The organism is Ideonella sp. (assembly GCF_036277275.1).
Lineage (GTDB): Bacteria > Pseudomonadota > Gammaproteobacteria > Burkholderiales > Burkholderiaceae_C > Ideonella.
The window spans coordinates 1-56,281 of record NZ_DASUNH010000089.1; the positions used below are offsets into that span (position 1 = coordinate 1).

52 protein-coding genes (1 of these 52 cut by a window edge) are annotated in these 56,281 nt (G+C 68.6%); 25 read left to right on the forward strand and 27 right to left on the reverse strand.

Features of this window, described 5'->3' with window-relative positions:
- The 11 genes from VFY73_RS15440 to VFY73_RS15490 form a co-directional block, all read left to right on the forward strand.
- Positions 1-1,887 (forward strand): DUF1631 family protein (locus VFY73_RS15440; protein ID WP_329720271.1); only part of this gene is annotated, 1,887 nt, incomplete at its 5' end.
- Complete coding sequence (locus VFY73_RS15445) at positions 1,884-2,762, forward strand: urease accessory protein UreD (RefSeq protein ID WP_329720273.1); 879 nt, start codon at positions 1,884-1,886, stop codon at positions 2,760-2,762. The genes VFY73_RS15440 and VFY73_RS15445, both read left to right, overlap by 4 nt.
- Positions 2,763-2,978: 216 nt before the next feature.
- Entirely contained in the window at positions 2,979-3,857 is an 879-nt protein-coding gene (locus VFY73_RS15450) for a BadF/BadG/BcrA/BcrD ATPase family protein (protein WP_329720275.1), read from the forward strand.
- A complete protein-coding gene (locus VFY73_RS15455; RefSeq protein ID WP_329720277.1) occupies positions 3,854-4,597 on the forward strand; it encodes a GntR family transcriptional regulator in 744 nt (247 codons plus the stop codon). Before VFY73_RS15450 ends, VFY73_RS15455 begins: the two co-directional genes overlap by 4 nt.
- 117 nt (positions 4,598-4,714) lie before the next feature.
- On the forward strand, positions 4,715-5,839 hold the full coding sequence (gene nagA / locus VFY73_RS15460; protein ID WP_329720279.1) for an N-acetylglucosamine-6-phosphate deacetylase: 1,125 nt from the start codon (positions 4,715-4,717) through the stop codon (positions 5,837-5,839).
- Positions 5,832-6,842 (forward strand): SIS domain-containing protein, encoded by a 1,011-nt coding sequence (locus VFY73_RS15465; protein WP_329720388.1) that lies wholly within the window; start codon positions 5,832-5,834, stop codon positions 6,840-6,842. Before nagA ends, VFY73_RS15465 begins: the two co-directional genes overlap by 8 nt.
- 1 nt (position 6,843) lies before the next feature.
- Positions 6,844-8,340 carry a beta-N-acetylhexosaminidase gene (nagZ, locus tag VFY73_RS15470; protein WP_329720281.1) on the forward strand — a complete coding sequence of 499 codons (1,497 nt, stop codon included), beginning with the start codon at positions 6,844-6,846 and terminating at the stop codon, positions 8,338-8,340.
- A 51-nt stretch (positions 8,341-8,391) separates the two neighbouring features.
- The gene (locus VFY73_RS15475; RefSeq protein WP_329720283.1) at positions 8,392-9,717 is read left to right on the forward strand and encodes an MFS transporter; all 1,326 of its coding nucleotides are present in this window, start codon (positions 8,392-8,394) and stop codon (positions 9,715-9,717) included.
- Complete coding sequence (locus VFY73_RS15480) at positions 9,714-10,667, forward strand: glycoside hydrolase family 16 protein (RefSeq protein WP_329720285.1); 954 nt, start codon at positions 9,714-9,716, stop codon at positions 10,665-10,667. The genes VFY73_RS15475 and VFY73_RS15480 overlap by 4 nt, the downstream gene beginning before the upstream one ends.
- Before the next feature lie 53 nt (positions 10,668-10,720).
- Positions 10,721-11,833, forward strand: a complete 1,113-nt coding sequence (locus VFY73_RS15485) for an acyltransferase family protein (RefSeq protein WP_329720287.1) — start codon at positions 10,721-10,723, stop codon at positions 11,831-11,833.
- A 92-nt stretch (positions 11,834-11,925) separates the two neighbouring features.
- A complete protein-coding gene (locus VFY73_RS15490) occupies positions 11,926-13,320 on the forward strand; it encodes a DUF4832 domain-containing protein (RefSeq protein WP_329720289.1) in 1,395 nt (464 codons plus the stop codon).
- Here VFY73_RS15490 and VFY73_RS15495 read toward each other — a convergent pair.
- On the reverse strand, positions 13,304-14,230 hold the full coding sequence (locus VFY73_RS15495; protein WP_329720291.1) for a LysR family transcriptional regulator: 927 nt from the start codon (positions 14,228-14,230) through the stop codon (positions 13,304-13,306). The genes VFY73_RS15490 and VFY73_RS15495 overlap by 17 nt on opposite strands.
- Before the next feature lie 131 nt (positions 14,231-14,361).
- Here VFY73_RS15495 and VFY73_RS15500 point away from each other — a divergent pair, with 131 nt between their 5' ends.
- Entirely contained in the window at positions 14,362-15,075 is a 714-nt protein-coding gene (locus VFY73_RS15500) for a type 1 glutamine amidotransferase domain-containing protein (protein ID WP_329720293.1), read from the forward strand.
- 10 nt (positions 15,076-15,085) lie between these two features.
- Here VFY73_RS15500 and VFY73_RS15505 read toward each other — a convergent pair whose 3' ends face one another.
- A complete protein-coding gene (locus VFY73_RS15505; RefSeq protein ID WP_329720295.1) occupies positions 15,086-16,360 on the reverse strand; it encodes a hypothetical protein in 1,275 nt (424 codons plus the stop codon).
- Between the two features lie 218 nt (positions 16,361-16,578).
- Between VFY73_RS15505 and VFY73_RS15510 the strand changes: the two genes are divergently transcribed.
- From VFY73_RS15510 to VFY73_RS15520, 3 genes are all read left to right on the forward strand, one after another.
- Entirely contained in the window at positions 16,579-17,409 is an 831-nt protein-coding gene (locus VFY73_RS15510) for an ROK family protein (RefSeq protein WP_329720390.1), read from the forward strand.
- 88 nt (positions 17,410-17,497) lie between these two features.
- The gene (locus VFY73_RS15515) at positions 17,498-19,612 is read left to right on the forward strand and encodes a sensor histidine kinase (protein WP_329720296.1); all 2,115 of its coding nucleotides are present in this window, start codon (positions 17,498-17,500) and stop codon (positions 19,610-19,612) included.
- Positions 19,609-20,262, forward strand: coding sequence for a response regulator transcription factor (locus tag VFY73_RS15520; protein ID WP_329720297.1), 654 nt, complete (start codon positions 19,609-19,611; stop codon positions 20,260-20,262). Before VFY73_RS15515 ends, VFY73_RS15520 begins: the two co-directional genes overlap by 4 nt.
- Before the next feature lie 55 nt (positions 20,263-20,317).
- Here the strand turns inward: VFY73_RS15520 and VFY73_RS15525 are convergent, their stop codons facing one another.
- Positions 20,318-20,713 (reverse strand): nuclear transport factor 2 family protein, encoded by a 396-nt coding sequence (locus VFY73_RS15525; RefSeq protein WP_329720299.1) that lies wholly within the window; start codon positions 20,711-20,713, stop codon positions 20,318-20,320.
- A 291-nt stretch (positions 20,714-21,004) separates the two neighbouring features.
- Between VFY73_RS15525 and VFY73_RS15530 the strand changes: the two genes are divergently transcribed.
- Positions 21,005-21,721 carry an SAM-dependent methyltransferase gene (locus VFY73_RS15530; RefSeq protein WP_329720300.1) on the forward strand — a complete coding sequence of 239 codons (717 nt, stop codon included), beginning with the start codon at positions 21,005-21,007 and terminating at the stop codon, positions 21,719-21,721.
- Positions 21,722-22,303: 582 nt separating this feature from the next.
- Here the strand turns inward: VFY73_RS15530 and VFY73_RS15535 are convergent.
- Both VFY73_RS15535 and VFY73_RS15540 read right to left on the reverse strand, forming a co-directional pair.
- On the reverse strand, positions 22,304-22,549 hold the full coding sequence (locus tag VFY73_RS15535) for a hypothetical protein (RefSeq protein ID WP_329720301.1): 246 nt from the start codon (positions 22,547-22,549) through the stop codon (positions 22,304-22,306).
- Between the two features lie 210 nt (positions 22,550-22,759).
- Entirely contained in the window at positions 22,760-24,250 is a 1,491-nt protein-coding gene (locus tag VFY73_RS15540; protein WP_329720302.1) for a PLP-dependent aminotransferase family protein, read from the reverse strand.
- A gap of 81 nt (positions 24,251-24,331) precedes the next feature.
- Between VFY73_RS15540 and VFY73_RS15545 the strand changes: the two genes are divergently transcribed.
- Together VFY73_RS15545 and VFY73_RS15550 are read left to right on the forward strand one after the other, a co-directional pair.
- The gene (locus VFY73_RS15545; protein WP_329720304.1) at positions 24,332-24,802 is read left to right on the forward strand and encodes an OsmC family protein; all 471 of its coding nucleotides are present in this window, start codon (positions 24,332-24,334) and stop codon (positions 24,800-24,802) included.
- A complete protein-coding gene (locus VFY73_RS15550; protein WP_329720306.1) occupies positions 24,803-25,435 on the forward strand; it encodes an FMN-binding negative transcriptional regulator in 633 nt (210 codons plus the stop codon).
- A gap of 285 nt (positions 25,436-25,720) precedes the next feature.
- On the opposite strand, the gene VFY73_RS15555 is transcribed toward VFY73_RS15550, so the two are convergent.
- Positions 25,721-26,662, reverse strand: coding sequence for a hypothetical protein (locus tag VFY73_RS15555; RefSeq protein ID WP_329720308.1), 942 nt, complete (start codon positions 26,660-26,662; stop codon positions 25,721-25,723).
- Positions 26,663-27,200: 538 nt separating this feature from the next.
- On the opposite strand from VFY73_RS15555, the gene VFY73_RS15560 reads away from it, so the two are divergent.
- Positions 27,201-27,824: a tRNA-uridine aminocarboxypropyltransferase gene (locus VFY73_RS15560; RefSeq protein ID WP_329720310.1), complete on the forward strand. Its 624-nt coding sequence runs from the start codon at positions 27,201-27,203 to the stop codon at positions 27,822-27,824.
- Between the two features lie 225 nt (positions 27,825-28,049).
- Here the strand turns inward: VFY73_RS15560 and VFY73_RS15565 are convergent, their stop codons facing one another.
- The 4 genes from VFY73_RS15565 to VFY73_RS15580 all read right to left on the reverse strand — a co-directional run bounded on the left by VFY73_RS15565 (position 28,050) and on the right by VFY73_RS15580 (position 31,351).
- Positions 28,050-28,646, reverse strand: coding sequence for a hypothetical protein (locus VFY73_RS15565; protein ID WP_329720312.1), 597 nt, complete (start codon positions 28,644-28,646; stop codon positions 28,050-28,052).
- Between the two features lie 149 nt (positions 28,647-28,795).
- Positions 28,796-29,443, reverse strand: a complete 648-nt coding sequence (locus VFY73_RS15570; RefSeq protein ID WP_414654469.1) for a glutathione S-transferase — start codon at positions 29,441-29,443, stop codon at positions 28,796-28,798.
- A gap of 13 nt (positions 29,444-29,456) precedes the next feature.
- Positions 29,457-30,854, reverse strand: a complete 1,398-nt coding sequence (locus VFY73_RS15575; protein WP_329720314.1) for an MATE family efflux transporter — start codon at positions 30,852-30,854, stop codon at positions 29,457-29,459.
- Positions 30,855-30,862: 8 nt separating this feature from the next.
- Complete coding sequence (locus VFY73_RS15580) at positions 30,863-31,351, reverse strand: VOC family protein (RefSeq protein WP_329720316.1); 489 nt, start codon at positions 31,349-31,351, stop codon at positions 30,863-30,865.
- Between the two features lie 30 nt (positions 31,352-31,381).
- Here VFY73_RS15580 and VFY73_RS15585 point away from each other — a divergent pair, with 30 nt between their 5' ends.
- Positions 31,382-31,960: a TetR/AcrR family transcriptional regulator gene (locus tag VFY73_RS15585; RefSeq protein WP_329720318.1), complete on the forward strand. Its 579-nt coding sequence runs from the start codon at positions 31,382-31,384 to the stop codon at positions 31,958-31,960.
- Between the two features lie 42 nt (positions 31,961-32,002).
- Here VFY73_RS15585 and VFY73_RS15590 read toward each other — a convergent pair whose 3' ends face one another.
- The 3 genes from VFY73_RS15590 to VFY73_RS15600 form a co-directional block, all read right to left on the reverse strand.
- Positions 32,003-32,845, reverse strand: coding sequence for a DUF4824 family protein (locus tag VFY73_RS15590; RefSeq protein ID WP_329720320.1), 843 nt, complete (start codon positions 32,843-32,845; stop codon positions 32,003-32,005).
- Entirely contained in the window at positions 32,842-33,897 is a 1,056-nt protein-coding gene (locus VFY73_RS15595; RefSeq protein WP_329720322.1) for a DUF2157 domain-containing protein, read from the reverse strand. Before VFY73_RS15595 ends, VFY73_RS15590 begins: the two co-directional genes overlap by 4 nt.
- A 123-nt stretch (positions 33,898-34,020) precedes the next feature.
- On the reverse strand, positions 34,021-34,404 hold the full coding sequence (locus VFY73_RS15600) for a hypothetical protein (protein ID WP_329720324.1): 384 nt from the start codon (positions 34,402-34,404) through the stop codon (positions 34,021-34,023).
- Between VFY73_RS15600 and VFY73_RS15605 the strand changes: the two genes are divergently transcribed.
- Positions 34,388-36,049 carry a CocE/NonD family hydrolase gene (locus VFY73_RS15605; RefSeq protein ID WP_329720326.1) on the forward strand — a complete coding sequence of 554 codons (1,662 nt, stop codon included), beginning with the start codon at positions 34,388-34,390 and terminating at the stop codon, positions 36,047-36,049. The two genes, VFY73_RS15600 and VFY73_RS15605, sit on opposite strands and share 17 nt — an antisense overlap.
- A 105-nt stretch (positions 36,050-36,154) precedes the next feature.
- Here VFY73_RS15605 and VFY73_RS15610 read toward each other — a convergent pair whose 3' ends face one another.
- Positions 36,155-37,036: a LysR family transcriptional regulator gene (locus VFY73_RS15610; RefSeq protein ID WP_329720328.1), complete on the reverse strand. Its 882-nt coding sequence runs from the start codon at positions 37,034-37,036 to the stop codon at positions 36,155-36,157.
- Between the two features lie 102 nt (positions 37,037-37,138).
- Between VFY73_RS15610 and VFY73_RS15615 the strand changes: the two genes are divergently transcribed.
- Positions 37,139-37,735, forward strand: coding sequence for a short chain dehydrogenase (locus VFY73_RS15615; RefSeq protein ID WP_329720331.1), 597 nt, complete (start codon positions 37,139-37,141; stop codon positions 37,733-37,735).
- A gap of 12 nt (positions 37,736-37,747) precedes the next feature.
- Here the strand turns inward: VFY73_RS15615 and VFY73_RS15620 are convergent, their stop codons facing one another.
- From VFY73_RS15620 to speB, 5 genes are all read right to left on the reverse strand, one after another.
- Positions 37,748-38,791, reverse strand: a complete 1,044-nt coding sequence (locus VFY73_RS15620; RefSeq protein ID WP_329720332.1) for a hypothetical protein — start codon at positions 38,789-38,791, stop codon at positions 37,748-37,750.
- Positions 38,792-38,953: 162 nt separating this feature from the next.
- On the reverse strand, positions 38,954-39,823 hold the full coding sequence (locus VFY73_RS15625) for a tetratricopeptide repeat protein (protein WP_329720334.1): 870 nt from the start codon (positions 39,821-39,823) through the stop codon (positions 38,954-38,956).
- Between the two features lie 139 nt (positions 39,824-39,962).
- Entirely contained in the window at positions 39,963-40,880 is a 918-nt protein-coding gene (locus tag VFY73_RS15630) for a hypothetical protein (protein WP_329720336.1), read from the reverse strand.
- 704 nt (positions 40,881-41,584) lie between these two features.
- On the reverse strand, positions 41,585-42,022 hold the full coding sequence (locus VFY73_RS15635) for a PilZ domain-containing protein (protein ID WP_329720338.1): 438 nt from the start codon (positions 42,020-42,022) through the stop codon (positions 41,585-41,587).
- A 91-nt stretch (positions 42,023-42,113) separates the two neighbouring features.
- Positions 42,114-43,061, reverse strand: a complete 948-nt coding sequence (speB, locus tag VFY73_RS15640) for an agmatinase (RefSeq protein ID WP_329720340.1) — start codon at positions 43,059-43,061, stop codon at positions 42,114-42,116.
- A gap of 103 nt (positions 43,062-43,164) precedes the next feature.
- On the opposite strand from speB, the gene VFY73_RS15645 reads away from it, so the two are divergent.
- The gene (locus VFY73_RS15645) at positions 43,165-44,124 is read left to right on the forward strand and encodes a LysR family transcriptional regulator (RefSeq protein ID WP_329720342.1); all 960 of its coding nucleotides are present in this window, start codon (positions 43,165-43,167) and stop codon (positions 44,122-44,124) included.
- 39 nt (positions 44,125-44,163) lie between these two features.
- On the opposite strand, the gene VFY73_RS15650 is transcribed toward VFY73_RS15645, so the two are convergent.
- Positions 44,164-45,075, reverse strand: coding sequence for a LysR substrate-binding domain-containing protein (locus VFY73_RS15650; RefSeq protein WP_329720344.1), 912 nt, complete (start codon positions 45,073-45,075; stop codon positions 44,164-44,166).
- A gap of 158 nt (positions 45,076-45,233) precedes the next feature.
- On the opposite strand from VFY73_RS15650, the gene VFY73_RS15655 reads away from it, so the two are divergent.
- Positions 45,234-45,386: a hypothetical protein gene (locus tag VFY73_RS15655; RefSeq protein ID WP_329720346.1), complete on the forward strand. Its 153-nt coding sequence runs from the start codon at positions 45,234-45,236 to the stop codon at positions 45,384-45,386.
- Positions 45,387-45,402: 16 nt separating this feature from the next.
- On the opposite strand, the gene VFY73_RS15660 is transcribed toward VFY73_RS15655, so the two are convergent.
- From VFY73_RS15660 to VFY73_RS15690, 7 genes are all read right to left on the reverse strand, one after another.
- Positions 45,403-48,378 (reverse strand): response regulator, encoded by a 2,976-nt coding sequence (locus tag VFY73_RS15660; protein WP_329720348.1) that lies wholly within the window; start codon positions 48,376-48,378, stop codon positions 45,403-45,405.
- A 46-nt stretch (positions 48,379-48,424) separates the two neighbouring features.
- Positions 48,425-48,919: a DUF2231 domain-containing protein gene (locus VFY73_RS15665; RefSeq protein WP_329720350.1), complete on the reverse strand. Its 495-nt coding sequence runs from the start codon at positions 48,917-48,919 to the stop codon at positions 48,425-48,427.
- A 318-nt stretch (positions 48,920-49,237) separates the two neighbouring features.
- The gene (locus VFY73_RS15670; RefSeq protein WP_329720352.1) at positions 49,238-50,938 is read right to left on the reverse strand and encodes a glycoside hydrolase family 9 protein; all 1,701 of its coding nucleotides are present in this window, start codon (positions 50,936-50,938) and stop codon (positions 49,238-49,240) included.
- On the reverse strand, positions 50,935-52,059 hold the full coding sequence (locus VFY73_RS15675; protein ID WP_329720354.1) for an ABC transporter ATP-binding protein: 1,125 nt from the start codon (positions 52,057-52,059) through the stop codon (positions 50,935-50,937). Before VFY73_RS15675 ends, VFY73_RS15670 begins: the two co-directional genes overlap by 4 nt.
- A 6-nt stretch (positions 52,060-52,065) precedes the next feature.
- Entirely contained in the window at positions 52,066-52,908 is an 843-nt protein-coding gene (locus VFY73_RS15680; RefSeq protein ID WP_329720356.1) for a carbohydrate ABC transporter permease, read from the reverse strand.
- Complete coding sequence (locus VFY73_RS15685) at positions 52,898-53,803, reverse strand: sugar ABC transporter permease (RefSeq protein ID WP_329720358.1); 906 nt, start codon at positions 53,801-53,803, stop codon at positions 52,898-52,900. The genes VFY73_RS15680 and VFY73_RS15685 overlap by 11 nt, the downstream gene beginning before the upstream one ends.
- A 256-nt stretch (positions 53,804-54,059) precedes the next feature.
- Positions 54,060-55,385 carry an extracellular solute-binding protein gene (locus tag VFY73_RS15690; protein ID WP_329720360.1) on the reverse strand — a complete coding sequence of 442 codons (1,326 nt, stop codon included), beginning with the start codon at positions 55,383-55,385 and terminating at the stop codon, positions 54,060-54,062.
- A 169-nt stretch (positions 55,386-55,554) separates the two neighbouring features.
- Here VFY73_RS15690 and VFY73_RS15695 point away from each other — a divergent pair, with 169 nt between their 5' ends.
- Positions 55,555-56,281 carry the beginning of a TonB-dependent receptor gene (locus VFY73_RS15695; protein ID WP_329720362.1) on the forward strand. The gene runs 2,063 nt beyond the window's last position, so the window shows 727 of its 2,790 coding nt (coding positions 1-727); it begins with the start codon at positions 55,555-55,557; its stop codon lies off the right edge, out of view.

Genomic DNA, 56,281 nt, shown 5'->3' on the forward strand with positions numbered 1-56,281 from the left:
CGCTACCTCGCCCAATGCCAGGTCGACGCCGTCGCGCTGCTGGCCCAGGTTTGCCGTGAAGCGAGCAACGCGCCCAGCGGCGGCAGCATCTGGGTCACCCCCGCCCAACGCCAGGCTCGGCAGGAGCTGCCGCTGCTGGCCTCCGCCTGGGCCACGCAGCTGGCGCACCCGGTGGCTCCCAAGGCGCCGGCCATCAGCGTGCCGATACCGTTCTTCGCCAGCGGGTTCAGCGCCCCCAGCGGCCTGAGCCTGATGTCGGACGACGACGTCGACGAAGACATCGAATCGACCCGCGTCGTGCAGGCCATCGAAGGCGCGGCCGAGTGGTCCCTGCGCGACCTGCGCAGCCGCCTGGCCAGTGCGCCGCCGGTGGCCGGCGGCACCCGCGACGACACCTTGCCGTTGGCGCCGGCGCGTGTGGTCGGCGCCCTGTGCGCCACCTTGCACGATGCCGCGCTGGACCCGGCCGTGCGGCTGGCGGCGCTGCGCATGGCGGCCGACCCGCTGGCCCGCACGCTGGCGAACCTGTACCAGCAGCACGCCGAGATGCTCAACGACTGGGGCTTGCAGCCTGCGCGCTACACGATCCGCCGCGAGCCTGAGGCCCGCCCGGCCGGCGGTGCACGCGGCGCCACCGGCGGCGGCCCGGTGGGCAAGGCCGGCGGCGTCGGTGTGGCCAGTGGCCAGATCCCGGCGCTCCTGGCCCAGGTGGCGGGCGAAGCGGGCTTGAGCACCGGCATGCAGGCCCTGATGGCGCGGCTCGCCGGGCCGGTCGCGCGCAGCGTCGCGGCCGACCAGCGCCTGCTCGACTCGGTCGACAACCCGCTTTGGCGGCTGATCGACCGCCTCGCGGCGCTCGGCCAGCTCGACACCAACGTCGCGCCCGGCAGCCTGGAGTTGCCACTGCACCTGCGGCTCGAGCCGATCATCGCCGGGCTCGAAGCGGCCGTGCAGCCGATGACCGCCGAGCGCTACGCACAGGCGTTGGCCGAAGCCGAAGCAGAGGCACACGACGTCGCCGGCGCCAGTGCCCACACCACGACACCGACCAGCGCGATGCCGCTGGCCGGTGCCGTCTCGCCGCCGGTTGTGTCCGGCTCGCCCACCGCCGTCGCTCTGTCCGCCGACCGCCAGCGCCAGGAGCTGGAGCCGGTCATGCGTGCCCAGATGGCGGCGCGGCTGCGCGATGACCCGGTGCTGCCCGAGGTGCGGCAATTCCTGCTCGGGCCGTGGCTGCAGGTCGTCGTCAAGGCCTATGTCGAGCAAGGCGAAGAAGCCCCCGCGACCCAACGTGTGCTCGGCGCCGTCGAGTCGTTCATCGACGCCGGCAGCTACCGCCGTCGAACGCCATTGCGCCCGGCCGAGCTGGACTGCCTGCGAATGGAAGCCGAGGACGGCCTGCTGAAGATCGGCCAGATGCCCGGCGAACGCGTCCAACAGCATGTGTTGGACTTGCGGCAAGCGCTGGCCGTCTGGCCGCTTCCGGCCCCGGACACCGAATTCAGCGCGCTGCTCGACGAACCCGACGAAGAAGCCCCGCCGGACTCGGACGCCTGGCCCAGCCACGACGAACTGGCCACCGTGCCGATCGCGCTGGACGCCCACAACCCCGACGAACGTTCGCTGCGCGACTGCGAAGCCTGGCTCGACAGCCTGGCCGCGGGTGACATCTGCCGCATCCAGCGCCAGGGCCAGTGGGCCACGCTGCGGTTGAACTGGCGCAGCGACACCGGCACCTATTTTGCATTCGGCAACTCGACCGGTCTTGCCTTCTGTGCCAGCCGGCGCGTGCTGGGCCGCATGCGGCTCGAGGGCCTGGCGACCACGATGGCGCGCGGCCAGTGGGTGCGCCGCGCGGTGGACACGCTGCCGATGCCGCTCGAATGAGCGCCGCGCCCGACGCGGACGAGCCACCCTCCGACGCCACGACGGGTTGGCGCGGACGGCTCGCCATCGACTATCGGCGCGACGGCGAACGTACCGTTTCGCACGACTTGCACGAAGGCCCGCTGAGGGTGCTGCAGCGCCTGTACCCCGAAGGCCCTGGCATCTGCCACCACGTGCTGGTCCACCCACCCGGCGGGCTGGTCGCAGGCGACGAGCTGGACGTGCGCCTGCAGCTCGCGCCGGACAGCCACGCCGTGCTGACGACGCCCGGCGCCGCGCGCTTCTACCGCAGCACCGGCGCGCCGGCGATCCAACAGGTCGACGCCCGTCTGGCCGACGGTGCACGGCTCGAATGGCTGCCGCTCGAAACCATCGCCTACCGCGGCTGCCAGGCACACAACCGGCTGCGCTTCGAGTTGGCCCCCGGTGCGCAGATGCTGGGTTGGGACATGCTGGCGCTGGGCCTGCCGGCGGCCGGTGAGCCTTTCGACAGCGGCGCGATCGAGCAGAGGCTCGAATGGCCGGGCGTGTGGCTGGAACGGGGCCGCATCGCCGCCGCCGACAGCGCCCTGCTGCAGTCGCCGCTCGGCCTGGCCGGCCACGGTGTGCTGGCCACGCTGTGGTGGGCCAGCGGCAGCCCCTTGAGCACCGCCCAGCGCGAGGCACTTCTCGACAGCGCCCGTGCCTGCTTCGTCGAGCACCCGACGTTGGCGGGTCACGCCGGCGTCAGCGCATTGGACGGGCGGCTGGTCGTCGCGCGGGTGCTGGCCCACCGGATCGAGCCGGTGTTCGCACTGTGGCGGGCCGTGCGCGAGCAGTGGCGACAGCTGGGCTGGGGGCTGGTGGGAGAAGCGCCGCGCATCTGGCGCACCTGAACAACGAGTGAATGCCTGCTGAATGGCAGCACTCTTCCGGTTCCGACCGGGGCACGGATGGTCTCTAATTGGTATTAATACCAAGAGCACCTGGCAACTTTGCCTGTGCAGAAGCCTCTACAAACCTGAGAGGCGGGCTGCGTTGACCAGCTCAGGCTCTGGTACTATACTGGTATCAGACCAATTCACCGAAACTGAAAACAGCAGGAATTCACCGTGACCGTGAGCTTCCTCATCGGCGTAGACGGCGGCGGCACCGGCACCCGGGCGCGGCTGTGCCATGCGAACGGCCAAATCCTCGCCCAAGGCGAGGCCGGGCCCTCCAGCCTGTCGCACGGCGTCGCCGGCGCCTGGCAGCAGATCATCCACGCGGCCACCCAGGCCTTCGGGCAGGCGGGCCTGCCCACCCCCGCCTGGTATGACTGCGCACTGGCGGCCGGCCTGGCCGGCGTCAACGCCCCTGAACAGGCTGCCCAGTTCAAGGCAGCGAACCCGGGCTTTGCCGAGCTGGTGGTCGATACCGACAGCTTCACGGCCCTGGTCGGCGCGCACGGCGGCCAGCCCGGCCTGGTGCTGATTGCCGGCACCGGCAGCGTGGCCGAGGCCTGGCGCGCCGACGGCTCGCGCGCCATCGCTGGCGGCTGGGGGTTCCCGATCGGCGACGAGGGCGGCGGTGCCTGGCTCGGCTTCGAGGCGGTGCGCCTGGCCCAGCAAACGCTCGATGGCCGCGCCAGCGCCGGCCCCTTGTCGCGTGCCGTTTGTGCGGCCACCGGCGCGGACGCCGATGCCATGCTGGGTTGGTGCGCCCGTGCCAACCAGACGGCCTACGCCGGCTTGGCGCCGCTGGTGTTCGAACACGAGAAGACCGATGCCCAGGCCGCGGCGCTGCTCGACGCCGCGGTGCTGTCGCTGGCCGCGCTGGTGCGCGCGCTGGACGCCGCGGGCACGCTGCCTGTCGTCTGCAGCGGCAGCGTCGCGCGCCGCTTGCAGCCTCGCCTGCCGGCCTCGCTGCGCACGCGCTGCCGCGAACCCCGGGGTGATGCCGCCGACGGCGCACTGCACCTGCTGCGAAAGAAGCTGGCGGAGGCTCGATGATCAACGGCATGCCCTTCGAGTTGCGTCCCGACGAGCGGACCACCGTCCCGTTGTACGTGCAGCTGTCGCAAAAGATCGCGCAGGCCATCCGCGCCGGCCGGTACCAGGCTGACGAAGCGCTGCCGTCCGAACGCATGCTGAGCGAATCGCTGGGCCTGTCGCGCGTCACCGCGCGCAAGGCGATCGACCAGTTGGTGAGCCAGGGCCTGGTGGTGCGCAAGCGCGGTTCGGGCAACTACATCGCGCCGAAACTGGAGCAACCCTTGACCCGGCTGACGAGCTTCTCCGAAGAGCTGCAGCAGCGCGGCTTCAGGCCGTCGTCGCGTTGGCTCAAGCGTGCCTTGACCGCCGTCTCGCCCGATGAACAGCTGACGCTGGGGCTGTCGACCGGCGCGCGCGTGGCCAGGCTCGAACGGCTGCGCCTGGCCGACGACGTCGTGATGGCGTACGAGGTCAGCGTGCTGCCAGAACAGATCCTGCCGGATCCGGGCGCCGTCGAGGCCTCGCTGTATGCCCACCTCGAACACAGTGGCAAGGCGCCCGTGCGAGCCTTGCAGCACCTGCGTGCGCTGAATGCGGATGCCACGCTGGCCCAGCGCCTGAACGTGCCCACCGGTCAGGCCGTGCTGCACATCAGCCGCGTGGGCTACCTGGAAACCGGCCAGCCGGTGGAGCTGACGCAGTCGTACTGCCGCAGTGAGTACTACGGCTTCGTGGCCGAGATGCGACGAGAACCATGAACCCCCACGCCCCCGAGGGGGCTCGCGCAGCGGACCGGCAGAGCCGGATCCGCGCACGCCACTTGACAGGTGGCGACTCCTGTGGAGCGCCACGATTGGGAACGGACTAGGAACGGGATGAGAGATTCGATTCAAGGCGCGGTGTTGACGCCGTTCGGCTGGCGGCTCGGTGAGCTGCTGCACGAAGGTGGACGCATCGTGTCGATCAATGGCCGGGCGGTGGACGAGCCTGAGGTGCGCGCCAGCGGTGCGCCAATCGTGCTGCCAGGCTTCATCGACCTGCACGTGCACGGGGGCGGTGGGCACGACACGATGGACGCCGGCGAAGCGGCGTTCCTCATCGCCCGTACCCACGCCCGCCACGGCACGACCTCGATGCTGGCGACGACGATGACGGCGCCCGCCGAAGACATCCTGCATGCGTTCGAGGCGTTGGGCCCGATCTGCCGCAGCCGGCCGGCGAACAGCGCCCGCGTGCTGGGCGTGCACCTCGAAGGGCCGTACATCAACCCCGGCAAGCTCGGTGCGCAACCCGACTTCGCGCGTGAAGCATCGCTCGACGAAGTGCGTGCGCTGCATGCGTTGGCACCGATCCGCCTGATCACCGTCGCGCCCGAGCTGAAAGGCCACATCGAGCTAATCGCGCAGCTGGTGCGCGAGGGCTACCGCGTGCAGCTGGGCCACAGCGCCGGGTGTTATGAAGACGGTGTCGCCGCACTGAACGCCGGTGCCGCGGGCTTCACGCACCTGTTCAACGCGATGACGGGCTTGCACCACCGCGACCCCGGCATGGCCGGCGCGGCGCTGGCGCATGCCGAGTACTCCGAAATCATCCCCGACCTGCTGCATGTGCACCCCGGTGCGCTGAAGGCCGCGCTGCGCGCGATCCCGAAGCTGTACGGTGTCACCGATTCAACGGCCGCGACCGGCATGCCGGACGGCGAGTACCGGCTCGGCCGCCACAAGGTCTTCAAATGCCTGGGCGGCGTGCGGCTCGAAGACGGCACGCTCGCCGGCAGCGCGCTGACGATGGACCAGGCGCTGCGCAACTTCGTCAGCCTGGGCCTCAGCGTGGCCGAGGCTTCGTCCCGTACGTCCACCTACGCGGCCGACTACCTGGGCCTGGCCGAGCACGGCCGGCTGGCCCCGGGTGCGGTGGCCGACATCGTGGTGTTCGACCCCGCACTGAACCTGACGCGCGTCGTCATCGAAGGAGAGACCCTTGACCACCCGGATGCTTGAGGAAAGCCGCGAGGCCCCCCAGGCCGTGGCACGCCAATTGGCGGCCGACGCCGACACCTACGCCGCCTTGACCCGGCTGCTGCGCGAGACGCCGCCGAAGGACGTGCTGACGATCGGCCGCGGCAGCTCGGACCATGCCGCGCACTACATGGCCTACCTGGTGATGGCGCGGTTGGGCCGGCTGGTGACTTCGTTGCCGATGTCGGTGGTCACGCTGTACCAGTCGCAAATGCAATGCGATGGCCTGGTCTCGCTGGCGTTCTCGCAATCCGGCCAGAGCCCCGACCTGGTGTCGCCGACGCGCTTCCTGCGTACCGGCGGCGCCCGCACCGTCGCGATCGTCAACCAGCCCGATTCGCCGCTGGGCGAAGCCGCCGAGTGGGTGTTGCCGCTGCATGCAGGCCCCGAGCGCAGCGTGGCCGCCACCAAGAGCTACATCGCGCAGCTGGTGGCCGGTGCGCGCATCGTCGCCGGCTGGCGTGAAGACGCGGCGTTGAATTCGGCGCTGCAGAACCTGCCGCTGGCGATGGCCCAGGCGCTGGATTGCGACTGGACGCGCGGCGTCGACGCGCTGCGCCATGCCGACAGGCTGTTCGTGATCGGCCGCGGCACCGGCCTCGCGATCGCGATGGAAGCGGCGCTGAAGTTCAAGGAGACGTGCAACATCCAGGCCGAAGCGTTCTCGGGCGCCGAGGTCAAGCACGGCCCGATGGCGCTGGTCGAAGAGGGTTACCCGCTGCTGGTCTTCGCGCCGCGCGGGCCGGCACAGGCCGGGTTGATCGCATTGGCAGCCGAGATGCGCGACCGCGGTGCGCGCGTGCTGCTCGCCGCACCGCTGGGCACGCCTGGCGCCGAGCTGCCGCTCGCACAGACCTCACACGAAGACCTGGACCCGATCGCTGCGGTACAGAGCTTCTACCCGATGGTCGAGGCACTGGCCCGCGCCCGCGGCCTGGACCCGGATCAGCCGCGCCATCTGGCCAAAGTGACCCGCACCCATTGACATGACGACGCTGCAACCGGGCCACCTGGTGATGGTGGACATCGAAGGCAAGGCGCTGTCGGCCGAGACCGCGACCTTTTTGCGCGAGCACCACATCCGCGCCGTCTGCCTGTTCCGCAAGAACCTGGGCACCGAAAACGAGGTGCGGCAGCTGGTGTCGGACCTGGGCGAGGTGCTGGGCCCGCAGGCGCTGATCGGCATCGACCAGGAGGGCGGCTCGGTCGCCCGCGCCACCTTCTTGCCGCAGGCGCCGGCCGCGATGGCATTGGGGGCGATCGACGACACGGCGCAGGCCGAAGCGGCGGCCGAGAGCATTGGCGCTGCGGTCGCCCGTGGCCTGCGTGGCCTGGGCATCAACTGGAACTTCGCGCCGGTGCTGGACGTCAACAACAACCCGGCCAACCCGGTGATCGCCGAGCGCAGCTTCGGTGCCGACCCGCGCCGTGTCGGCCGCCTGGCCGGCGCCTGGATGCGCGGCTCGCTGGCCGAGGGCGTGGCCTGCTGTGTCAAGCACTTCCCCGGCCACGGCGATACGCACGTCGACTCGCACCATGCGCTGCCGACCGTCGACAAGAGCCTGGCCGAGCTGGAAGCGCTGGAGCTGATCCCGTTCCGCGCGCTGAAAGACGAGGCGCCGGCGTTGATGACCGCGCACATCGTCTACCCGCAGCTCGACGCCGAGCACCCGGCCACCTTGTCGCGCCGCGTGCTGACCGGCCTGTTGCGCGACGCGATCGGTTATCGCGGCGTGGTGATCAGCGATGCGCTGATGATGAAAGCGATCTTCGACCGCTACGGTCATGCGCGCGGCGCGGTGCTGACATTGGCCGCGGGTGCCGACATGGCGCTGGCCCAGGGCCGGCCCGAAGACCAGCGCGCGGCCATCGAAGCGGTCGGCACAGCACTGCGCGACGGTCGGCTCGATCCGGCCGCGATGCAGGTCTCGCGCCTGCGGCTCGACGCGCTGGCCCGCCGTTTCCCCGCCGGCGCCGTTCCTTATGCCGAGATCACGCGTGCCGACGACGACACGCTGATGCGTGCCGCCTGGGCTCGGGGCCTGTGCACCTTCGGCCGCGCGACGCCACCCGGCACCGACACGCCGCTGCGCGTGATCACGCAGGATCGCGTCGACACCGATGGCGTCAGCGAAGCCGGTCTGGCCGCCGACGGGGTCGCGGCGCTGTTCGCCGGCCACACGGACGTGGAACTGCTGCGCGTCGCCGACCTGCCGAACCTCGACCCGGCAACACTGCCGCAAGACGGCCGCCAAACGGTGCTCGCGTCGAACCACCGCAAGCGCTACGGTGCGGCGATGATCGGCTGGCAGCCGGACCTGCACCTGTCGTTGTGGAACCCGTTTCAGGTGGCCGACATCGCCGCGCCGGCCGTCGTGACCTGGGGGTATGCCGACGGCGCACTGGCCGCGCTGCGCGCCTGGCTCGAAGGCCGTGCACCAGCCAACGGCGTCGCGCCGGTTGCGCTCGCGCCGCACGCCTGACGCCGATCTTGCACTGACCGACATCTTCCAGCTGTACTTCGGAGTTCCACCGTGACCAACGACACCGCCGCCGCCGTGACCCCGAAGCGTTCGCCGATCAGCTGGGTGCCGAGCCTGTACTTCGTGCAGGGTATGCAGTTCTTCGTCGTGATGCTGATCGCCGGCCTGATGCTCAAGAACATGGGCGTGCCCAACGACCAGATCGCACGCTGGACCGGTGTGCTCGGACTCGCCTGGGCCATCAAGCCCTTGTGGAGCCCGTTCCTCGAACTGGCACGCAGCAAGAAGCTGATCGTCGTGGTGATGCAGTTCATCGGCGCCGCCTCGCTGGCGCTGCTGGCCTTGGCGCTGCAGACACCGTTCTGGTTTGCAGCCGTGATCGCGGTGCTGTTCCTGGTGGCCTACGCCTCCGCGACGCACGACATCGCCTGCGATGGCCTCTACATGGCCTCGCTGGACCACCAGCGCCAGGCCGCCTACGCCGGCTGGCAGGGCGCCTTCTTCAACGGTGCGCGCTTCTTCATGATCGGCTGCGTGCTGAAGATCGCCGGTCTGCTGGAAGGCCCGATGGGCGTGTTCAACGCGTGGACGGCGATCTTCTTCGGCCTGGCGTTGCTGGTCGCTTGCCTGGCCGGCTACAACGCCTATGCGTTGCCCGGCCAGCTGAGCACCGAACACAGCGACCTGACGGCTGCCGGCATCTGGGCCACCACGCGCGAGATCGTCATCGATTTCCTGCGCAAGCCCGGCATCTGGATGGCGGTGCTGTTCATCGTGCTGTTCCGCTTCGCCGAGGGCCAGGTGCAGACGATCGGCCCGCTGTTCCTGCTGGAAGCACGCGACAAGGGCGGCCTGGGCCTGACGACCAGCCAGGTGGCCGACGTCTACGGCTGGGTGGGCACCGTGGCCTTCCTGGTCGGCAGCGTGCTGGGCGGCTACTTCACCGCCTGGTTGACGCTGCGCCGCGCGATGCCGGTGCTGATCGTCATGATGGCGGTGCCCAACGTCACCTTCTACTACCTGGCTGCCGCGATGCCGCAGGACACCTGGCACATCGGCGCCGCCGTGCTGGTCGAGATGTTCGGCTACGGCTTCGGCTTCGTCGGCATGATCCTGTACATCATGCAGGCCGTCGCGCCGGGCAAGTTCCAGACCGCCCACTACGCGCTGGGCACCGGCGTGATGCAGCTGGGCTTCATCTTCTCCAAGACGATCAGCGGCGACATCCAGGTCGCGATGGGTTACGAGCGCTTCTTCCTCTGGACCATCGCCTGCGGCGTGCCGGCATTGGTGCTGATGTTCTTCGTGCGGCTGCCCGGGCGTGACGAGACCGCAGCCGCCACATCGCACCCGGACACCACCGAAGCGACGGCATGAAGCCGCGCAACACCGCGGCACTGCTCGGGCTGGCGCTCTACAGCGTGGGGCTGATCACGGCGCTGCTGCTCAGCGCCGCGGCCGAGGCCGCCGAGTCGGAGCGCTTCTTCGACGACTTCGGCTACGCCCGGTCCGAGCAGTTGGCCAAGGAAGGTGGCTGGACGCTGCGCGACGGCCCGGGCCACCCAGGTGTCGACGGTGCCCAATGGCGCGCTGACGCGATCACCCTCGCCGACGACGAGGTGCAGGCCGGCAACAAGCTGCTGCGCCTGAATGCCCGCACCGACGGCACCGGCGCCGGCACCGTGCAGGCCCAGCTGTGCCACGCGCGCAAGTTCCTGGCCGGCACTTACGCTGCCCGCGTGCGTTTCGCCGACGAGCCGGTCTCCGGCGTCGACGGCGACCCCGTCATCCAGACCTTCTACGCGGTCAGCCCGCTGCGTTTCGACTACGACCCCGAGTTCAGCGAGATGGACTGGGAGTACCTGGCCAACGGCGGCTGGGGCAGCGACAAGACGCGGCTGTACGGCATCACCTGGCAGACCGTGCGGCTCGAGCCGTGGCAGGCCTTCAACCAACCGCACGAGGAGTTCGTGGCGCTGGGCGGCGAATGGCACACGCTGGTCATGCAGGTGCTGCCGCCGCCGATTGGCCTGACCCGCTGGTTCCTCGACGGCCGGCAGATCACCGAGCACAGCGGGCGCAACCACCCGGTCGTGCCGATGGCGATCAGCTTCAACCTGTGGTTCTCGCCTGGCGGCTTGCTGCCGGCCAGCACCACACCGCGCGTGTACCAACAGGACGTCGACTGGGTCTTCCACGCCCGCAACGAGGTGCTGTCACCGCAGGAGATCGACGCGGCGGTCATGGGCTGGCGCCGCGCCGGGGTGGCACGCCATGATGCCGTTCCTGCGGCCGAGCCCACGCTGACCAGCCCCTGCAACTTCTGATGGACACGCCACGAGCACAGAGGCCCCCAGGGCCGGGCCTTGCCCGACCCGCCTTGCAGGCCGCGCCGAGCCAGAGGCTCGGCCCGTCGCTTCCTGGACGCCTGGACAGCGTCGACGCCTTGCGCGGCCTGACGGTCGCCGCGATGATCTTCGTCAACGATCCCGGCAACTGGTCCCACCTGTGGTGGCCCTTCGCCCATGCCGACTGGCACGGCTGCACGCCGACGGATCTGATCTTCCCCACCTTTCTGTTCATCGTCGGCGTCTCGCTCGCTCTCGCCGGCGGGCCGCGGCTCGATGCGGGTGTCGACGTGGCCCCGCTGCAGCGCGCGTGGTTCTGGCGCGCGCTGCGCATCCTGCTGCTGGGCTGGGTGCTTTCCGCGCTGATCGGCCTCAGCTTCGGTACCCACTGGCGGCCACTGGGCGTGCTGCAGCGCATCGCCATTTGCTTTGGGCTGGTGGGCTGGCTCTACCTGCACGTTTCACCGCGGGCGCGGTGGAGCCTGTGGGCAGCACTGCTGGCGGGCTACGGCCTGCTGCTGAACACCGGCGAAGACCTCGGCCGCCACACCAGCCTGCCGTCGCGCCTTGACGCCACGCTGCTCGGCCCGCTGGCCTATCGCTACGACCCGGCCACCGGCCTGGGCTACGAGCCAGAGGGCTTGCTCAGCACGCTGGGGGCGCTGGCCACCACGCTGTTCGGGGCAGCCTGCGGCGATTGGTTGCGGCGTAGCGAACGACGTCTGATCGTTTTCGCCGGGGTCGCAGCAGCCTTCTCCGGTATCGCTGTGCACGCGCTCTGGCAACCGATGAACAAGGCCCTGTGGACACCGGCCTTCATGCTGTTCACCGGCGGCGTCGCCGCGCTCGTGCTCGTCTTGCTGCACACCGCGATCGATCGCCACGGCGCACCGCCATTCGGTCGCCGCTTCGGCGTCAATGCGATCACTGCCTACGCCGGCAGCATGCTGATGGTCTGTGCGATGTACGGCGTGAAATGGGACGGACGCTCGCTGCACGCGCGCCTGTACGAAACGGGCTTCGGCTGGATGGTGCCTCACATCGGCGCCGAGGCCGCCTCGCACGCCTGGGCTTTGCTGCAGGTCGCTTTCTGGTGGGCCGTGCTGCGCTGGATGGACGCGCGGCGGATCCGGATCAGCATTTGAGCGCCACGAGCAATTCGTTACCCCGCCGGCTCCCGCAGCGTGGACGATGTCGAGCCGAAACCTGCCGTGCCACCTGAACCAAGACCGTCCCCATGCCCCACACCGCCCGGATGCCGCTGCGCTGTTGCACCTTCGCCCTGGCCCTCGTTCCCGCCCTGTGGGCCGTTGACGCCAGCGCGGCCAACGTCTCGGCGACCTTTGCTGCCACCTCGGCCGACCTGCCCAACCCCGACCGCGGCTTCTACAGCTGGGTCAGCAGCGACCTCGTCACCGAGTTCGACATCGACAGCGTGCGCGCCGCCTATTCGAAAGGGCATCGTCTGGTCCATGCGCCGGTTTCGCTCGCGGCCTGGCGCCACGGCGACATCCCCGTGTCGGTCCTGAACACGCTGGGGGCGCGGCTGGAGGCGATCCGTGCCGAGGGCATGAAAGCCGCGCTGCTCTTCGCCTACGACCTCACGGCCGGCGGCAACGACGCCACCTCGGCCCAGATCGCGCGCCACCTCGAACAGCTGAAGCCGGTGCTCGCTGCGCACGCCGAAGTCATCCCCTACATGCGCGCCGGCTTCATCGGCGCCTGGGGCGAGTGGCACTCGTCCAAGTCGGGCAACTCCTGCGGCTACCACTCAGGCGACACGTCGTGCGACACGGCCGATGCCAACCGCCTGATCGTGCGCGACGCACTGCTGGCCAACGTGCCAGCCACCACGCAGATCGCCTTCCGCTACCCGGGCGACCTGAAGCTCTGGTACCCCGACGCGAACGCACCGGCACAGGTCGCCTCGCACAACGACTGCTTCCTGGCCGGCCCCACCGACTCGGGCACCTACCCGACGCCGGACCTGCGCACCTACATCCAGCAGCTCACGAAGAAGGCCTCGTTCGGTGGCGAAACTTGCGAGGGTGCGGACCAGCCCGTCCGCGATTCCTGCGGCGACATCCTGGCTGAAGGCCCGCAGTACCACCTGGCCTGGCTCAACGCGAACTACGCGCCGTCGGTGCTGAATCAGTGGAAGTCCGAAGGCTGCTACAGCACCGTGTCGGCGCGGATGGGCTACCGCATCCAGCTCGACAAGGTCACCCATCCGGTGCGGGTCGAGCGCGGGAACAGCGTGCTGGTCCAGGTCGATCTGCGCAACGTCGGCTGGTCGCGCATGTTCGCCGACCGCCCGCTCGAAGTTCGGCTGAAGCACCGGACCACCGGCGCGGTCATCAAGGCCGGCCACGGCAAGCTGAGCAAGCTGCCGGCGCAGAGCCAGTCGTCGTCGCGCATCGGTGTGACGGTGGCCGTGCCGGCCAACGCTTCGCTGGGTGCCTACGACCTGCTGCTCGCCGCGCCGGACGCCTTCGCGAAGAACCGCAGCGACGTACGCTTCGCAGTCCGTTTCGCGAACGCCGACCGTGTCTCGCAAGGCCAGCAGTGGCGAGCCTCCGACGCCACCTTCAGCAGCGGCACCAGCCTGAAGGTCGTCAAACCGGCGAAGTAGTCGTCGCGAGCTTGGCCGCCACGAAATCGACGAACGCCCTCACCCGCGGCGCGACGTGACGGTTGTGCGGGTAGAGGATGGTGAAGGGTCGCGAGCGGCCGCCGTAGCGCTGGAGCACTTCTTTCAGCTCGCCGTTGCGCACGGCCGTGTCGGCGATGAAGTGGTAGATCTGGCACAGGCCACCACCGGCGCGGGCGTGGTTCACGCAACCCAGCACGTCGTCCAGCACACGCACCGGGCCGTCGACCGGGCGCTCGATGTCGGCGCCGTCTTCGCGGAACAGCCACGCCACCGCTCGGCCGGTGCGCGGCAGCACGAACGGGATGCAGTCGTGCTGGCGCAGATCCACCAGCGTGGCCGGCATGCCGCGCCGCTTCAGGTAGGCTGGCGAAGCGAACACGCCCAGCGTGGCCTCTTCGAGCGGTCGCGCAACCAGGCGTGAGTCGGCCGGCGTGCCGAGCCGGATCGCCAGGTCGAAGCCCTCTTCGACGAAGTCAATGTTGCGGTTCGAGACGCTGACCTCGAGCTTCAACTTCGGAAACGCCTCGTTGAACGCCGGCAGCAGTGGAAACAGCCGGTGGTGCGCGTAGGTGGTCGGCACGCTGACGCGCAAGGTGCCGGTCGGCTCGCTCTGCCGGCCCGAGACGACGCGGCCCGCCTGCTCGATCTGCGCCAGGGCCTGCTCGCATTGCTCGAAGTAGCTGCGGCCGTCGTCGGTCAGCCGGATCTGGCGCGTGCTACGCACGAACAGGCGTGCGCCGAGCCGAGCCTCCAGGCGTGCGACCGAGCGGCTGACCGCCGCCGGCGTGATGCCCAGCGCCTGGGCCGCGGCGGTGAAGCTGCTCAGCTCGGCGGCCTTGCAGAACAGCTCGATGCTGCCCAGCTGCATCGGATCGAAGCTGCGCGACATGCTTTACACAAAGTAATAAGTGATGTTCTCTTGGCCCAGTTTATCGCTGTCGTATGACTTCATACAGTTCATCCCATCGGGCCTGCATTGCTCTTCCCCACCCTCAATGGCCCGCTCGAAGGAGTTTCCAGATGAACCGCCGCATCCTGATGATCGTCACGTCCAACGCCCGCATGGGCACCACCGGCCAAGCCACCGGCCTGTGGGCCGAAGAACTGGCCGTGCCCTACTACCGCTTCGTCGACGCGGGCCTGCAGGTCGACCTCGCGTCGCCGGACGGCGGCGCCGCGCCGATCGACGCCGGCAGCCTGAAGCCGCGCGGCGAGAACGCCCCGTTGGTCGAACGCTGGCTGGCCGATGAAGCCGCTCAGGCCAAGCTGCGCACGACGACGAAGGCTTGCGACGTCGACGCTTCCACCTACGACGTGGTGTTCTTCCCCGGCGGCCACGGCACGATGTGGGACCTGCCGGGTGATGCCGGCGTGAAGCGCGCGGTCGAAAGCGCGTTCGCCGCGGGCCAGTTGATCGCATCGGTCTGCCACGGTGCGGCCGGGCTCGTCAGTGCGAAGGGTGCCGATGGCCAGCCGCTGGTCAAGGGCCGGCGCATCAACTCATTCACCGACGACGAAGAAGCCGCCGCCGGCCAGACCGAGACCGTGCCCTTCCTGCTGGAAAGCCGGCTGCGCGAACTGGGCGCCCTCTTCGAAGGCGCGCCGAACTGGCAATCGTTCAGCGTGCGCGACGGCCAGTTCATCACCGGCCAGAACCCGCAATCGTCAGACCGCGTGGCGCACGACGTGCTGGAGTCGCTGGGCATCAAGCCGGCGCAGGCGCGCGCGGCCTGAGCCTGCACGCTCAGGGCGTGGCGGTCGTTCGCCGCTCGGCGAAGTCGGCCCACAAGCCGGCCAGAGCGACCAGCGCGGGCTCACCCTTCACCTGGGCCAGCGCCTGCCGGGCTTCGGTCGCCTGACCGGCCAGCGCCAGGGCCATGCCGTGGTGCAGGCGCGCCTCGTCGGCGCGCTTCAGGCCGCCGCGTTGCAGCCCTTGGGTGATCAGCGGCAGACCCGCATCGGCCTGGCCTTCGGTGACCCAGGCCCAACCCAGCGTCACCAGCGCCTGGCCGTCGCGCGCCTGGCGTGCGTCGGCTTCGTCGCGCGCGCGGTTGCGGCGATCGGCCTCGGCCTGGCGTCGGGCAGCGTCGCGGCGTTGCGTCAGCGCCGTCATCTGCTGCGGCGTGACGCCGGGTTGCGCCAGGGCTTCGTCGATCACCTGCACCGCTTCGCCGGGAAAGCCGGCCTGCTGTGCCTGGGCGGCCAGGATCAGCGCGTTGTCGGCACCGCCCAGCGCACCCGCCGCACGCAGCAGCCGCTGTACATCCAGCAGCTGGCGCTCAGGCCAAGCGCTGGGTTCGCCCAGCTCATGCTGCACCAGCTCGGCCCAGAACGCCGGCTGCGGGTGCTGCACCGCCATCCGGCGCAGGCTCTGGCGGTAGCCCGCGTCGTCACCCAACTGGCGCTGCGAACTGGCCAGCAGGCGCCAGGTCGTCAACGGTGTCGGCCGCGAAGCGTCGGCATCGGCCTTGATGGCAGCTTGCAGCAGCGTGCGCGCCGTCGCATGGTCTTTCGAGAAGTACGCCGCCGGTGCGCGCAGCGCCAGCACTTCCGCGTCGGTGCCGCCTGCTTCGGCATAGCGCTGGAGCCACTTGGCAGCGGCCGGGAAGTCCTTCGCCCGGTACAAGGTCTGGCCAAGCGAGGACATGGTCTGCAACTGCTCGGCCGGTGTCAGGCGCTGCGCCGCCAGCACGGCTTCGAAGGCCGCCTGTGCGCGCGTCAGGTCGCTTTCTTGCAGCGCCGCCGCCCCGCGCAAGCGTTGCAGCATGAAAGCCTCGTAGGGGTTCAGTGGCCCGAGCGCCTCGACGGTTTGCAGCTTGGCGCTGGCCTGCGCCCCTTGGCCGCTGCTGATCAGCGCCTTGGCTTCGTTCAACACGGCACCGACAGACGGGCGCGCCGTCTCGACGGCGGCTGGCGCGGCGGCGTTGTCGGCCGCTTGCAAGGTGGGCACGAGCGTGCAGGCCGCCACGCAGGCCAGACGAAGCAACAACACGGAAGGAACGGACAGGACGGTCGGCATGGCGCAAGAGTGTGAACAATTAGATACCAGTAGAGTACCACTTTGAGACGGCCGCCTGCAATGCGGCCGCACAGACTGGTAACACACTGGCATTAGTTTTCACCAATGCAGCGTCGGTAGAACTACCGCCGCCGCCCGGTAGATCGCCGTCTTGCCGGCCACGGGCGAGGCCCGTCCAATCGGTTGCCAATCGGATGGGGGGAAGTCGCTTGAACCGAGTGATCACGCTGGACATTGGGGGCACGCACAGCCGCGCCGCGCTGGTGGAGCACGGGCGCATCACCTGGCGCGCCGACGTGCCCACACCTGCCCGCATCGGGCCGGAGGCGGTGGTCGCGACCCTGGTCGATCTGCTTCGCCCGTGGCGCGGCGAACCGGCACTGCCGATCGGCGTGGCCATCGCTGGCTTCGTCGAGGGTGGCTGCGTCACCGCGCACGCCGGGCTGCCGGGTTGGCAGGCGTTTCCGCTCGCCACCCGCTTGCGCGAGCGCTGGGGCCGACCGGTGCAGGTGTTCAACGACGCGCGCGCCGCCGCCTGGGGCGAGTACCAGCACGGTGTCGGCCGCGGTTGCAGTGAGTTCTGTTTCGTGACCGTGTCCACCGGCGTCGGCGCCGGGTTGGTGCTGGGCGGCCGCTTGCACCGGGCCCGCAATGGGCTGGATGCCGAACTCGGCGAAACGCTCGCCGCCGATGGCCGGCCGATGGAAGACCATGCCTCGGGCACCGCACTGACCCGGGAGGCCCATGCACTGGGCTATGCCAACGCCAGCGCCCTGTGCGACGCCGCCGACGCCGGCGAGCCACGCGCCGAGGCCGCGCTGCAGCACGCGGTGGCAGTGCTCGCGGCCAAGCTCGCGGACCTGAGCGTGCTGCTGGGCATCACGCGCACGGCCGTTGGTGGCGGCCTGGGCCTGCGCCCCGGCTATCTGCCTCGGCTGCGCACGGCGCTGCAGGCCCTGCCGCCGCTGTACCACCACGAGCTGGTGCCGGCCTCGCTCGGCGGCGATGCCGGCCTGCATGGCGTGGCCGCGCTGATGGCGGCACCGTGAGGCCAGGCGTTTGAGCACCGGCGACCTGGTTGCCGCAAGCGGTGGAAACCTCCACGTTCCGTTGGCGCCGGCGCCTGGGCCATCGCCTATGCTGCGGGCCATACCGGGTGGCCCACGCCTGGTGCCGCCCTACGCCGCCGCAGTCACCGTGCCAGACGCCCACCTGCCCTTCGTCCATCGCCGCTGGCCCTGGTGGGCGGCCTCGCTGGCGCTGGTGCTGGGCCTGTTCGTCTCGTCGACCCTGGGCTGGCAATGGCTGCGCGACCAGCGCGAACAGCAGGAACACCGCAGCGCCCTGGACGGGCTGTGGCTCGAGCAGACGATCCGCGCGACGCTCGACCAGCATCTGCACATCCTCGGCAACTGGGCCCACGACGTGGCACCGCCGACGCCGGCCGCGCTGGCTGACTTCACCAGCCGCATCGACGGGCTGATGAAGGAGTACCCGGCGCTGCTGGCCATCGACTGCCTCGATCGTCATGGCCACCGCCTCGCCGGGCTGCCGGCCTACGTGACCTCCACCGAGCGCCCGCGCCACCTGCCGCCGCTGAACGACCCGCTGATCGCCAGCGCGATCGAACGAGCCCGCACGCTGGAGCAGCCCGAGTACAGCAAGGTGATCGAACAGAACGCGCCGCTGTGGGTGCTGGCCGTGCCGATCACCGACGACAGCTCGAACCACGGCACGCTGATCGCCACCTACGACCTGGACCGGCTGCTGGAGCAAGAGGTGCCGTGGTGGTTCGTACAACGTTATGACCTGGCGCTGGTGGACCGCCAGAACAAGCGTCTGTCGCCGCGCGACGGCGCGCTGCCGGCCGACCTGTCGGCCAACGGCGCCGATCGCCAGCAGCTGGGTTTCGGCCCGCCCGACAGCGGCCTGGCGCTGTGGACCCGACCGCATCCGAGCGGCCACCCATCGGCGCTGTTGGCCGGCCTGGCTGCGGCCGTGGTCGCCTTCGGGCTGTTGATCGTCGGCTTGTTGCGCCTGCTGCAGCGCTGGCTGCGCGAGCGGCTCACCGCGCAACTGGCGCTGGCCGACGCGCTGCGGTTTCGCCAGGCGATGGAGAACTCGCTGCTGACCGCACTGGTTGCCTTCGGCCGCGATGGCCGCATCATCTACGCCAACCCGGCATTGGGCCGCATGCTGGGGCTGGACAGCGCGACGCTGGTCGGCACCGTCGCGCCGTTCGCGTTCTGGCCGGCCGAACAACGCGCCGAGTGCGCCGCTGCACACGATGCCATGATGCGCGGCGACAGCCCGCCCCTGGGCCAGGCGCTGACCCTGCAGCGCGCCGACGGCTCGCTGCTGCCGGCGCGCCTGTTCGCGTCGCCCCTGGTCGGCAGCGACCGCAAACCGCGGGGCTGGATGGCCTCGCTGCACGACACCAGCGCCGAGCACGAGGCGGCCCGCGTGGCGCGCGAGCGCGACGAGCTGCTGCAACGCACCGCCCGGCTGGCCAGCCTGGCCGAGTTCGCCTCGGGAATCGCGCACGAGCTGAACCAGCCGCTGGCGGCCATCGCCAACTACGCCGCCGTCGCCGACAGCGTGTTGTCGCAAGACCCGCCCGTACGCGGCAAGGCCGAAGATGCGGTGGCGCGCATCGGCGAAGAAGCACGTCGCGCGGGGCGCATCGTGCAAAGCCTGCGCGGCTTCATCCAGAAGCGCCAGGTCGAGCACCGACGCCATGCGATGCGCTCGCTGCTGACCGAACCGCTGCTGTTGCTGGAGCCGCTGGCGCAGCGTCTGCGCGTGCGCGTCGGGATGCAGGCCGACGGCGACCCCGAGATCGATTGTGATGGCGTGATGATCGAGCAGGTGCTGGTCAACCTGCTGCGCAACGCGCTCGAGTCCTTGCCGGCCGCAGACAATCCGGGCCAGCACCCGCCGCCTCCTGACGCAGTCACGGTGCGGCTGCGGGCCGAAGATGGCCACGTCATCGTCAGCGTGGCCGACCGCGGCCGCGGCCTCGCCGACCCGGCCCAGCTGTTCCAACCGTTCTACACCACCAAGTCCGACGGCATGGGCCTGGGCCTGGCGATCTGCCGCACGGTGATCGAAAGCCATGGCGGCCGGCTATGGGCCGAAACCCGCGAAGGCGGCGGCACCTGTTTTCACTTCCGCCTGCCGCTGGCCGGCGACACTGGGCCCCTCATGGCCGCCACGGTCACCCCCTCACCCCTTCACTCGCCTGCCGAATGAGCACCGCCGCCTCCGCCACCATCGCGTTGATCGACGACGACCCTTCCGTGCGCCGCTCGCTGGCCATGCTGCTGGACACCCGCGGCTGGGCCAGCGTCGAGTTCGAGCGTGCGCAAGACTTTCTCGACGACCCGCAGCCCGAGCGTTTCGGTTGCCTGGTGCTCGACGTGCGCATCCCCGGCATGAGCGGGCTCGAGCTGTACGACACGTTGACACGGCGCACTCAGCGCACGCTGGGCTACCTGCCACCCGTGCTGTTCCTCACCGGCCACGGCGACATTCCGATGGTCGTGCAAGCCTTGAAACAGGGCGCTGCCGACTTCCTGGAGAAGCCGGCAGACCCACGCACGCTGATCGACGCCGTCGGACGCGCGCTCGCCGCCGACCGCGAAGCGCGCCGCGTGCACGAGGGCCGCGCCGGCCTGGTCGCCTCCATCAACGAGCTCACCCCACGCGAACGCGAGGTGCTCGGCGAGATGATCGCCGGCTACCTGAGCAAGCAGATCGCCGCGCACCTGAACATCAGCACCAAGACCGTCGAGGCGCACCGGCTGCGCATCTACCAGAAGTTCAACGTGCACACCAGCATGGAGCTGGCCGCTCGGCTGCGCGACGTGCCGCCGAGCCTGTGGCAGAACGCCATCGCTTGACGTGGAACCAGGCCGCGTGAGTGCAGCGCTGTCGAGCCTGGCCCGTTGAACACTCTCAGTGCTTCGTTCCGTCCATGGGCGTCTCGGTGTGCATCACGCACAGCCACTGCCCGTCCTTCTTCGTCCACACCGACGAATCGGCCATCTCCTGCTCGATCTGCTTTGACTTGCCCCGCTCCGACAGCGCCTGCTTCACCCGATAAGTCAGCACGGCGGTGGACTCGGTGGGGAACACGACCTGCATGTCGCTGAGCTCGTAGGATTTGACGACCATGCTGCCCTGCTCGGCCATCTGGCGATACTGCTCGTGGTCGAACTGCATCGCCCCGTGAGGGCTGACCATCAGCGCCGGTTCGTCGAGCATCGACAAGGCGGTGTCGGTGTCTTCGTCGACCAGGGACTGCCAGAACTTCGTTTCGAGATCGATCACTTCTTGATGGGTGGTGGGCATCGTAAGCTCCCGGCTCGGTTGAAAAAACCCACTCTCGCTCGCCACGGCGCAAGGCACCATCGGACAACCCAGCCGGCGGCCGTCAGCGCGTTCCTACGGTCGAGCGCCCGGCGTGCGTTCCTGCGGGGCCGCATGACCACTTCGTCGACACGATGAAACGGGCGGGATGAGGCGTACTGCCGCCTATCGGCGGCCAAGACGGTCGCGCCGGCCCGGCCCCGGGCCGATTGCCCCATACTCGCGCACCCCTACCTGCCTCGAAGTGCTCCGCGCGGGCTTCGTCCCCGTGCCGTGCCAGGCTACCAAACCAAGCAAGAACTCGTCGCCATCGCCGGCGCCGAACCGCTGACGATCCGCTCGCTGCTCGACCGCAACCAGTTTGCCGATCCGCTGGGGGCGGCCGAGCGCCTGGGCATCTCGTCGGCCTCCTGGCCGCTGTTCGGCCTGCTGTGGCCCTCGGGCCACCACCTGGCCGCGCGCCTTGCGCGGCGACCAGTCAAGGCGAACGAACGCATCCTGGAGATGGGCTGCGGCATTGCGCTGGCCAGCCTGGTGGCGCACCGCCGCGGCGCCGACATCACGGCCAGCGACCGCCATCCGCTGACCGATGCGTTTCTGCTCGAGAACCTGCGGCTGAATGGCCTGGCGCCGATGAAGTACCGCCACGGCGATTGGGACCTGTCATCCCCGCCTCGCGACGCCGGCAGCGTGGCGGCGTCGGCACCGGTGTGCGGCCAGTACGGCCTGCTCGTCGGCAGTGATCTGCTCTACGACCGTGATGCCAGCACCGCATTGGCAGGGTTCATAGGCCGCCATGCCCGCGCGCAGGCCGAGGTCTGGATCGTCGACCCGGACCGCGACAACCGCGCAGTCTTCAACCGTGGCATGGCAACACTTGGTTTCGATCGGCACGAGGAGCGACTCGACTGCATCGCTTCACCCGGCGTGCTGGCCTACAAGGGCCGGCTGCTGCTGTACCGGCGAGGCGTGCCGGGCGAAACAGCGTGAGATCACAAGCAGCCCCAACCGACAAGAAAAAGACCGTCCCTCGGTGGTTATATATCCAAATAACTGGTTATTAGAACGGTCAAATGAAATCAGGAGAACCGCTCGATCTGCAAGAAGGTCGTGCGCGTGGCCTGAACGTAGTCGCCTGTCATGCGCGAACGCACCACCGCGTAGACCATCTGGCCGGCCGCCAGGTCTTCGGTCGCCGTGTGCAGCGACGAAAGCCAACCGGTCGTCCTGATTCGGCAACGGGCCGGGCCAGCGGCGAATACCGATCATGCGGCGGTCGACGTCGGTGTCGTTCTGTGCCACCCAATCGACGCCCAGGATCACCCGGTACTGCCCCGGCGTATTGATCAACACGCGCCCGTCGAAACACGACAAAAGAGATTCCGACACCCACTCGGTCAGCGCAAGGCAAACTGCCAAGCCGAACGGGCTCGGGGCCTTTCCAGGAAGACGTGGTCAAACAGGCGCCGACTGCACGCAGGCCCGAAGAACCAGCCAGGTCGCCGCCGAGCGAAGTTCGCGGCACGGGCCCCGCGCCCGCTCCATGCGCCGCACCGGGGCCGGGCGGGGTTTTCAGTGGCGACGCTCGGCGCCGACTGCCTGAATGGCTGGCTCAACGGGGGCCTGTTTGGCGGCATGCGCATCGAGCAGCCAGCCGATGTCCTCGGCCGTGCCGACGACGACATAGTGCGGCGGCTGGTCTTCCCCGGCCGGCATCTCCAGCAGAAAACCCGGCCGAGCCGTGAATTCGATCAGGTCGATCGACGCCAGCTTGACCGCCAGTTCGAGCTCATGGAGGGTGAGGTTGTCGACTTGCATGGGCTTTCCTTCGATTGGATGCATAACTTCAAAAGCAAGCGGTGCGCTGGCGACCGGGGGGGAATGACCGCGAGATCGACAACGAGCGCTCCATTAAGAAGACGGAAAACCCGGAGCAAGTGAGACAACTCTTTGAGCAATCAAGGGTAACTACTTAGCTCCAACCACCCGCTGTAAGCGGTGTGCGGCAGATCCGCTCATTCCTGCCCCTCAAGCAGGTGCTGTCGACGACGCAGTTCCCAATCTGACGGCCATGTGCCGCAGCTGTGGTGCGATCGCATCCACCGCGCGCTGCAATGCCGCCTCGTCATAGCCCGCGTAGCCGAACAGCCAGCCGCGCCGCGTCGACTCGATCGCATAGCGCGACAGTGGCGCGAGCATCACGCCGGCTTGCGCCGCACGGGCCGACAACACCTGGTCGTCCGAGCCGGAGCGCACCTCGTGCAGCAGGTGCAGGCCATGGTCCAACGGCGGCAGTCGCAACGCGCCGTCGGTCGCCTCCGCCAGCATGTGGCGCAGCGCCGCCTGGCGCGCCGGGTACAGCTCACGCATGCGGTTCAGGTGGCGCAGCAAATGGCCCTCGCCGATGAAGCGCGCGAGCACCGCCTGCTGATCGCCGGGCGCATGGCGATCGGCCACCGCGCGCGCGACCGCAAAAGCGGGCACCAGCGCCGGTGGCAGCACGATGAAGCCCAGCCGAAGCCCCGGGTGCAAGGCCTTCGAGAAGGTGCCGACGTAGAGCGTGCGGTCAGCCTGCAGCAGACTGCCCATTGCCGGCAGCCGGTGCGCGCCGTACTGGAACTCGCCGTCGTAGTCGTCCTCGACCACCCAGCCCTCGTGCGCGCGCGCCCAGGCCAGCAGAGCCAACCGCCGCGGCAGACTCATGCGCACACCGGTCGGGAACTGGCAGCCGGGCGTGGCCACCACCAGCTTCGCGCGCGGCCAACGCGCGGCCCCCTGCTCGATGTCCATGCCCTGCTCGTCCAGCGGCACCGGCCGCGCCACGGCGCCCTGACCCAACAGCGCCGCACGGATGCCGGGGTAGCCCGGGTCTTCGACCATCACCTCGTCGCCGGGGTCCAGGAGCATGCGGCCGATCAGGTCGAGCGCCTGCTGCGAGCCGGAACACACCAGCACCTGCGCCGGGTCGCAGCGCAAGCCGCGAGATGCCCACAACCACTGCGCAATCGACTCGCGCAGTGGCGGCCAGCCAGCCGGGTCCAGGTACTGCGCCAAGGCGCACCGCTCGGCCTGCGGAACCTGGCGCGACAACCGGTCCCACAGCGCATAAGGAAAGCTCTCGACCTCCGGCGCGCCGATGCGAAACGGCACCGCCGGCTGCAGCGGCGGCTGCCAGCGCAACGCGATGTCGGCGATTGCCTGGCCCCGGCGCGACAACACCGGCGCCACTGAACGCGTCACCCGCTTGCGCTGCGGCCGCTCGCCGAAACCAGGTGCGACGAAGCTGCCACGGCCCACGTGCGCGAGCACGTAGCCCTCGGCGCGCAGCCGCTCCATCGCCCACAGCACCGTGTTGCGCGACACACCCAGCTGCCCCGCTTGCTCACGCGTCGGTGGCAGGCGCGCGCCGGGCTTCAGATTGCCCTGCTCGATCGCGCTGCGCAGCTGGCGGTAGACCTGCAGCCGCAGCGGCGTATCGCCGGCAGCGATGGCGCTCGATTTGGCTCTGCGAGGCGGCATTAATTGGCTCCTTTTCTGTGAAGAATAGCGCTTAATCTAAAGGGCCAATATCGTCTTGCCCACAGAACCAAGGACCGCCCGATGGCCGAGTACACCGCCCGCACGCTTTGGCAGCGCCAACCGCACGAAGCCTTCACCGACCAGCGCTACAGCCGCCGTCACCTGCTGCAGTTCGACGGCGGGCTCGAGGTGCCTGGCTCCTCGTCGCCGCACTCGGTGCCGCTGCCCTACTCGGATCCGGCTGCGGTCGACCCCGAAGAAGCGCTCGTCGCCTCGGTGTCGAGCTGCCACATGCTGTGGTTCCTGTCGCTCGCCGCCAAGGCCGGCCTCATCGTCGATGACTACCGCGACGATGCGAGCGGCACGATGGCGCGCAACGCCGAGGGCCGCATGGCAATCACGGTGATCACGCTGCGGCCCGCGGCTCGCTTTGCCGGCACGGCGCCCTCGGCCGAAGCGCTGCAGCACCTGCATCACAGGGCACACGAAGAGTGCTACATCGCCAATTCGGTGAAAGCCGAGGTTCGCTGCGAACCGAAGATCGAGGCCTGAATGCATCTGCCGCAGTTCGCCAACAATGACCCCCAAGCGTGGCAGGCGCTGATCACAGCGCATCCGCTGGGCACCTGGTTCAGCGCGCACGACGGTGCGCTCCGGGCCGACCATGTGCCGTTCCTGTTCGACCCGCAACGCGGCCCGCACGGCGCGCTGCTCGCCCACGTGTCGCGCGCCAACCAGGTGTGGCGCAACCCCGGGCAGGGCCTGGTGGTGTTCAACGGGCCGCAGGCCTACGTATCGCCTTCGTGGTACCCCAGCAAGCACGCGCATGGCAAGGCGGTGCCGACCTGGAACTATGCGGTCGTGCATGTGCACGGCCAGGCCCGCGCCATCGAGGGGCGAGACGAGGTGTTGGCCCTGGTCGAACGCCTGACGACCGCGCACGAGCAGGGCCAGGCGGTGCCGTGGCAGGTGTCGGACGCACCGGCCACCTACATCGACCAGCTGCTGCGCGCGATCGTCGGCATCGAGATCACGGTCGACAAGATCGAGGGCCGATGGAAGATGAGCCAGAACCGCAGCGAGGCCGATCGCCTCGGCGTGACGGCCGGGTTGCAGCAAATCGGCAGCGAAGAAGCACGCGCCGTGGCTGCGCTGGTTCAGCCGCCCGTCATGTCAGCCAAGTAGGTACGCCATCGGAGATGCGGCCGGCGCAGTGGCCTTTCTGCGTCGCTGCCGGCAACGCGGCTTGGAGCGCCCAAGGCAGTCGGCCGTTCAGTCGGCCACGGCCGGCGATGAGGACGCGCCGCGGGCGTAGCAGGAGGCCCGAACAGCTCGGGCGCGGCCTCATCGCTCGCGGCCTCTTCACCTCGGTTCGCGATCTGAAGCCAACGCAGAGGCGCCCCGGGACGGACATGGGGTCGATCCGCCATGTCCGCCGCCGGCGAGAAGTCAAGAGGCCGAGAGGCGTCTTCAGGCGATCACATTGGAAATGCGGATGAAGCTGCCATTGGAGATTTGCAGGAAATCGCCGCGGCTGTAGCTGCGAACGCCGACAAAGATCTTCTCGCCTGCCATCAGCATGACCGGGCCCGAATTGAGGTAGCACCATGCATCATGGTTGTTGCCGGCGCTTGCGACGGCCGACTCCGCCAACACGTTCATGGTGCCGCTCGGGATGGCGACGGCCTTGGCGCCGTACCGGTTCTCGACCATCACTCGCGCGACGCCCGGCGCCACGAAGCGCGCGGAGATCTGCACGCCGGCGTTCTTCTTTTGGCCCAGCACGGCATCCGTCAGGCTGGAGTGGCTGACCCGGACGAGATCGCCGACGGCCGGATCGAAACTGCCGGCAGGCAATGGCACGTCGACGTAGGTCATCCCTCCCGCGGCGATGGTCCCGGGCGCCCATTCGACGGTCGTGCGCACGGACTTCGGCACGCTCGAACCGGGGGTGTCGTGCGACGCCATCCGGTCATACCGGCTCAGGTCGGTCACCGGGGTGACCTGGCCTTGGGTGTAGGTCGGCGGCTTCACACCCACCCGTGCGCGCAGGATCAACAGCTTGCGCGAGTCGACGTCGTACCCGTCCTGCCCCGATCCCCGCGACTGAGCAGGCCAGTCCATGTTGACGGTCATGTGGTACAGGTCGTCCTTCAACACGGTGAGAACCCCGTCCCCCGCCAGCGCGTACTTCCCACCGCTGGACTCGTCGAAGATGCTCTTCGTGAGCGGGACCATGTAGAGGCGATCGTCGGGGATGCGGATCACGCCGTATTCGTCGACATGGTCTGTGGCGGTGTAGGAGAAGTGGCCACGCTGGATACCGCGCACGCCACCGGGGATAAAGTGCTCGGGCTGGGCGCCTGCAGGAGCCTGCCGGCCCGGCCGTGCGTTCGCCAGTGGCAGGGCCAAGGCTGCCGCAGCAGCCGTCAGTACGGTTCGACGGTTAGTCATTGTTGGCTTTCCTCGTTAGACATTTCGATCGATGCGAGCTTGATCGCCAGTTCGAGTTCATTGATGGTGTCGTCGACTTGCATGGGCGTTCCTTCGCATTGCATGTTTGACTTCATCAGCGCACGTCATCCCGGATGCCGTGACGTTGTGAAGTTAGTTTTCTTGAGCGCTCAATGGAGAAGACGCGAAATAGGCGACAACGAAGACATTGCAAGATAGGGGTGGGTAACTACCAAGTTAGATCACTGGTATTGGCGTCGTGTCCTGGGCTTCGGCTGGTTCAGACCGAACGAGCGGAAGTGGTGCCGCCGGCGAGCGCCGCCGACTGAAGGACAAGCGCAAGGCGGGCTGGAGCGGCGGTTGGGGTGGCCCCAATCTGAGGCCCGATCAAGTGCAGTTCGACTGCCAGTCGCGCCCGGTCGTCGACGTCCGGCGTCCAACACCGAAGCCGACGTGGGCCGGCCGATGGACGGGACCGGCGTGCGATTATTCCCGGGTGAACGGCCCGCCCACCCTCTCCCGCGCGCACTGCGTGCGCTGCCTGCGCCCGCAGGCAACCTGCCTGTGCGCGCTGGCAAGGCCGACCGCCCACCGCACCGAGGTGCTGGTGCTACAGCACCCGCAGGAACGGCGCCAGGCGAAGAACAGCGTGACGCTGCTGCGTCTGTCTCTGGCGCACTGCGAGGTGGTCATCGGCGAGCGCTTCGAGCCTCGCGCACTGCTGGCCCTGCTGCATCGCCCCGGCCGGGACACGCGGCTGCTGTACCCGGCCGTGCCGGTCGCGCCCGCTCCGCCGACCCCGGAGACGACGGCGGACGCGCGCCTGCGGCTGGTGGTGCTCGATGCGACGTGGCGCAAGAGCCTGCGGATGCTGCTCGAGCACCCGGCCCTGGCCGCGCTGCCGCGGCTGACGCTGGACGCCCCGGCGCCGACCTGCTACCGCGCGATCCGCGCGGCGCGGCGAGCCGACCAGGTCTCGACGCTGGAAGCCACCGTGCAGGCGCTTGCGATGCTGGAGGGCCCGACCTTCGACGCCGCGCCGCTGCTCGACGCCTTCGGCCGCTTCGTCGCTGGCGTGGCGGCGCGGCAGCGGCCCCAGGCCTCGTCAGGCCAGGCGTAGCCAGCCGCCGGCCTTTGTCCGTTGGCGGGTGACTTCAGTCGGCCGACGCGGCGACCATGCCATCGCCCCCGCAACCACCCCAGTACCAAGGCCGCCGCACCACCAGGAGAACCTCGTCCCAACGCCACCGCTCCCATGACTGGAGATCGAGGATGGCATGACCGCGCTGATGGCCACGGCCATCTCGCGACCCAGGACCCGCATGCTCGGGATGGAGCAGCACGCTCAGTCTCGAGCGTCACCGCAGATGATCGCGTCCTTGGTGGCGCGGATGTCCTCGATCGCCGACTGGAGTTCGAGCTCGAATTCCCGCACCGCAGTACGCACATAGCTCGCCCGTTCCTGGCGGTCAGGGCCACCGGTCTGAATCTGGGTCGCGATGTCATCCAGCGACCGGACAAATGCGTCGTACGACTCGTAGAGCGCTGCATCGAAGTTGCCGAAGTTTCTCAAGTGCTCTCGGATCGCGCGCAGCCGGTTGACGTCAAGCGAATACTTCAGCGGGTCAAGATGGCTCTCGAGCCGGCTCAGCAGAACGTCGACCTCCCCGCAGAGGTGCTCCGGCTTGAACGCGCTGCGTGTGGTCGAGTCGGCGGCGAGGATTCTCAGTTCACCCGCGAGCTTGTCCGGATCGCCGAAGGCATTCTTCACAGGCACCAGACGAAGGAGAACGGTCTCGTAGGCGGCTTCGCACTTCAGACAGATCGCATGCAAGTCCTTGATGAAGTCCAGCCTCGCCGGCTCTTGAATGCCTTGTCCCCAACGGAGCACCTTCCCTGCGGCATTCAGCGCCCGCTTGAGCATCGCAACGGTTTCCATCATGACGCCTCCATGTTGAGAAACGCTGACGATGACAACAGATCACCGATGCCTCCGCATCACTGCTTTTGGGGATCACCAATGCGATGGCGGCCATGTCTCGGCGCGAGCGAGACGACCTCAAGATTGACGATCGGCCCCTTTCCTTCTACTTAGGTCAGCGAGGGAAAACCGAAGACTGGCTCGGCGGTGAACGGCTTCGTCATGCCGACCGCGAACAGTTCGCTGCCCAGCCATGCCGCCAGCCAGGTCTTGAGGGCCGGCAGTTCCTGCGCCTCGAACCAGCCCGGCTCCACGGCCGCGAACTGCCGCACGAACGGGAAGATCGCCAAGTCGGTGGCGCACGGCGCGTCACCGCCGAGATGCGGCCGGCTTTGCAGGCGCTGCTCCAGCGGAGTGAGCAATACCTCCACGGCGAGCGAGCGCAGCGCCTCGCGCGGCTGCGTTTCATCGGGGTAGCGCTGGGGATACTTGTAGTGGTCCAGGTACCGCTTGAAGTCGCCGTCGTTGGCGTGCAGCAGCGCGAGGTTTTCGGTGGATTGGGCACGGTGCCACCAGCCGTCGCGATCCCGTGGCTCCAGGGCCCAGCGCATGATGTCCCAGCTTTCGTCGATCACCTGGCCATCGGGCAGCAGCAACACGGGCACCGTGCCTTTGGGCGACAGGCGCAGCAGGTCGACCGGCTTGTCGCGCAGCACGATTTCGCAGGCCTGGAACGGCACCCGTGCCTGAAGCAAGGCCATGCGCGCCCGCATGGCATAGGGGCAGCGGCGGTAGGTGTAGAGCAGTGGCAAGGGCACGGCGGTCAGCCTATCAAAGCGGGCGAGGCTGTGCGACGACGCCGCGGGTGAGGCGACGCAGCCGCAGCGTCAGTGCAACCGCCGCGACCAGGAGCCCGGCGCCGAAGCCCAGCCAGACGCCGGCCGGCCCGAGGTCGGCCGTGTGCGACAGCGCCCATGCCGAGGGGAGCGCCAGGCCCCAATAGCAGGCCAGCGACACCCGCGTCGGCCAGCGGCTGTCGAGCAGGCCGCGCAGCGCGCCCAGGCTGACGCTTTGCACCCCGTCGGCTACCTGCATCACACCGACGGCCACGCCAATCAAGGCCACCACGGCGACGACCGCATCGTCGGCACCGAACAGGCGGGCGATCTCGGCGCCGAACAGGGCCAGGCCGATGCTCGCCAAGGTCATCCATGCCGTGACGGCCAACAGCGCCGCCTTGCCCAGCGGCCAGCACGCGCCGCGGTCCGACGCCCCGACGGCCTGGGCCATGCGGATGCCGACCGCGGCGGCCATGCCCAGGGGCAGCATGTAGAGCGTCATCGTGACGGACATCGTGACCTGGTTGGCGGCCAGCGCCACGGCACCGAAAACGCCGACGAACAAGCCGGCGACGGCGTTCGCCCCCGTTTCCAGCAGATACTGCAGACCCATCGGCACGCCTTCCGTCCGCTGCAGCCGAAGCGCTGCCGGCCAGGAAGCTTCAGATGCATGCAACCACTGCCGCGGCCCTGGCATTCGGCGCGCCAACCAGGCCATCGCGACGGCACCGCACAGGTTGGCCAGCAGGCCGGCGATGCCCGCGCCGGCCAGGCCACGCGGCGCCAGGCCCGCACCGCCGCGCACCAGCCACGGGCTCAGCACGGCGTGCACCGCGACGGAAGCGACCATCACCGTGACCGCGATCCAGGGTCGATCGATGGCGTCGAAGAGCTGCTTGTAGGCGAACAGCAGTGCCAGCGGCAGCAGCGAAGCCGCCGTCCACAGCCAGTACGGAGCGAGCACGTCAAGCACATTGGCCGGCTGGCCAGCCCACGGCAGCAAGGCAATGCTGGCCGCCATGAGCGCCACGGCGCCGGCACCGGCCGTCGCGGCCAGCCGCCAACCAGCGGCCCGTTGCGCGGCCACGGCAACTGCATCGGCCGCGCCGTACGCTTGCGCAGCCAGCACACCCACCGGGCTGAGGAAACCGTAGAGCGCAGCCACGAAGACGAGTTCGACCGACGCGGTGAGCGAGACCGCGCCCAGCGCCGCCGGGCCCAGCGGCGCGGCCACCGCACTGGTCACCACGCCCGCCAAGGCGCTGCAGATCAGGCCGACGACGATGGGCACCGCCAGGCCGAAGAGCGAGCGCAGGTCGCCCAGAAGCCGTCCGCCGGCAGCAGCGGTGGGCACGCCCATGCCGCCAGCCGCAGCCGGGGAAGACGACATGCCCACCCTCAGGCCGCAGCGGTGTCGCCGGCCGTCATGTAGCGATCCCAGAAGCCGGCCACCGGCTCCGTCTGCTGCACGACGTCGACCCACAGGCCGGCCGGATCGGCGAAGCCGAAGCGGCGCTGGCCGAAGGGCTCGTCGGTCAGCGGGTAGCTGGCCCTGCCGCCGCTTTCGACGAACGCCGCATGGGCTGCGACGGCATCTTCGACCTGAAGTTCGAAGCACATGCCGCGGCCTGAGAAGACCTCAGGCCCCGGCGGCGCGGAAGGATGGTCGGGCGTCATGAAGGCCAGCGAGAGCGAGCCGTCAGCGCTGTGCAGCCAGACGAACCAGCTGCTGTCGAAGCCGACCTTCAGCTGGAAGTGCCGGACCCAGAAGTCGCGGCAGGCGTTCTTGTGGGGGGTGACGATGATGGGATAGCGATCGACGAATTGCATAACCTGGTCCAGTGATTTAACAAACAGACTGTCTGCCCGTAAACTGATCATCACCATAAACAGACAGTCTGTCAAGTAATATGGGGCATGGCCACCAACGAACAACGCTCAGCGCTCACCCGGGCTCGCCTGATCGGCGAGGCACGCCTGCTCTTCGCACGCGACGGCTTCGCCGCCACGTCGACCGATGCCATCCTCGAAGGGGCCGGTGTGCGGCGCGGCGCCCTGTACCACCACTTCGCCGACAAGGCGGCGCTGTTCGAGGCGGTCTGCCAACAGCTGGTGGAACAGGCGTTGCCCGCAGTCGAGGCGGCAGCCGCGAAATCGCGCGGCCCACGTGATGCGCTGGTCCGCGGGTCGATCGCGTGGGTGGCGTTCGTGACGCGCGACGACGTGCGTCGCATCCTGCTCGTCGACGCGCCCACGGTGCTCGGCTGGCAGCGGTGGCAGGCGCTGGACGATCGCCTCAGCACGGAGTCGCTCAAGGCCGGCATCGTCGAGGCGATCGCAGCCGGCGAGATCGCGTTCGAGGGCGGTGCGGACTGGCTGGTGACACTGGCGAATGGCGCGCTCAACGCGCTCGCGCTGCGCGTGGGCAACACCGGCGCCGCCACGCGCGAATGGCAGCGGGCGGTCAGGGCGTTCTGGGCCGCGCTGGTTCCGTGACTCCCGTCCGTCGATGCGCGAGCCGGTGCGGGGCGGTCGAGGCTACTGGCGGGTCGCAGAGAGAAGCCAGGGTTCGAGACGCTGGCCGAACGCCAGCCTGGCGTCAAAACGCCGACCTTCGTCATCACCTGGCGGCCGATAGCTCACGGGCAAGACACCCTCGAATGCTCCGCGCATCTGCAACGGCACGTTGATCGTCTCGGCGCTCAGGTTGTTGATGGTGCCGCCGCCCGCCTTGCCGGAAGGCTCCCAAGCCGGGCGCACCTGACCACGAACGATCGCGTACTTCGTGCGATCCGGGTACTTCGCCCGCAGCGCCGCGCGATCGAGACCCACATCCACGGCGAACAAGCGGCTGCTCCAACGCTCTTCCCGGTCAATGATCTCTTGGGCGTCCTTCTTGCCGTCGCCGCGCTCGTTCTTTGCTTCCACTTCCTTTGCCGCGGTGCTGGCTCGCTCGCGCGCTTGCTGATAGACCGGCCCGTCCAGCTCCAGCACAACCAACACGTCCCTGGGCAACTGACGGTCATGACGCCGGGCGGCATCGGCGCCCGAAGCTGCGATGGTGGTCTTAAGCTCGAAACCGAGCTCAGCCATCTTGGCCACGTCGAGCCAAGCGGGAGCGCCTCCCCCCTCGCCGTCGAACGCGTAGACGCTCCTGATCTCGGCTTGCGGCAGCACGCGCCAACGCAATTGCAGCGTCAGCCCGCTGTTTTCTTTCCCGCCGGCGCCTGCATAGGAGGGCCGCAGTTCCCGCTGGCTGACGTTCAGGACGCTGTCCGGCTCGCCGGAGCGGTTGTAGGCCGCCCCACCCAGCGCCACCAGGTTGGTGGTGGTGATGAGGGCGAGGCCAGCGATCAACGCGGTTTGGTGTGTCCACTTCATGGGGTCACCCGGCGCAGCCGTTTGAAGACCAGCAGGAACAGCATGGCAGCAAGCCCCATCACCAGGAAGAACAGGTACTTGGGCATCGACTCCCACCACCAGTCGAAGAGCTTCGTGTAGAAGAAGATCACGAAGAGCGTGACACCAGTGTTGACCGCGTCTTGCCAGTGGCGCCGGGCACCGTACCAGGTCAACGCGGCGGTACCGACGAAACCGATGGTTTGATAGAGACCTTCGATCAGGCCACGATCGAGGTCGAGGTAGCTCACGTATCCCCAGTTCGCCAGCACCAGCATCGGCAGGAACATCGTCAACGCACCGAAGACCCGGTAGGTGGCTGCAAAGCCCGAGTATCTGGACTGATCGAGCAGTTGCGGCAGCAGGAAGATCGCGAAGGCCGCGGGGAAGAAGTTCTCCGGCCGTTCGCCGAAGTGGATCCAGTACATGCCGCTCCAGGTACCGGTGCGTGCCGAGATGAAGGCGATCAGGCAAAGGATGCCGGCGGCCTGCAGCAGCCGCAGCTCGAACGTGTACGCCAGGAGGAACGCAAGCGCCGCCCATGGCAGCAACGCCTTGTCTGACGGGGTGATGTTGAAGATCTGGCCAAGCATGACGACGTTGAGCACGAAGCACGCGAAGGCAACCATCGCCGCCAGCTTGGTGAAATAGCCGGTGGCATCTCGGCGCGCGACGCCCATCGTCAAGACGAAGGCCCCGATGCCAACCCCCACCAGCACGGCCACCTGCACCACGGTCGAGAAGTAGCCCCAGAACTGGTAGAACAAAAAGAAGACGCTGGCTGCGAGCGCGATGGCCCCGATGAACGAAGCGATGCGCATGCCGAGCGACAGCTGCTTCGACCGCAGATCGCGATCGATGTCGAAGCCGCCAGCCAGCGCAGCCAGCAGCGAGTCGTGGTGCTTGGCCACCGCGCCGCGCTGTGCGTCGTCGAGGTGCAGGACCCCCTCGAGCTCGAGGCGTGACAGCTCGTCCCGAAACGCGCGGATGGCATCGGCGCGCAGCTGAGCTTCATTGCGGGAGGTGACAGTCATCGGTGTGCCTGGCCGGGAATGGCCTGAGTGGGCATAACGCCTCAAGTAGAGTACCGGAACCGTCCGGTCTTGCCTACCAGGGCCTGCGGTGCCGCCGGCCGGTACGTCGAGTCTCTGCGGACGCTACTTCGCAGATCGCGTGGCGCCGAAAGGGTCGACATCGACCCGGAATCGGCCGTTCTCGATGCGGCCGCTCGCGACCTGACGATCAATGATGTTTTGCCGGGCGCTTTCGAAACAAACTTCGGTTCGCTTTCCAGGACCATCTTCACTGCAGGGCCGCCACGCAATGCGGAGCCACTGCCCAGTCAATTCTTCTGAGGAGACACATATGGATTCAACACGTTCGGCCAGCGCTCGCTCGAGACCGCTGGCCTTGGTCGGCGCGTGCACGCTCGCGCTTGGCTCATTCACCACGGTCGCTTCGGCAGGCTCGGGTGTACCCGCCCGAGCATGGGTGGTCGGGAACCAGACGGTCCCCGTCTTCAGCATGACCGAGGCGGTCAAGGAGGTCGTCAACGTCGAGACCGGCTTCGACCGGGACCGCGACGGGAAGACCGACACCATCAAGGTCGAGATCACCCGTCCGAACGCCGCCGAGGGCGCCAGGGTCCCGATGATCATCCACGCGTCGCCGTACTTCTTCCAAGGATCACGGGCCGCGTGGGAGACGGACTTTTTCGTCCCGCGTGGTTATGCCGTGGCAACCGTGGCGCTGCCGGGAACGGATTTCTCGACGGGCTGCGCCGATGTCGGCGGCAACCGCGAGGTGCTGGGCACCAAGGCCGTGATCGACTGGGCCAACGGACGCGCCAACGGTTTCCACCCCGACGGTTCCAAAGCGGACGCCACCCTGTGGACCGACGGCAAGACCGGCATGATCGGCGTCTCGTGGGACGGCACGATCGCGAACGCGGTCGCCTCCACCGGCGTCGAAGGCCTCAAGACCATCGTGCCGGTGGCCGCCATTTCCAGCTGGTACGACTACACCCGCGGCAACGGCATCCCCTTCTACGAAGAGTATGTGAAGTTCCTGAACGACTACGTCAGTCATTACAACAGCCAGGTCTGCGAAGACATGACGCCGACGCTGCAGGCCAAGTCGGACGACCCGACGGGCAGCTACAACAAGTGGTGGTCGGTCCGCGATTACCACATCGATGCCTCGAAGTTGAAGGCCAGCGTCTTCCTGGTGCACGGCCTGACCGACGAGAACGTGAAGACCCGCCACTTCGGCGAATGGTGGGACGATCTGGTCAAGAATGGCGTCGAGCGCCGGCTTTTCCTGCACCAGGACCAGCACGTCGAGCCGTACTACGAGTTCGGCTCCACCTACAGCACCCCGCTGCTGCAATGGTTCGACTACTACCTGCAGGGCCTGGACAACGGGCTGCCGAACGAGCCGCAGGCCATCATCCAGCGTGAGAACAAGTCCTGGTCGACCGACACGGTGTGGCCACCGGTCGGCACGCAGGATCAGAAACTGCAGCTGACCTCGCCGCTGGGTCGGCCGGCAGGTGCCCTCACGACGCAGCCGGCCAACGTCCGCGGCGATCGCTACCTGACCTTCAAGCAATCGAGCGACTACTCGAGCGACTCCATCGTGTCGAGCCCGACGTCACCTCGCGGTGACCGGCTGGTGTTCATGACCGACGCGCTGGCAGAACAGGTGCGGCAATCCGGTACGGCCTCGGTCACCTTGCGTGTCAAGGTCGACCGCAAGGCTGCCGGCCTGCAGGCTCGCGTGGTCGATTACACCAACGGCGCCGCCTACATCGTCTCTCGCACGATCGCCGACCTGGGCCACCACAAGTCGTGGAAGGTCAAGGAAGACCTGGTGCCGGGCACGTGGTACGAGATCACCTGGGAGATCAACGCCGACGACCGGATCTTCGCTGCGGGCCACAACCTCGGCTTGGTCATCACCGCTGAGAAGCCCAACCCGCTGATCGCGTACGAGCCGGTCACCGCGACGGTCGACACGAGGAACTCCTTCCTGACGATCCCGCTGTCCGGCAGCCTGAAGAGCATGGCCAGCCTGGCCAGCGCCCGCGAACTCGCACCGATGGTCGCTCCGCTGGTCGGCCCTGCCGGCCCGTCGAGGGATGTCAACGAGTTCATTCGCGAGTTCTTCCACGGCTCGAAGCAGTAAGTCCGTAGCCCGTCGCTTCTCGTGATGCGGGGCCCGCCGGCAGCCATGCCGGCGGGCCCCGCCCACGTCTGAGGGGCGCGTTCGCCTGGTGGCGAACAAGCGCGATCAGCCGAGCGCCGCCAGCACGAAGTCGACAAAGCTGCGCAGCTTGGCGCTCGGTCTGGCTTCGGGCAGGCGCACGATGTGCATCGCCCGGGTCGGCAGCTCCCAATCCGGCAGCAGGCGCACGACCTGGCCGGTGGCCAGCGCCGGCGCCAGCAACGCGTCGGTCTGCACGACCACCCCGATGCCCGCCACTGCGGCACTCAGCAGCGCCTGGCCGTTGTTGGTGCTGAACGGTCCACGCACCGGGACGTGGACCGTCTCGTCGCCACGGCTGAAGCGCCATGCAGGGTTCGGCCCCCAGGCAGCGAAGCCAAGCAGCGGATGTGCCTTGATCTGCGACGGGTGCGTGGGTGCCCCGTTGCGCGCGACCCAGTCTGGGCTCGCCACCGCGAACATCCGTGTGCGTGCCAATGGCCGCGCGATCAGCCTTTGGTCGGATACGACGCCTGAACGTATGCCGCAGTCGAAGCCTTCGTCGGCCAGGTCGACCACGCGGTCGTTCAGGCTCAGTTCGACCTTCACCTGCGGGTGCGCAGCCAGGTAGGCGCCAATCATCGGGGTGAGCTGGTGCGCGCCGTAGGCCACCGGCGCCGTCACCCGCAACGTGCCTTGCGGCACTGCCCGCAGCGCCTCGGCGACGCCGTCTGCCGTGTGCACGCTGGCCAGGACGTCGCGGCAGCGCTCGAGGTAGACCGCGCCGATCTCGGTCAGCGTGTGGCGGCGTGTCGTGCGCTCGAGCAGGCGGGCGCCGAGTTGCTGCTCCAACGCACGGATGTGCTTGCCGACCATCACGGCCGACAGATCGAGCGCCTCGGCCGCGGCGCTGAAGCTGCCCGCATCGACCGTGGCCACGAAGACGTTCATCGCGCGCAGCTTGTCCATATTGCTAACTGTTGATTTCGAATGACCGAACCGGCAGCCAATTTATCAACAGGACGGATCCCCAAAGAATGCCCGCATCCCGTTTTGATCTGGAGTTGGTTGATGAGGATCTTGTTGATCGGTGCTTCGGGCGCCGTTGGTAGCGCTGTGTGCGACGCCCTGGCGGGGCGACACGAGGTGGTCAGCGCGGGGCGCTCGCATGGCGACCACCGCGTCGATGTGACGAGCGACGCCAGCGTCGAGGCGCTTTTCGCGGCGACCGGCCAAGTCGATGCGATCGTCTGCACCACCGGTGGCATGCACTTCGGACCGCTGGCCACGATGCGGCCGAGCGACTTCGACGTAGGCTTGCAAGGCAAGCTGCTCGGGCAGATCCGCGTGGCGTTGATCGGCCAGCAGGCGCTGGCCAACGGCGGCTCGGTCACGCTGACCAGCGGCATCGACGAACCGATCTTGCACGCCGTCAACGCGAGTGCGGTCAACGCCGGCGTCGAGGGCTTCGTGCGCGCGGCGGCGATGGAGCTGCCGCGCGGCCTGCGCATCAACGCGGTGAGCCCGACGGTGATGACCGAATCACTGCCGGTCTACGGCCCGTTCTTTCCGGGCTTCGAGTCAGTGCCTGCGGCGCGCGTGGCGTTGGCCTATGTGCGCAGCGTCGAGGGGCCGCAGACCGGCCGGGTCTACCGGGTGTGGCAGTAGCGGCCCCTTCGTTCAGCGAACAGGCGTCAGCAGGAACATGCGCATGCGATAGCCTCCGACCGAGACCACGATCTCGCCGCGGGTGTTGATGCCGGCGGGGGCATTCAGGTCGGCATCCCGCAGCGGATCGGCCGGGTCGATCAGGTCGGCCAGCCGATGACGGCCGTTCTCGGCGTCCCAGTAGAAGGGTTCGTCGTCCAGATCCGGACCGCCCTGGGTGCCCACCACCTGGCCGAGGCTGTTGATGTGCTCCCCATAGGCGAAGTAACCCGTGGGCAGATCGGCCGAGATGTCGACCATGCCGGTCGGTTCAGACCAGAAGAAGGCGTGCACATCATCGGCACTGCTGTGCCCCACCACCTGGCCGGCGTCATTGATCGCCCAGGCGAGGCTGCTGCAGCGGCCGCCACGGCTCAGTGTCAGGCAGCCCAGCAGCTTCGGATCGGCATGGCGCGACAGGATGGCCGCCGACGCCTCGCCGGCGTGGTTCCGGACCTGTCCAACCGCCTGGCCCAGGTTGTTGACGTCAGCGGTGAAGCTCACCGTTGCGGTAGGCGGGTGGATCGACACCATGCCGCCAGCACGGCTCCACAAGAAGGCATGCGGTTTGTCGGCATCGCTCGAGAAGCCGGTCACCAGCCCGCGTTCGTTGATGGCGGTGGCGTATGTCAGCGGCCGGTCGACCAGCGGCTTGGCGCCGGCGCGCGAGGTCCAGATGAAGGCCTGTTCGCGGTCGCTGCCCACCACCTGCCCGGCGTCGTTGATGTCTTCGAGGAACAGGCGGTGGTCGCGAGCGGGGGTGGGCCACAGCTGCAGGCCACCTTCGGCAGACCAGATGAACGGCTGCTGCTGCTCCCGGCCGTCACGGCCTCGCGGCCCCAGGAAGCCCAGCACCTGGCCGCGCTCGTTGAGCGCGGTGGGGCTGCAATCATTCCAGCCGGGAGGCACGGGGATCTCGGTGATGCGGTAGGTGGGCAACGCAGCCAGCGCGTTGCCCATGGCGCAGAACACGGCGCTGCATCCCAAGGCCCATCGGGTCGACATCGATCGCAGCATGGCCATCCTTTTCACGAAGTTGACTGGCGTCGCAAACGGCCCATCGCCGCCACGTGCGGCAAGTCTACGGCTTCGAAGTCCAGCCATCTGTATCGTTACATGAAGGCTCCAGCGGTGGAACCGCAGCCGCGGCGGTGGCCCGGAGTCGCCCGGTCGCCAAGGCTATTGACCCGTCCGGCTCCTGAGTTCGGCGTAGTGAGCCGCGCGGTCGTTCATGCCCTTGGCGCGGTAGAGAAGCTCCAACTCCTCGTAGACGTGGGGATCGGGTTGCTTGGCGGCGTCGCCTGCCCGCTCGAGCCAGAGCTGCTTTTCAAGGGCCTCGTCCGTGCGGCCAAGTGCTCGCAGGGTCCAGGCCACCATCCAGTGGGCAACCCGAGTGGCCTGCGCATTGGTGCCCGCCTCGCGAAGTACGACCGCCTGTTGGAACTGAGCCAGGGCTTCGTCGAACCGGCCGAGTTGATGCAGCGCGTAGCCAACGTTGTTTCGTATCGAGGCTTCCCACTTCTTGGCCGCCGGCAGCGAAGAGGCCTCGACGACGGCCAGGGCTTGCTGCGCCCACTTCAGCTGGTCCGCAGGCGCGGTGTCGACGAAGGCCAGCATGTGGATCGCATCGATGGCCAGGTCATCGAGATGCTCTGCCCTGGCGATCGCGAGCGCCCTTTGATAGGCAGCGCGCGCCTCGGCCTCGGCCTCGGGCGTCTTCGCTTCCGGTGGATGAGCCGCAGAGGCGTACGTTCGACCCAGTTCCAGCGCGTGCCTGGCGCGCGCCTCGGCCCCGGCCTGCTGCACCCTTGCCTCGACGGACTCGAGAATCGCACGTGCCTTGGCGAAATCCTTCCGCAAGCCATGGGTCCGCGCAATCTGCGTCTGAAGCACCAGCACATCGTCTGCGGTGGCCGTCTTCAACGCTGCCAGGAAACGCTGTTCGCTCACATCCGGCCTGTTGAAATCCCACAGGGGGGTCAGATCAATGGCCATGGTGGCGGTCGCGGTGGCGAGAAGCAGGATCAGGACAAGAAGACGGTCGCGCATGCTGACGATTCTGCCGCCAGGCGTTCGACGTGCGCTCGGCGGCGCGGGCTTCATCGCCAATGCAGGCCCCGAAGCGCAAGCCGAACGATCGCGCCCGACACCCACGGGACGCCGGCAGCACACGCCACCGGCGCCGCGGCTATTGCAGGCCCAGGCTGTAGTGCCCGGCTGCGGCCAGCGGCAACGAACGCAGGTCCAGGCGGGTCGGCCCGAGCTTCAGGTCCGGCCGGTTCAGGCCATTGCCCAGGGCACCGTGCGCCGCGTGGCCAAAGCCGATCACGTTGCCCCAGGCGTCAATGCCAAAACCGTGGTGGCGCCCCAGCGTGAACCGGCGGTATGGGTTGAGCACCGGGCGTCGATGCAGGGCATTGGCAGGCGGCGGCGCCTCGCGCGGCGACAGCACCTGGCTGCCGCAGCCCAGGCTGAAGGTCTCGCCATCGCGCCCGCGAACGATGACCATGTCTCCCCCCAACCACAGCGCCTGCACGTCATGCAAGTCTGCAATGCGGGTCGGTGACTCCACGACCCCCACCTCGCCGGCACCAGAGGTCAAGCCCAAGCCGACGCCGACGAGGCCCCAGCCCCAGACCGATCCATCGTCGAGCAAGGCCAGGCAGAACGACGTACCAGGGTGCACCGACCGCACCGGCCCCAGGCTGGGCACCCGACCGGGCAGTGGCTCGAAGCGGGGATGGCCCCGACCCAGCTCCCCTTGCAGGCCGACGCCCCAGGACCACAAGCCGCCCTCATCATCGACCGCATAGGCCGCCATGCCGGCCGGATCGCACGCGAGCGACTGGACGGACGGCAACCCCTCGACGCAGGCCGGCACCGAATTCATCGGCTGCAAGGTCTCGGCGTCCGGCCGGCCCAGGCAGGCGGGCCCGCCCCACGCCCAGACACGGCCTCGACCGTCCAAGGCCAGGCCGTTCTCGGCCCCCAGTGCCAATTGCCTGATCGGCGGCAGGTGGCGCACCGGCCCCGGCGTGGCAAAAGGCGGCGTTGGCGTCTTGGGGCGCGCGGCACTGCTCTCTTCGCTGCCGTCGAGCAAGGACACCCGCCTTCCGACGGGTGCCGCCCGGCCCAGCGCGCCCCCCACATCCCAGCCCCATGACCAAACCCGCCCGGCCTGGTCCAGCGCCAAGGCGGAATTGGCGTTGCAACTGGCGGCGCTGATGGCCGGCAGGCCGGGCACCGGCCGAGGCAGCAAAACGTCCGGCCCCGGGCCGCTTCCGGCCTGCCCCAGATGGTTCGCCCCCCAGACATGCAGATGGCCCGCGACCGCCTCGGGCAGTGGCGCCGAAGCAAGCGCGCTCAGTTCCACTGCCTCAAGCTGCGGCATCGCGCCCGCAGTGCCTCGCCATGACCTTGCCGGGCGCCCAGAGCCAGCCCATGCACCGCGTTCGCGCATCAGCAAACGCAAACGGGCGGGCCGCAGCTGACGACCGGTGGCGACGAGGCCGCCCTGACTGACGTAAGAAACTGATCATGGCCCGATAAGCTCACATTAAGTGATGATGCCGGCATGTAAACGTTTACATTCCGCTTCATTATCAGGCTCTTTCCTGGGCGGGCAAAAACCCCGTTCGTGAATTCTTAGGGGGTTGCAGAGATGGCTTTCACGCCGTGGACGCGGCGGCCCTAGCCGCGCGGACTGCGAGCCATTGACCGCGTCTTCAGGCGCAGTTCAACCATCCGGCCCGCGGGCAGGCCCAGGCGCGGCAGGCTCGCGCGGCCCTGCGCAGCGGGCAGCGGGCACGCTCAGTGGTGAACCCGGCTGCTGGCGCCGATCTCGGGGAAGTGCGCAGCGTACTTCTCGATCCATTCGGCCGCCGCTTCGTCCACGTCCAGCTCACGGCCTTCGGTGCGCTGCACCGCACGGCGATAGTCTTCGATGTGGCAAAGCTGCTCGACCATGCGGGCGCGGAAGGCGTCGTCGGCATCGAGGAAGGTGACGCCCAGCTCGTAGCCGCTCAACGGATGCGGTTTGCACCACGCCACCCGGGCATGCGCCTGGAAAGGTGGTTGCACGTAGCCGATGCTGATGTCGACCATCACACCAGGCGTCACGGCGCAGCCCGAACGAAACGCGAGTCCGCCCAGGCTGATGTCGTGGGTGTGGTAGCCCGAAGCCGGGCCGCTGTCACCGATGCCGATCTCGATCGGGACGTCGATGGGGTGTCGAATGAACTGACGCATGCCAACCTCCCAGGGCGCTTACCCACACCGAGGATACGCCTTCGGCTGCCGTCGCAACAGGGCTTGAATCGGGCTGAAAAGGCAGCTACTTTCAATGACCGGGGGATGGCTGCAGGCCGCGTTTCATGCGCCCCGCCAGGTAGGTCCAGACGAACGCGGCGGCAGCGTAGGAAGTCAGCTCCGCGTGGTCATAGGGCGGCGCCACCTCGACGCAGTCCATGCCGACGAAATCGAGCTCGGCCAGGTCTTCGAGCAAGGTCAGCACCTGGTTGGTCGTCAGGCCGCCAGGCTCGGGCGTGCCGGTACCGGGTGCGAAGGCCGGGTCCAGGCAGTCGATGTCCAGGCTCAGGTACAGCGGCGGGTGGCCGTGCGCGGCCAGGCGTTGGCGGATCGCGCCGGTGACGTCGGCCAGCTGGGCGCTGCTCTCGCGACCGCGCAGGTCGCGCGCGGTGAAGATCTGGCCGCCCTGGTCGCGCACGTAGTCGCGTGCCGCCCGCTCGCCGGCCGAGCGGATGCCGATCTGCGTGAAGCATGCGGGCACCACCAGCCCTTCCTGGAAGGCTTCGTAGACCCAGGTGCCATGGCCGCTCGGTTCGCCGAAATGGTCGGTCCAGGTGTCGCAGTGGGCATCGAAGTGGATCACCGCCAGTGGTTGGCCCAGACGCTCGCGCTGTGCGCGCAGGATCGGCAGCGTGATCGAGTGGTCACCACCGAGCCAGACCATGTGCTGGCGCGCCAGCAGTGCCGGCAGCTGCTTCGCGAGCGCGGCCCGCATGCCGTCGAGGCCCGTGTTCGGCAGCGGAAGATCACCCACGTCGTCCAGCGCCTCGCTGGGGCTGACATCGAACAACGGGTGCGTCGCGTCGCACAGCATGTGGCTGGCCTCGCGGATCGCACGCGGGCCGAAGCGGGCGCCGGGCCGGTTGGTCGTCGAGCCGTCCCACGCCAGGCCGGCCAGGCCGAAGGGCCGCGGCGCGCCGTCATGCCGCGGCGGCACCTTGAGAAAAGTCGAGGCGGACAGAAAAGCGAACTGGGTCATGGAGAGGGTCCGATCGTGGCCGACAGCGGTGGCTCTGGCAACATGCCCGCCAGCCCTGCACCTGCCGAGCCTTGCAGCCTAGCCGCGGTTCGGCTCGCCACCCATGACACGCCGCGCAAGTTCACTTGACGACCCTACCGCCGTGTTCGCCGGTGACGCTGCGCGTGCGCTGGCGCCTGTCGACGAGGCCGAGCTGCGCAGGCTGCGGCTGTTCTGCGTGGTCGTCGCGGCGGGCGGCTTCTCGGCCGCCACCGCCGAGCTGCAGGCGGATCTGTCCACCGTCAGCCGGCAGTTCAAGGAGCTCGAGACCCGCGTCGGCACCCGCCTGGCGCAGCGCGGCCGCGGTGGCTTCGCGCTCACCGCAGCCGGCCAACAGCTGCACCGGGCGGCGCTGGCGCTGCTGGGCTCGCTGCAGGGCTTTCGCGAACAGATGGCGCGGCTGGGCGAGGCGCCTGCACCGCAGCTGCGGCTGGGCATCGTCGACGCGTTGTTGACTGCGCCTGCGGCTCCCTTGCCCGCTGCACTGGCACGCTGTGCCGACGCATTGCCAGGGCTGCGACTGCAGTTGCTGACGCTGCGGCCGATCGAGATCGAACGCCGCATCCTGGCCGGTGAACTGGACGCCGGCATCCTGGCCGCGCACCCACCGGCCGCCGGCCTGCAGCAGCAGCGCCTGTATGCCGAAGCCAACAGCCTGTACGTCGGCCCCGGCCACCCGTGGTTCAAACGCAGCGACAGGACGATCACCCGCGACAGCCTGGCCGAGATCGACTGCGTGGCCGACCCATACTCGGTCGACCTGCCGCCCCATGCGCGCGCCGCTGCCGGGCCGGGCAGCCCCCGCGCCGACAGCATCGAAGGCGTCGCATTGCTCGTCGTCAGCGGGCGCTACGCCGGCTTTCTGCCCGACCACCTGGTGACATCGAACCGCGCACTGTCGGCCCTTCGCCGCGTGCACCCGGCCCTGTTCAGCCACCAGCAGGACATCGTGCTGACCTGCCGGCAGGGCAAGGCGGCGGCGCCGCTGCGTCAGCTGTTGCGCGAGCTGGCGTCGCAGCGCTGAGCTTCGCGGCGCAGTTCGCGCCGCCCGTTGCCTGAACCGTCACCGGGGCACCGCCCGATCCAGCTCCCGCTGCGACAAGGCCAGCTCGTCGAGCAGCCATTGGCGCAGTGCCATCAGCGGCGGCCAGTCGGCCAGCTCGGGCGGGTAGGCCAGCCAGTAGGTCTGCGCCTCTTCGTGGCGCATCTCCACCGGTGACAGCCGGACCAGGCGGCCGTCTCGCAGCGCATCGGCAGCGAGGATCTCACGCCCCAGCGCGAGGCCGAGGTTCTGCTCGGCGGCTTGCAGCATCAGGCCCGCGTCGCTGAAGGAGGCGACCGGGTTGACGCGGGTGCGCAGCTTGTTCAGCGCGAACCAGCGTTGCCACATCACGGTACTGCCCAGCAGGGGCTCGTCGGCCAACTCTGCCGCACTGCAGCCTTGCAGGCGGCGCGCAGCCTGGGGCGAGCCAAGCACGATCATCGGCGAGTCGGTCAGGCAGACGGCGTCCAGACCGCGCCACTGGCCGCTGCCCTGGCGCAACGCCGCGTGGAAGCCCTCGCGCTGCAACTCCACGAGATGCTGCGAGGTGTGCAGCTCCAGGCCGATGTCAGGGTGGCATTCACGCCAGCGGCCCATGCGCGGTAACAGCCAACGGTGGGCGAACGACGACAGCAGCGTGATGCGCAGGCGCTGCTCGGCATTGCCCGAGGCGAGTGCCGCCGTGCGCACGCCTTCGTCGAGCGCTGCGAGCGCCGGCTCGACCGCGCGCAGCAGCGCCGTGCCGGCAGCGTTCAACGCCACGCGGCGGCCCCGGCGATCGAACAGCTCGAAGCCGATCTGCTCTTCGAGCAGCTTGATCTGCTGGCTGACGGCGCTGTGGGTGATGTGCAGCTCTTCGGCCGCGGCGCGCAAGTTCTCCAGCCGCGCCACGGCGCGAAAGGCAGGCAGGGTTTGCAGAGGCAGGCGGGTCATCGATTTTCCGGCTTTTGGTAAGCATAGCTGACCAACTTAGCCAGAACAAATCGATTCCATTTCGGTGGCTGGACTTTTATGCTTACCAGCACCGAATCACCTGGCAGCTCCCTGACCGCCCTCACCGACGCCCGCCCTGCCCCCTGCTGGAGAGCCCCATGAAGACCCCGCTGCGTGTCCGCGCCACCGCCCTCGTCGTCGCCGTGATGCTGACGACCGTGCTGACCCAGGCCTTGGCCCTGTTCGCCTTGCCACCTTCCGGCGACGTGATGCTGGCGCAGGCCGTGACGGCCATGCACCAGGCACGGTGAGGCGGCCGCGTGCGCGTCAGGCGGTGGCCAGCCCGGCCGCCGCGGACACGCGCGGCGCCACGTTGTCCAGCACGCTGAAAGCCTTCTCCAATGCCGCATGCAGCCGCGCCGCCGCCGCGGCCTGGGCGCTGTCCGGCCCGGGCTGCCGATGCGACAGCTCGTGCGCCAGCTCGTGCACCTCGGCCAGCCCGAGCATGCCGGCCGAGCCGGCCAGGCCGTGCGCCAGGCTGGCCAGCGTGGCCCAGTCGGCGGATCGCCTGAGTTCGTCGATCCGTTGCAGGTCGCCCTGGTGGTGCGAGACGAAGGCCTGCAACAGCTTGCGGTACATGCGTGTGTCGCCGGCCAGACGCTCCAGCGCCTGCGGCACCGCGAAACCAGGCAACAGTTGGTCCAGCGCACTGGCTTCGCTGGCGACGCTGGATTCGACCGCTGCCGACTGCACGCTGCCTTGCGTCGGCGCGATGCGTGAGAGCAAGGTCTCGACCAGCTCGCGCGCATCGATGGGCTTGGCCACATGGCCGTCCATGCCGGCGGCCAGGCAATCCTGACGGTCTTGCACCAAGGCCGATGCGGTCATCGCGACGATCGGCAACGCCTGCCCCTGCGGCAGCGAGCGGATGAGGCGCGTGGCCTGCAGGCCGTCCATCTCCGGCATCTGCACATCCATCAGCACGAGGTCGTAGGGCTGGCCCTTGACGCAGTCGACCGCCTCGATGCCGTTGTTGGCCACCGTCACCTTCATGCCGGCCTTGGCCAGGAACTCGGCCGCCACCTGCTGGTTGATGGCGTTGTCTTCGACCAGCAGCACCCGCGCGCCGTGGATCGGCCGCGTCGCCTCGGCGAAGTCGAAGCGGCGCCGCGCGGCTGGCGTCGCCTGCACGCGACCACCGCTGCGGCTTTGCAGCAAGACCACCGCGTCGAACAGGCGCGACGGCGTGATCGGCTTGGTCAGCACCATGTCCGCCGGCACGGCGCCGGCCAGCTCGAGCACCCGCTCGTGGGCCGACACGGCAACCAGCATCACGATCGCCAGCGGCCGGCCGCGCGCCGGATGGGCCTGTCGGCGCAAGGCCGCCGCCAGCCCACCGCCTTCTGCGAGGTCGGGCGTCTTCTCGTCCAGCAGCACCAGGTCGAACGGGGCGCCGCGCTCGTCGGCCAGGCGCAGCTCGGCCAGCGCCTCGCCGCCGGTCGCGGCGCCGCCGACTTCGAAGCCCCAGGCCTGCAGCTGCTGCGTCAGGATCTGCGCCGAGGTGTCTTGCGGGTCCACCACCAGCGCGCGCATGAAGTGGATGCGGTGCAGATCCAGCCGGCGGCGCTGTGTCGACGCGACCGCGAAGCGCGCGGTGAACGCGAACACGCTGCCGTGGCCGGGCACGCTGGTCACGCCGATGCGCCCGCCCATCAACTCGACCAGCCGACGGCAGATCGCCAAGCCCAGGCCGGTGCCACCGAAGCGGCGGGTGGTGGCCTTCTCGGCCTGCGTGAAGGGCTGGAACAGCCGCGCCGCTTGTTCGCCCGACATGCCGATGCCGGTGTCGCGAACCTCGAAGCGCAGCATCACGGTCGGCGCTGCCGGCTCCGTGCCAGGGGCCGTTTGCGCACCGCTGGAAGTGGGCTGCGGCGTGGCATCGACCGCGACGACGATCTCGCCGCGTGGCGTGAACTTGATCGCATTGCCGACCAGGTTGCTCAGCACCTGGCCCAGCCGCATCGCGTCGCCCGTCAGGGCCGACGGCACGCTGGGGTCGATCTCGAAATACAGACCGAGGCCGGCTTCTTCGGCTCGCGCGGCGAACAGGCTGCCGACCTGGTCGACCACCTCCTCGGGGTTGAACTCCTCTTGCTCCAGCGTCAGCTTGCCGGCCTCGATCTTCGAGTAGTCGAGGATGTCGTCGAGCAAGCGCATCAGCGCTCGCGACGAAGCATGCACCTTGGTCAGGTAGTCGCGCTGGCGCTCGCTCAGCTCGGTGTCGAGCGCCAGGTGCGTCAGGCCGATGATGGCGTTCATCGGCGTGCGAATCTCGTGGCTCATGTTGGCCAGGAACAAGCCCTTCGCCCGCTCGGCTTCGAGCGCCTCGTCGCGTGCGCTGGCCAGCGCTTCGCCCTGCTCGTGCTCTTGCCGGTGCATCGCGACCAACCGGCCGTACAGGTGCGCGTTCTCGGCCAACAGTTCGGCCAGCACGTAGCTGGCCGCCAGCAGACCATACAGGCGGCCGCTGTAAAAGCCCAGGTCGTAGCGGCCGGCGTTGAGCATGGCCGACAGCGCGATGTCGAAGGTCCACGCGAACATCACGACCACCAGCCACAGATCCAGCACCGTCTTGTCGTGCCGGCGCAGCAGCAGCACCACCGCCAGCGCGTTGATCAGCCAGACGCTGCCCACCACCGTGGTCATCGCCGGGGTGTAGCGGTGGCCGACCATGATCGGCGGCAACCAGGCGACACCGGCGGTGGCCAGCAGCGTCAGCACGCCCACGACCGCCAGCACCGTCAGCGCGCCCCACCCGGCCCAGCGGCGCGACTGTGCCGCCGACACCCGCGCCCCGCCCTGCCCGCGGCACGCGTAGGCGAACACACACAGCGGGAAGCCGGCGTGCCAGAACATGTACAACCAGGCGGTGGTCTGCGGGCCGGCACCGAGCCAACCGCCCGCTGCAAACAAGCCAGGAAAGCTCAGCGCGTGCACGCTCGCCATCAGGGCCGAGAACAGGTAGGCCGCGGCCAGCAGGCCGAGTGCCGGCCGGCCCAGGATGCGGAACTGGCCCAGCAGCAGATAAGCCGTGATCAGGTCGCAGACCACCAGCGCCGACTGGTACAGCGGGATGAACGCCGTCATTTGCGGCAATGCCGTCCGAGCCCAAGGTGCCAGTCCGCAGAACAGCAGCGCCGACATGAGCACCGCGACCAGCGCCCGGCGGCGCACCGGCCGGCGGGCCGGTGCGGTGGCCACGAACAACCCGCTGCTGTCGGCAGCCGAGGCAGGCAGCGTCATGCAGAGGGCGAGGCGTCAATCGGCCGCAGTTGGCGGCGCGCGGTCTTCAATGCGCAGAGGGTGGCTCGGCGGGACCGGCCAGCGAGTTGCGTGCGTTGAGGTTGGCGTGCGGCGACACGCCGACGCCCAGCCGATCCACCAGCTCACCACCCAGCCAAGCGGTGACCAGCGCGATGCCGGCACCACAGAACGACAGGACATAGGCCACCGCCGCCGCCTGGGCAGGCGCATCCAGGCGCAGCCACCAGCTGCCGGCAAACAGCAACAGCACCAGCACATTGCCGCCGCCGTGCATCGCGCCAACGGCCTTGGCGCGCGTGCCGCGCGGAATGGCGAGCCAGTCGATGAAGCCCCACGGCGCTGCGAGCAAACCGCCGACCAGGCCGGCCGCGATGAGGGCATGGGCCACGGTTGCCGCCGAAGCGCTGTCGCCAAGCAGGTGGATCAGATCGAACACCACCGAAGTCGCCAGCAGACCGAGTGGGAACACGATCAGCATCTGGTGCAGCGGATGCCCGAACAACTTGACTCTGCTCTCCATGGCCAGCCTCGCGAGACAGCAATGCCGTGAAGCAGCAATCGACGTTCCCGGTCAGTGGGGCTGCGTTGTCATTTCTCACGCAGCGGCCGTCGGTCGGGCGGGCCAGTGCCCGCGCGGGCAGGGGATACAGCGCGACCCTGGCTCGAACCGGTCGAGGCCGTCGCCTCAGCCGGCCCGCAGGTTGCTTCTTCGGTTTGACGTTCCGCATCGCGTCGAACACTGCACTGGGAAATCCACCTGGGCACGGCCGACTGCAAACGTGGGGTGTGGCCGGCGAGCCACGGCGCGGCAACCGCCACGCCGCGCGCTGCGGTTGGCCTATGACTGTGCAAACGCCAGCGCCAACATCAGCCACGCCCCGTGCGGCAGCCACTGCTCGCTCCAGCGCCACGAGTGCATCGGGTCGGTCTGCGCCGGCAGGCGGAAGTCGATGTCATCTTCATCGTCCAGGCCGGCGGTGATGCCGTTGCAGACGCCGCCGGGGGCGTTCCAGTACTTCGGCTCGTAGCGCGGTGCGGGGCCATGGCCGGCACCTTGCACCATGCAGGTGTCGAAGGGGTTGCGGCCGAAGATCCAGTCGAGCGTCGCGTCGGCATAGGCCTGCAGCGGGTCTTCGCCGCCTGCGCCCAGGTGCGGGCGGGCCCACAGCACGGCCGCGGCCAATGACGCCAGGCGAGCGTTTTCGCCTTGCCACCAATAGCCGCTGTCGTTGGTGTGCGGCATGAAGAACTGGGCGCGGCCCGGCTGGGCCGGCGTCTTCACATACTGGCGGGGCAGGTGGAAGGGGTTGCTTTCGCCGCCGCTGGTCGTGATGTGCAACTCCCACTGCAGCCCACGGCGCAGCGCGGCGCGCACCCCATCGGCATCGACGACGCCCGCGCAGGCTTCGAGCGTGCGCAACAGGGCTACGTACGGCAGCCCGGCCTCGGCCGCGTGGGTGTAGCTGCGGGTCTTCGCGTCATCGGCCCAGAACCAGCCGTCGGCATGCTGGCGGCTGAGCAGGCGCTCGGCACGATGCTGCACCGCCCCCGCGTAGGCGGCCTGGCCATCGGTGGCGGCACACAGCTCGGTCGCGGCCAGCAATGCGCAGTAGTCGTCGATGATGTTCTCGCGCCCGTCCGGCAGGTAGCGGGTGTTGTGCTCGGCCAGGTGGGCGAACGCGCGCTCGGCGGCCGCGAGGTGGCTGGCGCGCGTGAACGCGCCATCGCGCGGCAGCGTGCTCGCGCGGGCCAGTGCGGCAATCGCGCTGCCGGCGCCCTGGCGCAAGCCCGCCTGCCGCGTGGTCAGCAGGTGGCCCTTCTGCGTCTCGTAGGCGCAGAGCTTGCGTTGATCGACGTGCTTGCTCCAGCGGTCGAACACCGTCTGGCAGAAATAGCCGTCGGCGTGCAGCATGCGGTGCAGGAAGTCGGCGCCATGCAGCGCCTCGTCGACCAGCCGATCGTCCATCCAGATGCCGGGCTCTGCCAGGCGGGCCCGCGTCTCGATCAGGTTCCACACCACCTGCGGCGTCTGCTGCGGGTTCAGGAAGTTCGCGTACGACAGGTGCGTCAGGTACTTGCTCGCATCGCCCGACGCGTCGTACCAGCCACCGTGCACGTCCATCCGTTCTGCGGGCCCACCCTCTTCAAGGTGGACGGGGCATTCACGGTCGGCCGCGTCGAAGACACCACCGCAGCGCTGCGACTTGATGTAGTGCAGCAGGTCGGAGACGTGCTGGCCGTCGTACAGGCGCTCGCTGATCGCAAACGGCTGCGATTGCAGCGGCGGGTTCGCACCCGGCACCGCGACGATGTAGCGGCCCGGCGTCTGCAGTGCGCCGAACTCGGCAGCCCAGTACTGCCAGTCTCGCCAGCGCTGCACCGGGCCCAGTGGCTCCCAGCGCCCTTCGAGCACGATGCGCCGCTCGTCAGCTTCATAAACGATGAAGCGGTCGCCAGGCGGCGCGCTGCTGGCCTGCAGCAATACGCGCTTGCTCGACGCGGCGGCGCGGTAGCCGAGGTGGTTGTGCAGGATCTTCATAGTGCCCCATCTTCGCTGGTGCGCGGCAAGGCGCGTCCGGCGGCATCGAACAACAGGCCGTGGCCGGCGGTCACTTGCAGCATCACCGCGCTGCCCACAGGCGGCACGTCGAGCGGCGGCCGCTTCAACGCCAGCCGCGTGCCCTCAGGGCCAGCGACCACGTGCAGCAGTTGGTGGTCACCCAGGTACTCGGCCAGCGCCACCCGGGCCGGGATGCGGTTGGCACTGTCGGCCGACTGGGCATCGGCCAATTCCAGGTGTTCAGGGCGAACGCCGACAGTCACCGCATCACCCACCGACAACCGGCGCGCATCGACCGCCACACGCAAGTGCGCGAGGCCAGGCACCTCGACCTCGGCCAGTTCGGCGCCGGCGCGCAGCAGCCGGCCAGGCAGCAGGTTGATCTTCGGCGTACCGAGGAAGCCTGCAACGAACAAGTTGCACGGCGAGCGGTACAGATCCGCCGGTCGACCGACCTGCTGCACGACACCGCCGTCGAACACGGCCATCCGATCAGCCAAAGTCATCGCCTCGACCTGGTCGTGCGTCACGTAGACCATCGTCGCACCCAGCTGGCGGTGCAACGCGGCCAGCTCGACGCGCAGCGTCTGGCGCAGCGCGGCATCGAGGTTGGACAGCGGCTCGTCAAAGAGGAACACCCGTGGCTCGCGCATGATCGCGCGACCGATCGCCACACGCTGGCGCTGCCCACCCGACAACGCGGCCGGCTTGCGCTGCAGCAGCGGCTCGATCTGCAGCAGCCTGGCGGCACGGTTCACGCGCTGTGTCACCTCGGCCTTCCCCATGCCCGCCATGCGCGGCGCGAACGCCAGGTTGTCGTGCACGCTCATGTGCGGGTACAGCGCGTAGCTCTGGAACACCATCGCGACACCGCGCTGGGCCGGTGGCAGCTCGGTCGCACGCTTGTCGCCGATGAAGATCTCGCCGCCGCTGGCTTCTTCCAACCCGGCGATCAGCCGCAGCAGCGTCGACTTGCCCGAGCCCGAAGGCCCGACGAAGACGACGAACTCGCCATCGGCAATGTGCAAGTCGACACCGGCCAGTACCGGCTGACCGGGCTGGAACTGCTTCGCGACACGCTGCAAGGAGACGGAGGCCATGTCAACCTAACCTTTCACCGCACCGGCTGCCAACCCTTTGATGAAGTAGCGCTGACCAGCGAAGAAGACGACCAGCACCGGCAGCGTCGCGACCGCACCGGCGGCCATCATCAGGTCGACCCGGTGCTGGAACTGGTTGATGAACAGGCGAATGCCCACCGGGATCGTCTGCACCTCGGGCGAGCTGGTCAGCACCCAGGCGAAGAACAGCTCGTCCCACGCGAGCAGGAAGACGAAGGTCGCGGTCGCGATCAGGCCGGGTGCGCACAGCGGCAGCACCACCCGCACGAAGGCCCCTAGGCGTGAACAGCCATCGAGGATCGCCGCCTCTTCCAGCTCGCGCGGCACCGAGACGAAGAAGCCGCGCATGATCCAGATGCTGGCCGGGGTGAACAACGCCACGTAGAGAAAGACCAGCCCATGGCGCGTGTCCAGCATCGCCACCCCCCACTCGTCGCCGATGTGGCGGTACAGCATGTACAGCGGCAGGAAGAACAGCATGCCGGGCACGACCTGCGTCGCGGTGATCGACATCGACACGGCCTTCTCGCCACGGAAGCGAAAGCGCGCCAGCGCGTAGGCCGCGCAGGCGGCGAACGCGGTGGAGACCAGCGTCGCCGCACCGCAGACCAGCAGGCTGTTGGCGAAGTAGTTGAAGAAATCGACCTGCAGCCACAGGTCGACGTAGTTGCGCCAGCGCAGGCCTTCGCTCGGTTCCCCATCCAGCGCCAGCTCGGCGGGCAGGTGCAGCGAAGACCACAGCAGCCAGATGATCGGTGCCAGCATCAATGCAACGACCGCCCAGGTCAACGCGTCCAGCGCTCGGGCACCGAGCCACTTAGATTTCATGGCTCACCAGGCTGCGCCGGAACGCACGCATCCACACCGCGACGAAAGTCAGCATCACCGCCATCAGCACGAACGACACCGCCGCGCCTTGGCCAAAGAGCCAGTAGCTGAACGACTGCCGCGTCAGCAGCGGCATCAGCAGGTCGGCCCATTCGCCCGGGTGGCCGGCACCCTGGCCGAACATCATCGAGACGATGTTGTACGAGTAGACGTTGTCGATCACCTGGAACAGCGCCTGGATCGCGATCACCGGTTTCAGCAGCGGCAGCGTGATGTGGACGAAGCGTTGCCAACGGCTGACACCGTCCAGCTCCGCCGCCTCATACGGCTCGGTCGGCAAGGCCTGCAGCGCGGCCAGGAAGATCAACATCAGCAGCGGCGCGTTGCGCCAGACGGTGGGGATGACGATGGCCCAGAAGCTGTTGCTGCCCAGGAGCCAGAACGGCCGCTCGTCCAGAAGGTGCAAGCCGTCGACGAGGATCCTGTTGACCAGCCCGCTGTCGCGCTGGAACAGCTGGCCCCACAACGTGCCGACCACGTAGCTCGGCACGATCCACGGCAACAGCAGCAGCGTGCGGGCGATGTTCTTGCCGGCAAAGTTACGGTTCATCAACAGCGCCAGCCCCAGCCCGATGGCGATCGAAAACGCCGACACCACCAGCGTGAACAGCGCCGTGTTGCGCAGCGCCAGGCCCAGGCCGTGGCGCAGCGGGCTGGCCGGGTCGGTCAGCACGCGGCGGTAGTTGTCCAGCCCGATGAACGGCGCGTCCAGATACTGGCCCAGCGTGTACTGGTTCAGCTTCAGCAGCGACATGTAGAAGCCCTGCACGATCGGCAGCAGGTTGACCGCCGCCATCAGCCCGATCGCGGGCAGCAGCATCAACCAAGGGAACATGGGCCCCCACGGGCCCTTCCGGGCCCGAGGCCTTGCAGGCCGCGCCGAGCCTGAGGCTCGGCCCTTCGCCAGGCACGAACAGTCCTCAGGACTGTTGGTGTCCGAGCAAAGCCCCGAGGGGGCTCGCGCAGCGGACCGGCAGAGCCGGATCCACGCACGCCACTTGATGGGCGGCGGCTCCTGCGGAGCGCCTTGAACCTCGGTTGGCATAGGTACCCAAGCAGGCGTGACCGGGCTGTCCGATTCAGACACGCTTTCAGTTCGATTCGGCCAGCACCTGGTCGGCTTCGAGCGCGGTGGCATCCAGCGCCTGCTTGACCGCCAACGGGCTGTACTTGCCGCGCACGCCGGCGACCATGTCGAACATGTTGCCCAGGTTCTTCAGGTACACCGATTCGAGCGGGCCCCAACCCGCCACCGATGGGTAGTGGCGACCGTTGCGCACCTGCGCCAGGAACTCGGCGTAGTGCGGGTCGGCGGTCAACACCGGGTCGTGGGCCGCGTCCAGGCGCGCCGGCAGCATGCCCGACATCTGGCTGAACTGCACCTGCGCGTCGCGGCTGGTCAGGAAGGCGGCGAGCTTCCATGCATCGGCCTTGTGCTTGGATGACTTCATCACCGCCAGGTTCGAACCCGAGAAGAAGGTCTGACTGCCCTTCAGGCCCGCCGGGTACGGGGCGATGCCGAAGTTGCGCGCCGCCAGGCTTTCGAGCTGGCCGCCCTTGGCCTTGGGCGTCTTCATCTGCTTCAGGATCCACGGCCCCGAGAAGATCACCGCGTACTGGCCGTTGAAGAAGCCGTTCTCGATCTGGCCCGAGTCTTTCTCCAGCGCACTGGAAGGCACCAGGCCTTCAGCGGCGAAGCTGGTGTAGTAGACGGTCGCCTGCACGGCCTCCGTCGAGTTGATGGTCGAGCGCTTGCGGTCGTTGCCGAGGAAGTCGCCGCCGGCGTTCCAGATCCACGGCGCCATGTTGTGCACCACGTTCCAGTCGTTCTTGCCGGGGTAGCCGAGTGCGGCGATCTTCTTGCCGTTCAGCTCGGTGCCGTTGACCTTCTGCATCGCCTGCTTGAAGCTGCCCCAGTTGGCAAAAGCGTCACGCGGCTCGATGCCGGCCTTCTTGAACACGTCCGAGCGGTAGTAGGCGGCACGCGCGTCGGCGTACCAGGGCACGGCATAGACGTTGGCGTCGCCGTGCCGGTGCGTCGTGCCCCACATCACCGGAAAGAACGCGGCCGGGCCGCCGACCTCCTTCTGCTGTGCGTCGGTCAGCGGCACCAGCGCGCCCATCGACGAAATCGCCGCGACCCAGGTGCTGCCCAGCTCGATCACATCCGGGCCCTGGCCCGACGCGGCAGCGGCGGTGATCTTGGCCCAGGCCGATTCCCAGTTCAGCACCGTCACGTTGACGCGCAGGTTGGGCTGCTTGACCAGGTAGGGCTTGAGCAGCTCGCGCATGTCCTGCTGCTGCTGCTCGGTGGTCGACATGACCCACAGGTTCAGCTCAGTGGCCTGGGCGGCGGCCTGGACGGAGCCCATGGCCAGGGTGGCGGCGGTCAGACCGCGAAACAGGGAAGACAGCATCGGGACTCTCGATTTCACGGCCTTCATTTCAGGCGATGGCGTCCGGGTGCACAAGACAGAGATTTACCTCCGGGTCTTGGTAAAACTACCCGGACGGCGAAGTACATCCCAGAATGGCCCGCGACGTCGGGTGACGCTCCAATGGCGGCGTTGTCGATGAGGAGTACGCATGAGATTGGCCTCCAGTCCCCTGACCCCGCTGGCCGCCGCCGCTGCCCTGGCCCTGGCCAGCGGTTGCCTGCCGGCCTTCGCCCAACCGTCCAATACGCCGGACGGCCAGCCCGCCCCGACCGGGCCGGCCAGGCAGAACATGGCCAGCGAGCCTCCGGTCGAGCGGGTCGAGGTGACGGGCATCCGCGCCTCGCGCGAGCAGTCGCTGGCACACAAGCGCAATGCCGATGCGATCGTCGAGGTCATCACCGCCGAAGACCTGGGCAAGCTGCCGGACAAGAACGTCGCCGACGCGATCCAGCGCATCCCGGGCGTCAACATCAGCTCGATGGCGGGTGGCGAAGGCGGCTTCTCCGAGAACGACCGCGTCAGCATCCGCGGCACCAGCCCCAGCCTGACCCAGACCCTGATCAACGGCCACGTGGTCGGCACCGGCGACTGGTTCGTGCTGAGCCAGACCGAGGCAATGGGGCGCAGCGTGAGCTATTCGCTGCTGCCGTCCGAGATTGTCAGCAAGGTCACCGTCTACAAGAGCGCGCAGGCCGACCTGCCTGAAGGCGGCACCGTGGGTTCGGTCGACATCGAGACCCGCCGGCCGCTCGGCTTCACCAAGCCGTTCACGGCCGAGATCAACGCGCAGGCGTTCTACGCCGATTTGCCGCGCAAGTCCGCGCCGCAGATCAGCGCGCTGTTCAACTGGAAGAACAACGCGAACGACTTCGGCG

What these genes read in the sequence shown, in the direction of transcription:
- VFY73_RS15445 (WP_329720273.1), top strand. Translation starts at nt 1,884, where the DNA reads ATGAGCGCCGCGCCCGACGCGGACGAGCCACCCTCCGACGCCACGACG.
- VFY73_RS15455 (WP_329720277.1), top strand. Translation starts at nt 3,854, where the DNA reads ATGATCAACGGCATGCCCTTCGAGTTGCGTCCCGACGAGCGGACCACC.
- nagA (WP_329720279.1), top strand. Translation starts at nt 4,715, where the DNA reads ATGAGAGATTCGATTCAAGGCGCGGTGTTGACGCCGTTCGGCTGGCGG.
- VFY73_RS15465 (WP_329720388.1), top strand. Translation starts at nt 5,832, where the DNA reads ATGCTTGAGGAAAGCCGCGAGGCCCCCCAGGCCGTGGCACGCCAATTG.
- nagZ (WP_329720281.1), top strand. Translation starts at nt 6,844, where the DNA reads ATGACGACGCTGCAACCGGGCCACCTGGTGATGGTGGACATCGAAGGC.
- VFY73_RS15480 (WP_329720285.1), top strand. Translation starts at nt 9,714, where the DNA reads ATGAAGCCGCGCAACACCGCGGCACTGCTCGGGCTGGCGCTCTACAGC.
- VFY73_RS15490 (WP_329720289.1), top strand. Translation starts at nt 11,926, where the DNA reads ATGCCCCACACCGCCCGGATGCCGCTGCGCTGTTGCACCTTCGCCCTG.
- VFY73_RS15495 (WP_329720291.1), bottom strand. Translation starts at nt 14,230, where the DNA reads ATGTCGCGCAGCTTCGATCCGATGCAGCTGGGCAGCATCGAGCTGTTC.
- VFY73_RS15500 (WP_329720293.1), top strand. Translation starts at nt 14,362, where the DNA reads ATGAACCGCCGCATCCTGATGATCGTCACGTCCAACGCCCGCATGGGC.
- VFY73_RS15505 (WP_329720295.1), bottom strand. Translation starts at nt 16,360, where the DNA reads ATGCCGACCGTCCTGTCCGTTCCTTCCGTGTTGTTGCTTCGTCTGGCC.
- VFY73_RS15515 (WP_329720296.1), top strand. Translation starts at nt 17,498, where the DNA reads ATGCTGCGGGCCATACCGGGTGGCCCACGCCTGGTGCCGCCCTACGCC.
- VFY73_RS15520 (WP_329720297.1), top strand. Translation starts at nt 19,609, where the DNA reads ATGAGCACCGCCGCCTCCGCCACCATCGCGTTGATCGACGACGACCCT.
- VFY73_RS15525 (WP_329720299.1), bottom strand. Translation starts at nt 20,713, where the DNA reads ATGCCCACCACCCATCAAGAAGTGATCGATCTCGAAACGAAGTTCTGG.
- VFY73_RS15535 (WP_329720301.1), bottom strand. Translation starts at nt 22,549, where the DNA reads ATGCAAGTCGACAACCTCACCCTCCATGAGCTCGAACTGGCGGTCAAG.
- VFY73_RS15540 (WP_329720302.1), bottom strand. Translation starts at nt 24,250, where the DNA reads ATGCCGCCTCGCAGAGCCAAATCGAGCGCCATCGCTGCCGGCGATACG.
- VFY73_RS15545 (WP_329720304.1), top strand. Translation starts at nt 24,332, where the DNA reads ATGGCCGAGTACACCGCCCGCACGCTTTGGCAGCGCCAACCGCACGAA.
- VFY73_RS15550 (WP_329720306.1), top strand. Translation starts at nt 24,803, where the DNA reads ATGCATCTGCCGCAGTTCGCCAACAATGACCCCCAAGCGTGGCAGGCG.
- VFY73_RS15565 (WP_329720312.1), bottom strand. Translation starts at nt 28,646, where the DNA reads ATGATGGAAACCGTTGCGATGCTCAAGCGGGCGCTGAATGCCGCAGGG.
- VFY73_RS15575 (WP_329720314.1), bottom strand. Translation starts at nt 30,854, where the DNA reads ATGTCGTCTTCCCCGGCTGCGGCTGGCGGCATGGGCGTGCCCACCGCT.
- VFY73_RS15580 (WP_329720316.1), bottom strand. Translation starts at nt 31,351, where the DNA reads ATGGTGATGATCAGTTTACGGGCAGACAGTCTGTTTGTTAAATCACTG.
- VFY73_RS15585 (WP_329720318.1), top strand. Translation starts at nt 31,382, where the DNA reads ATGGCCACCAACGAACAACGCTCAGCGCTCACCCGGGCTCGCCTGATC.
- VFY73_RS15590 (WP_329720320.1), bottom strand. Translation starts at nt 32,845, where the DNA reads ATGAAGTGGACACACCAAACCGCGTTGATCGCTGGCCTCGCCCTCATC.
- VFY73_RS15595 (WP_329720322.1), bottom strand. Translation starts at nt 33,897, where the DNA reads ATGACTGTCACCTCCCGCAATGAAGCTCAGCTGCGCGCCGATGCCATC.
- VFY73_RS15605 (WP_329720326.1), top strand. Translation starts at nt 34,388, where the DNA reads ATGACCGAGGCGGTCAAGGAGGTCGTCAACGTCGAGACCGGCTTCGAC.
- VFY73_RS15610 (WP_329720328.1), bottom strand. Translation starts at nt 37,036, where the DNA reads ATGGACAAGCTGCGCGCGATGAACGTCTTCGTGGCCACGGTCGATGCG.
- VFY73_RS15615 (WP_329720331.1), top strand. Translation starts at nt 37,139, where the DNA reads ATGAGGATCTTGTTGATCGGTGCTTCGGGCGCCGTTGGTAGCGCTGTG.
- VFY73_RS15620 (WP_329720332.1), bottom strand. Translation starts at nt 38,791, where the DNA reads ATGCTGCGATCGATGTCGACCCGATGGGCCTTGGGATGCAGCGCCGTG.
- VFY73_RS15625 (WP_329720334.1), bottom strand. Translation starts at nt 39,823, where the DNA reads ATGCGCGACCGTCTTCTTGTCCTGATCCTGCTTCTCGCCACCGCGACC.
- VFY73_RS15635 (WP_329720338.1), bottom strand. Translation starts at nt 42,022, where the DNA reads ATGCGTCAGTTCATTCGACACCCCATCGACGTCCCGATCGAGATCGGC.
- speB (WP_329720340.1), bottom strand. Translation starts at nt 43,061, where the DNA reads ATGACCCAGTTCGCTTTTCTGTCCGCCTCGACTTTTCTCAAGGTGCCG.
- VFY73_RS15645 (WP_329720342.1), top strand. Translation starts at nt 43,165, where the DNA reads ATGACACGCCGCGCAAGTTCACTTGACGACCCTACCGCCGTGTTCGCC.
- VFY73_RS15650 (WP_329720344.1), bottom strand. Translation starts at nt 45,075, where the DNA reads ATGACCCGCCTGCCTCTGCAAACCCTGCCTGCCTTTCGCGCCGTGGCG.
- VFY73_RS15655 (WP_329720346.1), top strand. Translation starts at nt 45,234, where the DNA reads ATGAAGACCCCGCTGCGTGTCCGCGCCACCGCCCTCGTCGTCGCCGTG.
- VFY73_RS15660 (WP_329720348.1), bottom strand. Translation starts at nt 48,378, where the DNA reads ATGACGCTGCCTGCCTCGGCTGCCGACAGCAGCGGGTTGTTCGTGGCC.
- VFY73_RS15665 (WP_329720350.1), bottom strand. Translation starts at nt 48,919, where the DNA reads ATGGAGAGCAGAGTCAAGTTGTTCGGGCATCCGCTGCACCAGATGCTG.
- VFY73_RS15670 (WP_329720352.1), bottom strand. Translation starts at nt 50,938, where the DNA reads ATGAAGATCCTGCACAACCACCTCGGCTACCGCGCCGCCGCGTCGAGC.
- VFY73_RS15675 (WP_329720354.1), bottom strand. Translation starts at nt 52,059, where the DNA reads ATGGCCTCCGTCTCCTTGCAGCGTGTCGCGAAGCAGTTCCAGCCCGGT.
- VFY73_RS15680 (WP_329720356.1), bottom strand. Translation starts at nt 52,908, where the DNA reads ATGAAATCTAAGTGGCTCGGTGCCCGAGCGCTGGACGCGTTGACCTGG.
- VFY73_RS15685 (WP_329720358.1), bottom strand. Translation starts at nt 53,803, where the DNA reads ATGTTCCCTTGGTTGATGCTGCTGCCCGCGATCGGGCTGATGGCGGCG.
- VFY73_RS15690 (WP_329720360.1), bottom strand. Translation starts at nt 55,385, where the DNA reads ATGCTGTCTTCCCTGTTTCGCGGTCTGACCGCCGCCACCCTGGCCATG.